The following is a 57,671-nucleotide window of genomic DNA, read 5'->3' as shown; positions in this document are numbered from 1 at the left end:
TTTCGCCGTGAAGCCGACACGCTCGACGGCATCGACCGCGATGTCTACCTCACCAATCGGCGTGACCCGCTGGAGCCGATCATCGGCTTGGGCCCACGCGACGCGCCGGTGGGCATTTTCGGACGTGACCCCGGCCGTCAGGAGGTCGTGCATGGCGCACCCTTCGTGGGCAGCGGGGGCCAGAAGGTGCGCGCCGGGTTGTACAAGCATCTGCACGGGGAGGCACTGCCCGATTTCGAGGCCTCGCTCGCCGTGGGGCAGCGTTATTTCTGGGCCAACACCGTGCCCTACAAGCCGGTCGGCAACAAGGCGTGGTCGATGGCGGTCAAGAAGCGCTTTCAGCCCTTGATGGCGGAGCTTTTGATCGCTCACTGGCAAGGTCGCACTTTGATTACTCTGGGGCGCGAGGCGTTCTTGTGGTTCGCCATCGGCCAGTCGCGCGAGATCAAGCGTGAACTGGAGGCGTTCTGGGCTCGCGAGGACCGCTTCGAGGCGCTGCATACCACCATGCTGTCACTCCCTGACGGGCGTAGTGCCGAGTTCCAGCTGGCGCCGCTGCCGCATCCCTCACCTCTCAATCAAACCTGGTTCAAGCGCTTTCCGGCATTGCTGGAGGCACGCCTCGCTGCTCTGGAGTGCGCCCACTGAGTAGTGGGAGGAGTGGTATAAGGCGCCGGATTAGTCAGGGTGCATCGCCAAGCGCCCGCTGCCCATGAACATGATCGCCAGGGCACCGCACAGGAACATGCCCTGCAACTCTAGCGTCCAGCCGCCTTGCGCATTGAGCGTCAGCAACTCGTCGTGGTGGACGAGGATAAACGCCACCAGCATGTCGCCGGCCATCAACAGGCCGCCGATGCGTGCCTGCCAGCCCAAGATGGCCATCAACGGCGCGATGATCTCCCCGATGAGTACCCCATACGCGAGAAAGACCGGGACGCCCATGGCGTCGAGCATATTGCCGATGTCGGTGATGCTGGCAGGCGACAAGAGCTTGTCGATGCCGTGCAACAGAATCAGCCCACCCACGGCCAGGCGCAGAATCAGTTTTCCCAGGTCATCATGATGCAGCAGTCGTTGCATAGGCTCGGCATCCTTTAGTCGTGTGAAACCGGCAGTCGTATGAAACCGGCATCTAGCCGGGCAAGGCGTGTGAACTTTCGCATGTTCGCGCGCCGCTCACCAGTCACGATACTTAGTAACATTTATTTACGTTTTACTAGCACTTTGGTGCGCATTAACTAAGCTTTCTTAGCAAATGCCGCTGGAAGCGGATCCTTGCAGATATTGGCACCGATACTGGCGGATAAGGCCGTCATCCGGTGGCGTCAAATAACGATCCTTGCCCTGAGGTCCACCGAAAAGGGGGCGGAGGCGAGGACGCTACGTTGCGAATCACGCAACGGTACGCGGGTACAAAGGGATATCCAAGATGACTTCAAGGGCCTTGCAGCGGCTCTGGGGATGGTCGTGTAGTGCGCCGGGGGTATTACCGCTGGAGCACCGACGCAGCTACGAGGTGGTAGCGCAAACCTTCGTGCTCGCAAGCCTGGGGCATTTGCTGTTTGCATGCGTGCTGATCGGCTTGCAGATTCCGCTGCTGATTGTTTTGAACCTCGCCTGCGTGGCGACCAATACCGCGGCGTTGATGCTGCACCGACGCTTGCGACTGACCTGGGCGATGACCGTCAAGCTGACCGCTACGCTGGTGTTGATCACGCTGAGCGTGTGGCTGATCGGCCCCGATGCTGGCTTCGAATATTACTTTTTCTTGCTGCTTTGCGAGATGTTGATCAGCGATATGGCGGCCCGTTACAAGATCGTGATGAGTACCACGATCGGTAGCGTGGCGCTGGCCACGCTGTTGATGGCACCGCATTCCACTCCCTGGATGCTTGAAACCGCAAGTTTTCGCGAAGACATCCGCTTGACCAATCTGGTCATGGTCTTTTTGATTCTGGGGCTGATCCTGTGGCGGCTGCATGCGATCACCGAGCGCTGCGAGCACCATTTTCGACGCGACGCTACCCACGATTATCTCACCACGGTGCTCAACCGGCGCGCCATCTTTCATGAAGCCGACATGCTGTGGCAACGGGGGCAGGATTTCACGCTCCTGCTGCTCGATGCCGACCACTTCAAGCAGGTCAACGATACCCATGGCCACACCGCGGGCGATGAAGTCTTGCGTCACCTGGCGTATATAGTGCGTGGCGCCTTGCGCGAAGACGACCGGCTCGGGCGCGTAGGCGGTGAGGAATTCCTGATCGTATTCCCCGACAGCACGCGAGACGAGGTGCTCACGGTCGCATCGCGCATTCGTCGATGCCTGTCGGACCAGCCGTGTCGGATGGAAGCGTTGACCCTTCCGGTGACGTTCTCCATGGGCATGGCCGCGGCTCAGGAAGTCACGTCATTGCAAGCGCTCATCGACATGGCCGACCGCCGCTTGTATCGCGCCAAGTCTGCCGGGCGCGATCAGCTGGTCATGTGTGACCTGGAAATCATCGGGCCGGCGGCGGCGTTGTGACATGTCCGGACATACTATGTAGACATCGTTTCATCTAATACGGATACCCTAGCGCAACGAAGCGACAACATGGCATTTTGCTTATTTGGCGTTTGACGAATTTCATGCTGCAAAGCGGCTAAATTCATACACGAATCGTCCTTTTGATGCGCCGAATATGGCTAACCTTGCTAGGGAATCGATGCAGGGGAAGGCCCGTCGCATGACGTGGTCTAACGCAATAAAAAGGGATTCGCTCATCATGCCGCTACGTACCTATCGTCTCTGGGGAGGCCGAGGCGCATCGCTGCCTCCGTATTGCCCCCTGCCGCCGGAATACCGGCGTTATTTCGATACCTTTGCCCACCTGTACGCCATGGCGTTGGTAGCCTATGCCGGCTTGATGCTACCGCTGTTCGTCTGGCTAGGAAGCCCTGGTCCGGTATTGATCGTCCTATTCAGCGTCTTGATGACGTTGGGTGCACGCGGGCTGCATCATCGGGGCTACATGGCCTGGGGCGCGGCCTTGCTGTGGGGCATGATGTTGCTGCTGATTGGCGAGTCGATTCGTCTCTACGGCGCCGGCGTCGGCTTTGAATTCTACGTGGGCCTGGCATTGCTGGTGCTGCACATCAGCGCGATCCCGCGCAGCTACAAGATCGTGTTGTCGTTGTTGCTGCTGGGCGTGATCGGCGTGTTGTTGATGAGCATGCACCAGGGTGCGCCCTCGGTTGCGCTATCACCGACGGTGGCGACGTGGCTGTTGTGGGTCAATCTAGTGCTGACGGGGGCGCTATTCGCCGGCGTGCTGATGGGACTGGAAGGCGTCACCGAACGGCTCGAGCGTGCGTATCGCCGTGAAGCGCTGCACGACATGCTGACCGGCGCTCTCAATCGTCGCGCGATCGTCGCCATTGCCGAGCGCTGGCAGCGCGCCAAGCGGCCTTTCGCCGTGGTGCTGCTGGATGTCGATCATTTCAAGCGGTTCAACGATCTGCATGGGCACGCCACGGGCGATGCGGCGCTCTGCCATCTCGTGAATTGCCTGCGCCAGGGTTTGCGCGACGGTGACATGTTGGGGCGTTACGGCGGTGAGGAATTCATGCTGCTGCTACCGGGAACGTCGCGTGCCGACGCCATGGCGGTCGCCGAGCGCGTCGCGACCTTCGTGCGCGACCAGCCCTTGGTGCTGCCGGATAAGTCGCTCGGAATGACCGTCAGTCAAGGCCTCGCCACTCAGGACGAGGCGGCGACGCTAAGCGCCATGATCGCCTTGGCCGATCGGCGGTTGTATGCCGCTAAAGGCGCAGGGCGCGATCGTGTCATGTCCTGGGAGTCATTCGGCACGTTGTCCCCCATGCCGACCCGGTGTGTCGTCGAAGGCGCCGAGGCGTGCCCGTTCGAACCGCCTCGCCGCCATGACGACTCAGTGATCAAGGCGTGAAGCGAAGCGCTCGAGAACGCGCTGCAGCCAGGCGGCCATGCGGTTGGCTAGCGAGGTACATAACACCCAGGGCAGCAACAGCAAGGCGATGGCGAGTGCCCCCATGTAGACGTCGCTGAACCAATGGCCGCCGCCGATGATGCGTGGCGCGCTCAAGGCGACGGCCAATACGGCACTGACGAGGCCGACGCGACGTCCCGCGAAATGCCACATGAACGCAGTAAAAATCATCAGCATCAGGCCGTGATCGCCGGGAAAGCTGTTGCCCGAGCGATCCTTGGTGGCGAAGCTCACTTCTTGCGACAACAGATGAACCCCATTGTGCGTCAGGGTTGGGCTGGGGTGACCGTAGGTCACCAGTTTATTGACCAGTAAGCTCACTAGTCCTGCAGTGACTAGCATGCTCACGCCGATGGCACCCCAGCGTTTCAGGCGTTCGGGGCGTGTGTCCTGGCGCATGGCCCATGCGAAGACAGCGGCCAGGGCCAGGAAGCTGACAATATCGAAATCACGGTTGTTGAGCACGGCGACCAGTGTCGTCCACAGCGGATGGTCGGCGATCGACAGCGTTTGATTGAAGAACCAGAAGATGTCGTCGTCGAGGGTCGACCAGAGGGGAAAATGCGGCAGCCACCAACTGAGGAGCAAGGCCAGCCCCAGCATGTTGTAGCAAGCGATTCGGGTGATTTTCATGAGCCTGAAAACGAGGTGGATGAAACTCGTATTCTAACGCTTCATTATCATTGTGAACAGCGTTTGATAACTCGATGTTCAGCCGTGTATCCCGGTGGCGACCCCCTGGCGGGGAGAGATGTCGTCCTGCATGACGGGTGTTAGACCGTCAAGAAATGCCTGCAACTCGGTACGGCGACGCAGGGCGGTGAAGCGCCTGGCGGCTTCGTCGTCACGCCCACGCATCTGATTGAGCCACTGCTTGAGCAGCGAGACCACGATCTTTTCCGGTAGGTGCATACGCATACGTTGGGCATAGGCCGCCAACACTTCGGCACGTACCGCCCAGGGCGTCTCCGGCAAGTGCTCGCCAGTACGCTGCCAATGCTTGATGCGCCGCGCCAGCCAGGGATCCGCGAGCATGCCGCGTCCCAGCATCACATCCGTGCAGCCCGATAGCGTACGGGCCTTCCAATAGTCTTCCAGTGTCCATATATCGCCGTTGGCGATCACCGGAATCGTCAGCCGGGCGCGAATCCGACCGATCCACTCCCAATGCGCGGGGGGGCGATATCCTTCGCGACGGGTGCGGGCGTGCACCACCAGGTGCGCTGCGCCTCCGGCTTCGGCAGCCTCGGCACAGGCGAGTGCCACTCGTTTGTCGTCAAACCCCAGGCGGATCTTGGCGGTGACATCGATCCCCAGGGGCGTCAGCGCCTCATGTACGGCACGCACGACGCGGTAGACGCGCTCGGGGTCGCGCAGCAGCGAGGCGCCGCCGTCATGGCGATTGACGGTCTTGGCCGGGCAGCCGAAGTTGAGATCGACCTGGCGGGCGCCGAGTGCTTGGGCGTGCACCGCGTTGGCGGCCAGGGCATCGGGGTCGGAACCGAGTAGCTGCAGGTGAACCGGCGTACCGTTCGAGGTCGCGCAAGTGGCGTGTTCGAGCTCGGGGCAGTGACGCAAGAACACGCGCGCCGGCAGACGTGCGTCGACCACGCGCACGAATTCGGTCACCGTCCAGTCGAGCGCCCCGTCGGCGCTCAACAAATCCCGCGTGATCACATCGATCACACCTTCCATCGGGGCTAAGCCGATGCGCCCGCTGGCCACTTGCGTCATGTCTTCGCCATCACCCTTGGTGTCATTGCAAAATCCCCTGAATCGGGCAGGGTATTATGTCATTACCCCCGGACGATAAGGAAAACGCCAATGTCCGCATCGCCACTGCTTCAGGAAGGGTTGAGCCTGATGGCCTTCGGCATGGGCTTCGTCTTCGTGTTCTTGACGCTGCTGGTGGCGGTCACCAGCGGCATGTCGCGGCTGGTGACGCGCTTCTCGCCGCCCGCGCCGGGACCGGCCACACCACCGCCAGCCTCGACGACGCCCGATGATCCCGAGTTGATGGCGGTGATTGGCGCGGCGGTGCGGCGTTATCGCCGCCATCACGACAATTGAACGACGCCCGCGTTGCCGAGGCGCGCCGAGATTCCGGATTAGCCATCATCAGGAAGGGTTCATGAGCGATATTCAACGTCCGCTGGGCATTACCGACGTGGTGCTGCGCGATGCGCACCAATCCCTATTCGCCACGCGCATGCGTCTCGACGACATGCTTCCCATCGCTGACAAGCTCGATCGCGTGGGGTTCCGGTCGGTGGAGTCGTGGGGCGGCGCGACCTTCGATGCTTGTATCCGTTACCTGGGGGAAGACCCCTGGGCGCGTATCCGTGCCCTGAAGGACGCCATGCCCAATACCCCGCAGCAGATGCTGTTGCGCGGCCAGAACCTGCTCGGTTATCGGCATTACGCCGACGACGTGGTCGACACCTTCGTCGAGCGCGCCAAGGTCAACGGCGTGGATGTGTTCCGCGTCTTCGACGCGATGAACGACACGCGCAATCTCGAGCGTGCGCTCAAGGCGGTGGTGGCTTGCGAGGGGCATGCCCAGGGCACCCTGGCGTACACCGTGAGCCCCGTGCACACGCTGGAAAGCTGGCTGGACATGGCCAAGCGCATCGAGGACATGGGCGCGCACTCGCTGGCGATCAAGGACATGGCGGGGCTACTGACGCCCTACAGCGCGTATGAATTGGTTTCGCGGCTCAAGCAAACGGTGGCGCTGCCCATTCAGTTGCATTGCCACGCCACCACGGGGCTTTCCACAGCGACGTTGCTCAAGGCCATCGAAGCCGGTGCCGACGCCGTCGACACGGCGATCTCCTCCATGGCGATGACCTATGGCCACTCGCCTACCGAATCGTTGGTGGCGATGTTGCGCGAGACGCCGCACGACACCGGACTCGACTTAGAGCTGCTCGAGGACATCGCTGCTTACTTCCGCGAGGTGCGCAAGAAATACGCCGCCTTCGAGGGCTCATTGAGGGGTATCGATTCGCGCATCCTGGTGGCGCAAGTGCCCGGCGGCATGCTCACTAACATGGAAGGCCAGCTCAAGGAACAAGGCGCCAGTGACAAGCTCGATGAGGTGCTGACCGAGATCCCGCGTGTCCGCGAGGACCTGGGCTACATCCCGTTGGTCACGCCCACCTCGCAGATCGTGGGCACGCAGGCAGTAATGAACGTGATGATGGGCCGTCGTTATCAGTCGATTTCCAAAGAGGTGCAGGCACTACTCAAGGGCGAATACGGTGCCGCGCCGGCGCCTTTCGACGAGGCCTTGCAAACGCGTGCGCTGGCGGGCGGTGAGCCGATTACGTGTCGACCCGCCGACCGTCTTGCCCCCGAGATGGAGCGCCTTGCGGGCGAACTCAAGGACAAAGCCGAGACCGAGAAAGTGCGCCTGGCCGAGGGCGAGCGCGAGATCGACGACGTGCTGACCTATGCGTTGTTCCCGCAGATCGGCTTCAAGTTCCTCGCTCATCGTGACGACCCTGAGGCTTTCGAGCCTGCCCCTCAGGCGCTGACCGAGGCCGCCGACGAGCCGCGTGAGGCGTCTCCGGTCACGCCCTCGTCGCCAAGCGCTCCTCGCGAACCCGAAACCTATACCGTTACCGTCAACGGCAAGGCCTATGTGGTGGAAGTCGCCGAAGGCGGCGAGGTGGCGTCCGTCGACTCGCGCGACGTCGCCCCCGCCACCGCCCCGCAGGAAGCGCCGACAACGCCGGCGAGCGGTGGCGATCCGGTGACCGCGCCACTGGCGGGCAACATCTTCAAGGTCAACGTCTCGCCCGGCGATAGCGTCGCCGAGGGTGACGTGGTGATCATTCTCGAAGCGATGAAGATGGAGACAGAAGTCCGTGCCGCATCGGCCGGCAGCGTCTCCCACGTCGCGGTCAAGGAGGGCGACAGCGTCGCCGTCGGTGATGAATTGATCCGTTTGTGAGGCGCGTCGCATGGATAAACTGCTAGGCCTTTGGCAAGGCTCGGGCCTCTACAACATGACCCTCGGCCAGGCGGCGATGATCGTCGTCGGTCTGGTGTTGCTGTTCCTGGCCATCCGCAAGGGTTTCGAACCGCTGCTACTGGTGCCCATCGGCTTCGGGGGCATTCTTGCCAACATCCCCGAGGCGGGGCTGGCGCTGTCGGCGGCGGAACAGGCCGTGCACCTGGGTAATGCCGAGGTACTCCATGCCCTGGGCGGGGCGCTCAATGTGAGTGTGGACCCCGGGGCGGGGCCGGCCGTATGGCGCGCGAGCTTGAATCAGGCGTTGCAGGGCGATACCGCACCGGCGATGCTGCGCGCGGCCGGTGACGTGGCGGAAGGCGCCGGCTACGCCAACGGTATGTTGTACAACTTCTACAACGTGGCGATCGCCTCCGGCGTGGCGCCGTTGGTGATCTTCATGGGGGTCGGGGCGATGACCGACTTTGGTCCGCTTTTGGCCAACCCCAAGACGCTGTTCCTGGGCGCCGCCGCGCAGTTCGGTATCTTTGCCACGTTGCTCGGCGCGGTGGGCATGACGACGCTGGGCTGGATGGATTTCTCGCTCAAGCAAGCCGCCGCCATCGGCATCATCGGCGGCGCCGACGGCCCCACCTCGATCTACGTGTCGAGTCTACTGGCGCCGGAGTTGCTGGGTGCGATCGCCGTGGCATCCTATTCGTACATGGCCTTGGTGCCGTTGATCCAGCCGCCGATCATGCGTGCTCTGACCACCGCCAAGGAGCGTCGCATCGCCATGACGCAGCTGCGGCCGGTGTCGAAGACCGAGAAGATTTTCTTTCCCCTGGTACTGCTGATCCTGGTCGCGTTGTGCCTGCCGGATGCCGCGCCGCTGCTGGGCATGTTCTGTTTCGGCAACCTGATGCGCGAGTGCGGTGTGGTCGAGCGACTGTCGGATACCACCCAGAACGCCCTGATCAATATCACCACCATCTTCCTGGGGCTCTCGGTGGGCTCCAAGCTGGTGGCCGACAAGTTCCTCGCCATGGAGACGCTGGGCATCCTGGGCCTGGGCGTGGTGGCCTTCGGCATCGGCACTGCTTGCGGCGTGCTGATGGCCAAGCTGATGAACCGACTGACGCGCGAGCCGATCAATCCGCTGATTGGCTCGGCCGGCGTTTCGGCGGTCCCCATGGCTGCGCGTGTCTCCAACAAGGAGGGACTGCGCTACAACACACAGAACTTCCTGCTGATGCACGCCATGGGGCCCAACGTGGCGGGCGTCATCGGCTCGGCGGTGGCGGCGGGGGTGATGATCAAGTATCTAGGTTAAAGCGTCGAGCGGAGTGAGGCGCCCCTTGAGGCGTGAGGTCAGCTCGCTCAGGTCGCTGTCGCGTTCGCGGGGCCAGGCGATGTCGAGCGTCACGCCGTCGGCGTCGTAATCGGCGCTCTCGATGAGCGCATCCTGCGTGGCGAGCCACTCGCGGGCGATGGCCTCGCCGGCGAAATCGATGCGTATCCGCAGCGTTCGACGCTCGATGAAGGAGCGCCGTGGCAGGCCCTCGAGTGCCTGGACGACCGCCTGCGTATAGGCGCGGACCAGGCCGCCGGTGCCCAGCTTGGTGCCGCCGAAGTACCGAATCACCACACAGCCGACCTGCCCCAGCCCCGAGCCTTCCAGCGCCTGATACATGGGCCGCCCCGCGGTACTGCCGGGCTCGCCATCGTCGGAAAAGCCAATGGCGTTCTGCTCACCGGGCGCACCGGCGATATAGGCCGTGCAGTGATGGCTAGCGTGGGGATGAGCGGCCCGCGCTTGCGCCAGCAACGCGTCGAAACTGGCGATATCGGGGATAAAAGCCGTCCAGGTAATGAAGCGGCTCTTCTCGATTTCGATCTCATGGTAGCGATGCTCACCGGATGCGAGGTCGGGAATCGCGTAGCGCATCAGTGACTCGTGGGCGCGTGACGCATCACGCCCATCACCAGACCCAGTACTTGTACATCGTCGTTCTTGAGATAGATGGGCGGCATGTCATCGTTGGCGGGTTGCAGGCGCACACCGGATTTTTCGATATAAAGCCGCTTGAGTGTGACTTCCTGATTGTTGATCTGTACCACGGCGGTTTCGCCGTTTTCGGCCGACTCGAAGCGCTCGATGATGATGATATCGCCATCGAAGATGTTGCTGTCGATCATCGAATCGCCGCGCACGCGCAAGGCATAGGTATTGCGTCGAACCATGCGCGACGGCACGTGAATGGCCGCGTCGTCGAGGCAGGCCTCCATGGGCAGCCCGGCCGCGACCACGCCCAACAGGGGAATCTCGACGAAATCGGTGGCGTCGATCTCTTCCCAGGCGGCGTCCGATAGTGGCAGGTTCGGCAGGCGTTGCAGGTAGTGCGGCGTAACGTGCGACATGACCCTCTCCCTCGGATGATCCTGCGGCATCATAGCAAGGCGGGGCGAGGCGGCAAATCCCGCTGGCGATATGGAGTTGGTAAAGGGGCTTGGGCCGCGCCCGCGCCTCGGATAGACTGCGGGCTCTCATGCATGGCTCGAGCATCGGGCCGCGACTCATCCTGGGGAATTCCGGCAGCGCATGCGCCTCACGTCCATCAAATTGGTCGGCTTCAAGTCGTTCGTCGATGCGGTCAATGTGCCGTTCGCCGGCAACATGACCGCCATCGTCGGCCCCAATGGCTGCGGCAAGTCGAACATCATCGACGCCGTGCGCTGGGTGATGGGCGAATCCTCCGCCAAGACGCTGCGCGGCGAGTCGATGACCGATGTCATCTTCAACGGCTCCACCGGGCGCTCGCCGGTGGGGCAGGCGTCCATCGAACTGGTCTTCGACAACAGTGACGGGACCATGGGCGGCGCTTACGCCCAGTACGCCGAAATCTCCGTCAAGCGCCAGGTCACCCGCGACAGCCAATCCAACTATTTCTTCAACGGCCAGAAGTGCCGACGTCGCGATATTTCCGATCTCTTCCTGGGCACGGGGCTGGGGCCGCGTTCTTACGCCATCATCGGCCAGGGCATGATTTCGCGGTTGGTCGAGGCGCGCCCCGAGGAGCTGCGCTCGACACTGGAGGAAGCGGCGGGTGTTTCCAAGTACAAGGAACGCCGCCGCGAAACCGAGAATCGCTTGCGCCGCACTCAGGAGAACCTCGACCGCCTCGACGACATTCGCGAAGAGCTCGATAAGCAGCTCGAGCGTTTGAAGCGCCAGGCCGATGCCGCGCGGCGCTACCAGACTCTGAAAGACGAGGAATATCGCCTCAAGGGCGAGCTGGCGCTGCTGCGTACGCGGGCGTTTCGGACCCAGCAGCATACTCAGGAACAGCACGTCCGCGAGCTGGAAAATCAGGTCGAGCACGAGATCCTCGGCCAGCGCCAATGCGAAAGTCGTTTGGAAGAATCGCGTCTGGCGCACGATGAGGTCGCCGCCGAGCTGGAGACCCATCAAGCCCGCTTCTATGAGACTGGCGCCGAGATCGCGCGGATCGAGCAGTCCATCGAGCATGCGCGTTCGCGCGATCAGCAACTCGCCCAGGATATCGAGGACGCGCGCCGCGAGCTGAGCGAACTCGAACAGTTGGGGTCCCAGGACGACGAGCGCCGTGCGGCCTTGGACGAGCGTCTGGAAAGCATCGCCCCCGAGCTTGAAGAGGCCCAGGAAACGCTGGAGATGCTGCAGGAATCGCTGGACGCCGCCGACGAAGAAGCCACCACCGCGCAACAAGAGTGGGAGCGTTTCAACGAAAGCGATCGTGATGTGGCGCACGGGGCCGAGCGTGCCCAGGACGACGTTCGTCGCCTCGAAAACGCCATCGCCGAATTGGACGATCAGATCGGCAAGCGTCGCCAGCAACGCCAGGAACTGCCCGATGTCGAGGCGTTGCGCGGCGAGCGCGGTGAACTGCGTGAGCAACTCGAGGCACTGGATCTCGATCAGGAAGCACTGGAAAGCCAGCGCGAACGCTTGCAGCAACAGCGCGAGGACGCCCAGACACGCCTCGACGAAGCAGCAGCCCAGCGCGACACTCAGCGTTCGCAGCTGAGCCGCCTGCAGGGCGAGCTGGCCTCGGTGGAGGCATTGCTCGATGCCGCCTTGACCGATGACGACGCCGCCCTGGAGTCGCATCTCGCACATCACGACCTGGCCGAGGCCCCGCGCCTGGCCGAACGGCTGGAGGTCGCCGCACCCTGGGAGACGGTCGTGGCCTGGGCCCTGGCGCCATGGCTCAAGGCGCGTCTCGCGTCGTCGTCCGCCATGGCCGAGATCGTCGCCGACGCTCCGCCTGCTGAATTGGCCTTGCTGGGTGGCGATGACGTGGCGCCGGTGGCCGGCACATTGAGGGCACAGGTCGACGGCGCCGGGGCGCTGGGCACTTGGCTCAATGGCATTCACTGCGCCGCCGATGAGGAGGCCGCCTGGGCAATGTGCACGCGCTTGGCGGAGGGCGAGAGCGTGATCACCCCTGGCGGGCTATGGTTGGGCCCGGATTGGGTACGCCGGCGTGGCGAGTCGGCATCCGATGATGGGGTGCTGGTTCAGCGCCGTCGACGTGAGGCACTGCAGGCCGATATCGCGGCGCTCGAAGCCTCGCTCGAGACGCTTGAGGAGACCTTGCAGGTCGCGCGTGAAGCGGTGGAACACGCGGCGGCGGAACTCGAATCGCTGCGTCTTCAGGAGCGCGATCTTGGGCAGCGTCGCCAGCAGGTGGCCTCGCGCGAGGCCGGGCTGGCGAGCCGTCTGGAACAGCTCGACGCACGCTCCCGTGAGCTCGATGACGATGTGGCGCAGCTCGTCGAGCGCCATGCCGAGCGACGCCTGGAACTCGAGGAAACGCGTGAGCGCTGGCAGGCGGCGATGAGCGACGTGGACGCCAACAGTCAGACCCGCGAGAGACTGGAAAATCAGCGTCGCGACTCGCGAGAAAAAGCGCAATCCCTACGCCAGCAGGTAGCGCCTGCGCGCGAGCGCCAGCAACACCTGGCGATGGAGCGTCAGCGTTTGGAGACGGAGCGCTCGGGGCTCGATCAGCAGCATGCGCGCTCGCGCGATCAGCGTGAGCGTCTGGCCGAAAAACTCGCCATGCTCGAAGAGCAGCGCGCCACCTTGCGTGAACCGGAAGAGGAAACGCGGGAACGGCTCGACGAATTGCTCGACCGGCGCAGTCGCGAGGAAGCGACGCTCAACGCCTCGCGCGATCGCGCCCATCAGTTGGCCGAGACATTGCGCGACACCGAGGCCACGCGTCAGCAACACGAACGCAACCTCGACGGTCTACGCGGCAAGCTCGAAGAAGCGCGTATGCAGGTGCAAGCCCTGACGCTGAAAGCCGATACGCAGGATGAACACCTCGAAGAACTCGGGCACGATGTCGACGCGTTGCGTGAAGGGCTCGATCCCAACGCCACCGAATCGGCTTGGCAGACCCGGCTCGACGAGCTCGGCGATAAGATCCGCCGTCTCGGCGCCATCAACCTGGCGGCCATCGAGGAGTACGACCAGCAGGCCGAGCGTCGTGACTATCTCGAGGCCCAGCATGCCGAATTGAGCGAGGCCATCGAGACTCTGGAAAAGGCGATTCGACGTATCGATCAGGAAACGCGGACGCGTTTCAAGCAGACTTTCGATCAGGTCAATGACGGCTTCGGCGAACTTTTTCCCAAGGTCTTCGGCGGTGGGGCCGCATGGTTGACGCTAACCGGCGACGATTTGTTAGAGACGGGGGTGGCCATCATGGCGCGCCCACCGGGCAAGAAAAACACCACCATTCATCTGCTGTCGGGGGGTGAAAAAGCACTTACGGCATTGTCGCTGGTATTTGCTATCTTTCAGCTTAACCCGGCACCATTCTGTATGCTCGACGAAGTCGATGCACCGTTGGATGATGCCAACGTGGGACGTTACGCCAAGCTGGTGAAAGAAATGTCCGAGAGTGTTCAGTTCATTTACATCACACACAATAAGATTGCCATGGAAGCGGCCGAACGATTGATGGGCGTGACCATGCAGGAAGCCGGGGTATCCCGGCTGGTATCGGTAGGAATCGACGAGGCGGCGACCCTGGCAGACGCATGAACGACTTGCAGAAAATCGCCAAAAGGGTTACCAACACTATTGTGTGAGCCTCGACAGGGATATTGAAGGGTGATTGCTCTGAGCTAAGGGACCTACTTGACATTCAAAAAAAGTGGCCCTTTTTTTGTTAATCGCGCTATGCTTCTTCACGAACGAGTTTTAATCATGGCGCCAATAGCGAACAGGCAAGACGACCCATGGAACTAAGAGAGTGGCTAATCATCCTGGGGCTGGTACTGGTGACGACCATCGTGATCGACGGTGTGCGTCGGCTCCAGCGCCAGCGCCGCGTCCCGCGCCTCGACCAGGCAACGAATAGTCGGGGATCCGAGGGCTGGGACGCCGAGGAAGAGGATCCGGAAAAAGCGGCCCGTGAGGCTGAGGTCCGGCGGGAATTGCCCAATGGAGGTGCGCGTGTCGTGCGTAATGCCACCTTCGATCGTAGCGAGGAGCGTGAACCGGTACGACCGGAATCGCCCTTGCGCCAGGAGCGAATTCCTGAAGAAAAGCTCAAGCCCAGCGTGTTCAAGCGTGGCCGAGACCATGCTTATAAGGACAATGCTCATGAGGGCAATGCGCAACGGGACCGGGATGATGCTCCGGAAGGTAAGCGTTCCGGCATGCAGGGCATGAAGGATGCCGTACGCGCGGGGGCTCAGCGTATGAGTGCCTCGGCCCAGCGCTTCACGGCGCCTCGTGACTACGATGACGAGCATCTGACTGATGACGAGCATCCACATCACGAGCCGACGCTTGGGTCCTCATCGGCGCGAGAGCCTGCGCCCGACTCGGCCCGCGCCGATGCGGGGCGTCCGGCAATGGACGAGGCGCCGCGTCGGCGCGAGGAAGCGTCCACGCGACGGGCAATGCCTGACGAGCCACCGGCGGTCAGTGCCTCGGACGAAGAGGCCGAGGTATCCTCGCAGTCAGCGTCTGTCGAGGAGCCAGCGCGTGCTGAGGAGTCTGTGCGTGCCGAGGAACATACGGCGCATCGCGAGGTGGTCACCGATCATCCGGCGATAGAGCGTGCCAAGCGTAATCCGGTACATGCCGATCGCGCACGCGAGGCCTTGTCCGACGCCGAAGAAGTCATCGTCATCAGCGTGCTGTCACGCGATGAGGCAGGTTTCCAAGGCCCGGACCTGCTCAATCTGATGCTGGCCTGCGGGTTGCGGTACTGTCATGAGATGGGGGTTTTCCACCGTTTCGAGACCGAGTCGGACGCCAGCGCCTTGCAGTTCACGATGGTCAATGTGCTCAAACCGGGCGTGTTCGATCTCGATGACATGGACGAGTTCGCGACGCCGGGTGTGACGTTCTTGATGCCGTTGCCTAGCGCGCATGACAGCGCGGCGGCGTTCGAGGCCATGTTCGAAACTGCCATGGTGCTGGTACGCAATCTCAGCGGCGAGCTGAAGGACGAAAACCGTAGCGTGATGACTGCGCAGACGGTGGAATTCGCTCGTCAGCGCGTGCAGGAATTCGAGCGCCGCCATCGCCTGCATCGCTATCAGGCGAATTGAGAGCGTTAGCATCGCGATTCTTGCCTGTTCTCGCTGATGCTTGTTCTTTAGGACGGCCGCTCTTGAAAACTAGCGGGGCCCTTCGGGGCCTCGTTTTTTTATGCATGTCGATGGCCGTTGTCATGGTGTCGTGCGATTAGCCGTGAGGAGCCCTTGCAGGGCGTTGGTATCCAGGCAGCGGTAGGTGAACGAGGGGCGTCCTACCTGCCCGTAGTGGAAAGACTCGCCGAGGTAGCCGTGCTCGGTCAGGTATTTCAAATATTTGCGCACCGAGACGCGGGACATGCCGGTGGCCGGGATCAGGCTTTCGGTAGTGAAGGTTTCCTCGTCGAGGCTCAGGATGGCCTGAGCGATTTGCGCCAATGAGGGTGTCGTCAGCCCCTTGGGCAACCCATCGCTACGCGTCTGGTGTGGCCTGGCGGGCTGGAAGAGCCGGTCGAGGTCGCGTTGATCGGCTTGTTCGGGGAGGCGCTCGAGGGTGGCACGCACGCGACGGCAGGCATCGACAGCGACCTTGAAGCGCTCGAAGTCGAAGGGTTTGACCAGATAATCGCGCACGCCGAGGCGTCTCGCGGCGCGCACGGTCTCGGTCTCGTTGGCGGCGGTGATCAGGATGACATCGATGTCGCGGCCCAGCCGCTGCAGGTAACGGACGATTTCCAGCCCGTTGCGGCCGTGAAGATAGACGTCGAGCAGGATGACGTCGACGGCGTCGCGCTCCAGCACGTCCAGGGCACCGGGGACATCGCCGCATTGCGCGACCAGCGCGACGTCCTCGAGTCGGTTGAGGTATTCGACGTTGAGGCGCATGACCATGGGATCATCCTCGACGATGAGTACTTGCAGTGGCGTATCGCTCATGCCGGCGTTCTCATTGCTCGCTCAATTCTCGGTGGTGGACGAAACGGGATAAGGCAGGGCGACCTCGATCAAGGTGCCTCGCCCGGGCTCGGAATACAGCGCCAGGGTACCGTCATGCGCTTCGACATGCTCGCGCACCATCGCGAGCCCGAGGCCGCGTTGACGTCCCTTGGACGAAGTGCCGCTGGCGAAGACGTGTGCCTGCATGGCCTCGGGGATGCCGGGGCCGGTGTCCTGTACATGCAAAGACAACAAATCGGTGTCGACGCCCATGGTCAGCGTGACCTGGCGCTCGTGTTGCTCGTCGACGGCGTCGAAGGCGTTCTCCAGCAGATTGCCCAGCACGATGACCAGGGTGTGGATCATGTCGGGGGCTCGCGGCGCGGGGATGGTGTCCTCGACATCTACCGTCAAGGTAATGTCGCGCTCGCGGGCCTCGCTCTGCTTGCCGAGCAGAAAGCCTGCCAGCACCGGCTCGCCGATGCCTTCGACCAGCGCCGCGCCTGGCGCTACTTGGTGGTTCGCTACGTCGCGCAGGTAGCGCGCCAGGTCGGGGTAGGCCTCGAGCTGCACTAGGCCGAGCATGACGTGCAGCTTGTTCTTGAACTCGTGCGTCGCCGCACGTAGGGCTTCGGCGTAACGTCGGACACCAGTCAATTCCTCGGCGAGTAGGCGCACTTCGCTCTTGTCACGGAAGGTGGCCACCGCCCCGATTACTTGGCCCTGATGGCGAATCGGCATGCGATTGGCGAGCAGCGCCTGGCCGTTGATGAAGACTTCCTGGTCGAGCGAAGCCTCGCCGCTTTGCAGTACATCCGGCAGCCCGCTCTGTGGCAGGTAATCGGTGATTGGCGTACCCAGCGCCGGCACTTCAAGGCCCGCTTGGTCTAGCAGTGAGCAGGCGGCGGCGTTGGTCAGGGTAATACGCCCGGCGACATCCACCGCGAGAATACCTTCGTGCACCGAGCCGAGAATCGCCTGGCGTTCTTCCACCAAGCGCGTGATCTGGTGCGGCTCTAGGCCCATCAGCACACGCTTGATGTAACGTGCCAGCCAACTGGCACCGAGGGTGCCAAGAATCATCAAGAGCGCGATGCCCAGCACCATGTGCAGGCGGTTATCGGCCAGGCGGGCGCCCAGCGTATCCAGTGTCACCCCCACCGAGACGGCGCCGATCACTTCGCCGGTCGCGTTGCGTACCGGGGCAAAGCCGCGAATGCTGACGCCCAGGGTACCCTCGGCCCGCGAGGCATAATGCTCGCCCTGCAGTGCCGGGCCTTCGTCGCCACCCTGGAAATGCTCGCCGATACGCGTTGGATCGGGGTGCGTGAGACGAATGGCATGGGGATTCATGACCACGATGAAATCCACGTCCAGACGCTGGCGCAAGGCGTCTATCTCCCGTTGTACGTCGCTATCGGTGGCAAAGTCGCGCTTTTCTCCTGACTCCTGCAGCACATTGACGACACGCCGTCGCGACGCCACGACCTGGGCGATATCGGTGACGCGAGCCGCCTGGGCGTCTTCCTGTGTGTCGCGCAGGGTGGCATCGAACATCCACAACGCCACGCCCAGCGTAACGATCACCGTCGAGGCAACGAGTAGCGAGATCAGCACATTGAGACGAACAGTCGGCAAGCGGGGCATGCGCATCGGGCCATATAAGGTGATTTTCGACCTTGGTGTAATACCCAAGCGTGACGTGCTATGCCGGATACAAGGTCGTCGTTTTCAATAATTTCAAAACGCTTTAATAAGTTGGCAAAGCTTGGTTCACGGCACGTGCGGCTTATCCTCGGCGGCGTTCACGTTCTCCGCCCGCGCGGGCGGATTCCAACACATGGGAGCACGCCAATGAATACCAGTGCCGCTACACAAAGCCTGGACGATACCCAGCACGCTTCGAGCGCGCTGGGTACGTTGCGCATCTTCGGCATGCCACTGCCGGTCTTTTTCATCGCTTTCGCCGTCATGGTCGTGGCCATGCTCACCGACACGCTGCCTAGCGGCATGATTGGTGCCTTGCTGGTCATGATGATACTCGGTGAACTCTTAGGCTTCATCGGTGATCGCCTGCCGATCATCAAGTCCTACCTGGGCGGTGGTGCGATCTTGGCCATTTTCGGCGCGGCCGCATTGGTCTATGTGGGCTGGCTGCCTGCCGGTATCACCGATAATGTCACCACCTTCATGAAAAGCGGTGGCTTCCTCAACTTCTACATTGCCGCTTTGATCACCGGCAGTATCCTGGGTATGGATTCCAAGGTGCTGGTCAAGGTCGGATCGCGCTATGCGCTGCCCTTGCTCTGCGCGGTGTTCTTCGCGGGCTTGTTCGCAGTGATCGTCGGCGCCGTGATGGGTTTCTCGATGCAGGATGCCTTGGTGGTGATTACCCTGCCGATTCTCGGTGGTGGCATGGGCGCGGGCGCGGTGCCCATGAGCCAGATCTATGAGCAGCTTCTCGGTCAGCCGGCGAGCTACTACATCTCGATTCTGGTGCCGGCGCTGGCGTTGGGTAACGTCTTCGCGATCATCATCGCGGGTCTGCTCAATGGCCTAGCCAAGCGCTTCCCGAAACTGACGGGCAACGGACAGATGATGCCGGGCGTGGAAATCGAGGAGCGCAAGAGCACCTTCGACCTTTCCAAGCTGGGTATCGGTGTCGTCGCCGCGCTGACGTTCTTCACCGCCGGGCAGATTCTGGGTAGCTTCATCCCGCTGCATCCCTATGCGCTGATGATCATCCTGGTGGCGGTGCTCAAGATCGCCAACGTGGTACCGGAGAGCATCAATGAGTCCGCCTCGCAGTGGTTCCAGTTCGTCGCCAAGAACTGGACCTTCGCACTGCTGTTCGGGATCGGCATCGCCTATACCGATCTCGGCCAGGTGATCGATGCCATTACGCCGACCTATGTGATGATCGTACTCGCCGTAGTGGCCGGGGCTGCCTTCGGCGCCGGGCTGGTCGGCAAGCTGGTGGGCTTCTATCCCGTCGAGTCGGCGATCACCGCGGGGCTGTGCATGGCCAATATGGGCGGTACCGGCGACGTCGCGGTGCTCTCCGCCGCCAAGCGCATGCAACTGATGCCTTTCGCGCAGATCTCCTCGCGTCTGGGGGGCGCCTTGATCCTGCTGATCTCCAGCATCCTCGTGCCGATGTTCTTTACTTGACGCGTTCTTCACCGGATTCGGCATCCGACGAAACGATCAACGGCGCCCCGGGGAGGGCGCCGTTGTCGTTTTACGCTAGGCACACGGGAGGCGACTCAGCCTTCTTCCTCGTCGTCGGCTAGCTGGCGTCCGAACGCATGCCATTGAGCCAGCGTCATGACCTCGGTGGTCTCCGTTTGCAGGTCATGGGCGATCAGTAACTCACCGCGCTCGAGCTGGCCTTTGAGCTCACGTACCCAGGCCGTCATGCCTTCGCCTTCATCGGTGGTGTCGTAGCCTTCGCGGGTGACGAAACCCTCCAGCAACGCATCCAGTGTGTCGGCCGGCAGCATGCGGTAGGGCACTTCGATGAAACGTCCGCTCATTGGTTTTCCTCCGCGTTTTCCCACTCGGCGAGTCGTTGCAGGAACTCACGCTCGTCGATGACCTCCACGCCCAGGTTCTGGGCCTTCTCCAGCTTGCTGCCCGCTGCCTCGCCAGCGACCACGCCGGCGGTCTTCTTGGAGACGCTGCCTGAGACCTTGGCGCCGAGCGCCTGTAGGCGCGCCTTGCCGTCATCGCGGGTCATGCTTTCCAGGGTACCGGTCAGCACCCAGGTCTGGCCGGCGAGCGGCTGGGGACGGCCGGCGATCTCGACCTCCTCCCACGTGACGCCGACCCCCTGAAGGTCTTCGAGCGTTTCCTGGTTGTGGGGCTGACGGAAGAAGGTGTGAATATGCCGGGCGACGACCGGCCCCACGTCCTCGACCGCTTCCAGCGCCTCCAGGGACGCCTCCGACAAGGCCTGCAGCGAGCCGAAGTGGCGTGCCAGGCTCGCGGCGGTGGCCTCGCCCACTTCACGGATGCCGACGGCGTAGATGAAACGCGCCAGCGTGGTGCGCTTGGCGGCTTCCAGCGCGTTGACCAGGTTGTTGGCGGACTTTTCCGCCAGCCGGGGCAGTTCGGCAAGCCGCTCGGCCTCGAGCCGGAACAGGTCCGCCGGTGTCTTGACCCATTCGCGCTCGACCAGCAGGTCGATCAGCTTCTCGCCCAGGCCGTCGATATCCAGCGCACGGCGGCTGGCGAAGTGCTTCAGCGCCTCCTTGCGCTGGGCCGGGCAGAACAGCCCGCCGGAGCAGCGCGCCGCGACCTCGCCTTCGAGGCGCTCGGTCTGCGAGCCGCATACCGGGCAGTGCTCGGGCATCTCGATGGCGCGTGTCGTGGCCGGTCGCTGCGACTCGACGACCCCTACGATCTGGGGGATGACGTCGCCGGCGCGCCGTACGATGACGGTGTCTCCGATGCGCACGCCCAGGCGTTCGATCTCGTCCATGTTGTGCAAGGTGGCATTGGCGACGGTGACACCGGCCACCTGGACCGGCTCGAGCTTGGCCACCGGCGTCAGTGTGCCGACACGGCCCACCTGGAAGACCACGTCGTTGAGCGTGGTGGTCTGCTCCTGAGCGGGGTACTTGTAGGCGATGGCCCAGCGCGGCGCTCGCGAGACGAAGCCCAACTCGCGCTGATCGCGCAGGCTATCGACCTTGAGCACGGCGCCGTCGATGTCGTAGTCGAGGCCTTCGCGCTGCTCGCCCAACCGATGGCAAAAGTCGATCACGCCGCGCTCGCCCTTGACCACGTCGAGCAATGGGCTGGTGCGAAAGCCCAGCGTTCGCAGGCGCTTGAGATAATCGGAATGCGAGTGCGCGTCATCCTCGCCCTCGAGCCGGGCGACCTGATAGGCGCAGAACTCCAGCGGCCGCGCGGCGGCAATCGAGGAATCCAACTGGCGCAGGCTGCCGGCGGCGGCGTTGCGCGGGTTGGCGAATACCTTGTCGCCGTTTTCGCGGGCGCGAGCGTTGAGCGCCTCGAACCCCGAGTGGCGCATATAGACCTCGCCGCGCACCTCGATCAGCGGTGGAATCGAGTCGCCGCGCAACTTGAGCGGGATCGAGCGGATGGTGCGCAGATTGAGCGTGACGTCTTCTCCGGTACGCCCGTCACCGCGCGTGGCGCCCTGGACCAGTCGTCCGTTCTCATAGACCAGCGCCACCGCCAGGCCGTCGAGCTTGGGTTCGCAGCAAAACGTGAGCGTGTCGCCGTCGCACTCGAGCTTGTCCGCGACGCGCTTGACGAAGGCCGCCAGCTCCGCGTCGTCGAAGGCGTTGTCCAGCGATAGCATGGGGACGGCATGAGTCACTTCCTCGAAACGCTCGGCGGGGGCCGCCCCGACGCGCTGCGTGGGGGAATTCGGCGTCTTCAGCTCGGGGTGCTCGGCCTCGAGTGACTGCAGTTCGCGCAGCAGGGCATCGTACTCCGCGTCGGTGATCTGTGGATCGTCCTCGACATAGTACTGATGGTTGGCGTCTTCCAACTGCTGGCGCAGGGCATCGGCCCGTTCACGGGTCGCTGGGGAAATCTGGCTCATGGTGTCTCGGTGGTGTTCGGTGACGTCGGGGGTTCGTCGCGCACGGGTGATGCCGACAGTGTAGCGTTTCCCCGGATGATATCGGCAATCAGACGTCTACCGGGGTGTAGATGATCGGCGAGCTCGCGCTCCAGCGGCAGGGGTTCGTCGCACAATCGCGAGGCGATGACCTCGGCACAAAGCGGCGCGCTGGCCAGTCCTCGCGAGCCATGCGCGGCACTGATCCATAAGCCGGGGTGATGCTGTCCTGGCGTATCGGGTATGCGGCGTGCATCGCTGCCGAGCACGGCGTAGTCGTCGACCCAGGCCTCGCGCACGGGTACCGGACCGGCATAGGGCGACTTGTCCGGACTGGCGGCGCGTAGGCTGACGCGCGCCTCGCAGGCCGCGGGGTCGAGCGTGGCACCAGCGGCGCGTAGCGCCTCGGCGAAGGCGGGCAGGGTGGCCTCGAATTCGGCCAGATTGCGGGCGTGGTCGGCCGCACGCGGCGTGGTATCGGTATCACCGGGGGCAAACGTCGCTCCCAGGCTCAGAACACCGTCCAGGGCCGGGGAGACATAGCCTCCCGCGCAGACCACGCGGGCCAGCGTTGGAGCGTCGGGCGGCACCGGCAGATGGGTGAGCTGGCCACGAATGGGCTGGAGTGGAAGCCCCGCCAGTGGCCCCAGCGTGGGGGCCTCATGGGCGGTGGCGACGACCACTTGATCGGCCTCGAGCGCCGTGCCGTCGGCTAGGGCGATGCGCCACCCGGCGTCGTCTGCGTCGCGCTCGAGCGTGCGTGCTTCGCCTTGATGGAAGGTGATCCCCGAGTGGGCGGCCAGGTGGCGGCAGAGCGCATCGGGACGCACCCAGCCGGCCTGGGGATAAGCCAGTCCCGAGGTGTTAAGAGGCGTCTCGGCGGCGCGACTCGCGGCGGCTTGATCGACGCCCCGGACCACGCTCTCGGGCAGCCTGTGATGCTCGAGAAAGCGCTGCTGGCGTTTGGCTTCCTTGGCGTCGGGGGCGAGTTGCAGCACGCCGCAGTCGCTCCACAGTTGGCGACGCTCGGGGTCGAGCGTCGCCAGCCAGCGCCGAGTATGCAGCAAGCCGGCGAGGTAGACGCGGCTTTGCGAATTGGTTTCGGCGGCCAATTTGACGTAAAGCGCCCCCTGACGATTGCCGGAAGCGCCCGCACCGGTGTGGTCACGTTCGAGTAGCGTGACGCGAACACCGCGCCGCGCCAGGGCGGCGGCCACGCTGGTGCCGGCGAGCCCCGCGCCGATGACCACCACATGCCGCGCGGGGGCGACTTCGGGCGGTGTGTACCAAGGCGTTGTCGCGCGCCGTGTGTCATGCGGCGGCTCGGCGATTTCGCCGCACAGCATCTCGCGCTTGCGTCCGTAGCCCGGTGCCTTGCGCCAGGCGAAACCGGCGGCGCGCAGGCCGCGCTTGACCACGCCGGCGCAGGTGAAGGTGGCGAAGCTCGCCCCCGGGCGACTGACGGTGGCCATGGCCTCGTAAAGCGCCGCTTGCCACATGTCTGGGTTGTTGGCCGGCGAGAAGCCATCCAGAAACCAGGCGTCCACACGGCCATCGAGGCGCGTCAGCCGCTCGGCGGCGTCGCCGAAGTGCAGGTCCAGGGTGACGCGCTCGGAAAGCCATAGTCGGTGTACACCGCTGAGCGGTTCAGGCCATTGATCGATCAGCGGGCGAGCATGCGCGGCCAGCTCGGGCCAGATCGCCAGTGCTCGCGCCAGCGCGTCGCGCGGCAGAGGATACTTCTCGGTGGAGACAAGGTGCAGCCGCGCCTCGGCGGAGGCGTATTGCTCGAAACACATCCAGGCGCAGAGCATATTGAGGCCGGTGCCGAAGCCGGTTTCGCCGATCACGAAGGGACGCGCTTCCCGCCACGCGGCGAAGCGTTCGGGCAGGCGATTGCCCTCGATGAAGACATGCGTCGTCTCGGCGCGGCCGTCGTGACGCGAGAAATACACATCGTCGTAGACGCTGGAATAGGGCGCGTCGCTGACATCGTCGGCGCGCCATTCCAGATCGGGGGCGCTTAGTGCGGTCAGTGGCGGCAAGGGAGACGGAGGCGGCGACATGGCTCTCGGCAAGGACGTGGAAGCTGGTTAAAAATTGATCGAAATTGGCAAGGCGGCGTGACGACCGCTATCGAAGAAGGCGTCCGCCGCCTTTTAACAGTGTTATCCACACCTGGTGTGCATAAAGACTCGGGCGTCCGGGTGTGGATAAACGCGTTACGGTAATACCTTCTTGAACGGCTTGACCGTGACCTTGGAGTAAACGCCGGCGATCACGAAGGGATCGGCGTCGGCCCAGGCCTGGGCCTCTTGCTGGCTGTCGAACTCGGCGATCACCACGCTGCCGGTGAAGCCGGCCTCGCCCGGGTCGTTGGCATCCACGGCGGGGCTGGGCCCGGCGAGCACCAGGCGCCCTTCGTCACGGAGTTTCTCGAGACGCGCCAGATGATCGGGACGTGCCGCCTTGCGGCGTTCGAGGCTGTCTTGCACATCGTCACTAACGATCGAGTAAAGCATTAGACGTCATCCTTCTGATGGTCGTTTTGCGAAAGCGTATCGCGGGGCATGTGACGGGCCAGATAAATGCCCTGGCCGATCACGAACAACAGGGTCAGCCCCAGCATGCCGAACAGCTTGAAGTTGACCCAAGTGGCCTCGTCGTAGGTCTTGAAGACATACACATTGATCGCGCCCAGTGCAATGAAGAAGAGCGCCCAGGCGAGGTTGAGGCGTCGCCAGGTGGCGGCGGGGAGCGTGATGGCCTTGCCCATCATGCGCTCCACGAGGGTCTTGCCACCGAACAGCGGTGCGACCAGAAACGCGAAGGCGAACAGCCAGTTGACCACGGTCGGCTTCCATTGGATGAACGCCGCGTTGTGAAACAGCACGGTCGCCCCGCCCATGACGACGACCAGTACCAGGGTCACCAACTGCATCTTTTCCACACGGCGGTAGCGCCACCACATGAAGGCGACCTGCAGCAGCGTGGCGGGAATCAGCACCAGCGTGGCGAGCAGAATATCGCCGCTGAAGTGATACACCGCGAAAAACAATACGATGGGCAGGAAATCCAAGAACATTTTCATCGGCGAGCATCCTGTGAGGTGCCGGCGCGGCACGGGAATTGACCCACTGCAGCGCAAGCGAGCACTATAGCGAGCCTATTCTGACAAAGACGCCGCACCGCGTCATGCCCATGAGCCAACCCTTAGCACCCCTGCCCGATACCTTCGATGCCGATCTTGGCCTCGATCTGCACATGCATTCGACCGCCTCCGATGGCGCGCTATCGCCACAAGCGTTGACCGACGCCTGCCACGCCAAGGGCGTCACGCGTTTTTCCCTGACCGATCATGACACCGTGGCCGGTGTTGCCGAGGCTCAGCGCCATGCTGAAAGTTTGGGTATGCGTTGCCTGGCGGGAAGCGAGTTATCCACATTGTGGCGCGGTATCGGCATTCACGTGGTGGCGTTGTTGCCCGAGGGTGCCAGTGGCGCCTTGGTGCCCGGGCTCGAGGCGCAAGCGCAGGCCCGTGTGGCACGCGCCGAGGAAATCGCCCGACGCCTTGAGAAAATCGGCCTCGATGACGCCTTGGCACGCGCCCGCGAACAGGCCGGCAGCGAGCGGCCCCTGGGGCGGCCGGATTTCGCCAAGGCCTTGGTGGCGGCGGACGTGGTGCCGGACATGCCGACGGCCTTCAAGAAGTATCTGGGCGCCGGCAAGCCCGGTGACGTTAAAACCCATTGGCCGTATCTCAGTGAGGTGGTCGACTGGATTCGCGACAGTCAGGGCATCGCGGTGCTGGCGCATCCGCTGCGCTATCGCCTCACGCATCGCAAGCGCAGCCAACTACTGGACAGCTTCCGCGAAGCCGGTGGGGAAGCCGCTGAATTGATCAGCGGCCATCAGAACGCCGACGTGGGGCGCGACCTGGCCCGCCAGCTCGAAGCGCGCGATCTCATGGGATCGCAGGGCAGCGATTTTCACTATCCGGGCGGGCCGCTGGCACCGGGCGTGATGAGTGCGCCGCCACGTTGTTCGGTGACGCCGGTGTGGCGTCATCCCAGGCTTGCGAGATTCGCCGCGTAAGGTTAGGGCCTGTTGTCGTTTCAGGCACGGCCGCGCCGGAGCCAGTTTTTGTGCGGGGCAAGGCATGAGGAGAGATATTTGGTAGTTCCAAATGAACGACGAATAACGCAGCACCGTGCAAAAACTGGACCGGCCCTTCGGGTTGCGCGGCAAATGGCGCCATGCGGCGTTGCGGGATTGGAAAAGGGAACCACCCTTTCCTGCATCCCGCGCCTTGCCTGGCGCCATTTGGCGCAGCAACGCGGTTCGCGCCGAAACGGCAACAGGCCCTATGCTGGGCACGAGGCACGCCGGGCGGCCCAGCGCATTCGCTACTCAGCACGTTCGGCCCTCGGTTCATCCGGTTCGTTCTTCCGGTCCAAGGAGGCAGGTATGACCCAGTTCTTTCAGATTCATCCCGACAACCCGCAGAAACGTCTCATCGATCAGACGATCTCGTTGTTGCGCGGTGGCGGTGTGATCGCTTATCCGACCGATTCCGGCTATGCGCTCGGTTGCTGCCTGGGCGAGAAAAAAGCCATCGAGAAGATCAAGTGGCTGCGCTCGCTGGATGACAAGCACAACTTCACGCTGGTGTGTTCCGACCTGTCCGAGATTGGCACTTACGCCAAGGTCGATAACGACGTGTTCCGCCTGCTCAAGGCGCATACGCCGGGGCCGTATACCTTCATTCTCAATGCCACCAACGAGGTGCCGCGTCTGCTGTTGCATCCCAAGCGGCGCTCCATCGGTGTTCGCGTGCCGGATCATCGCATCAGCCATGCGTTGCTCGCGGCGCTGGGCGAGCCGTTGATGAGCGTGACGCTGATTCCCGTCGACGACGATCTACCCATGACTGATCCCGAGGCGATCCGCGAACGTTTCGGCGCGCATCTCGATGCGGTCATCGATGGCGGCGCCTGCCACCTGGACCCGACCACGGTGGTCGATATGCGCGAGATGCCGCCTACTGTCGTCCGTGAAGGGCGCGGCGACACGGCGCCGTTCCAGTAAGCACGGGGACAAGGTGGAAAGCTGCGGTGACAAGCCTTCGCGAGGGCGCTATGAACCCTTCCTTGGGCGCTACATTCGTCATCCATGACGAATGACCCTCGCGCCGGCTTGTCACCGGCATGGCTCTCACGAAACGACACCGGTTTCAGCGCCCCGCCTGTGAGGCGCCATCTGCGTCGTCTTTCAGGCGGGGATCCTGGGTGTCTTCGTCGAGCCAAGTGCCGCATTTGCGACAATATTTGGCGTCGCGCTCATGTCCTTCGTGCCCGCAGCCGGGGCAGGCTTCTTCGGAGTAGCGTTCTGCATGGATCGAGCGGATCACTTCCGCCGAGAAGACGCCGGTGGGCACGGCGATGATCGAGTACCCCAGGATCATCATGCACGCCGAGATGAACTGGCCGAGCGGGGTGATCGGTGCGATGTCGCCGTAGCCCACCGTGGTCAGCGTGACGACGCCCCAGTACATGGCCCGTGGCATGCTGGTGAACCCGGCTTCGGGGGGCTCGATCATGTAGATCAGGGTGCCGAAGACGGTGACGACCAGCAGCACCGTGAATAGAAACAGCATGATCTTGCGGTAACTGCGCGAAAGCGCCTGCGTCAGCATGCGGCCTTCACCGACGAATTCCATCAGCCGCAACACGCGAAAGACGCGTAACGCACGTAGCACGCGCACCACGAGAAGCGACTGGGCGCCGGGTATCAGCAGGCTGAGCCAGGTGGGCAGGATGGAGAGTAGATCGACGATGCCATAGAAGCTCTTCAAGTAGCGCAGTGGGCGTTCCAGGCAATAAAGCCGTACCGCCAGCTCCAATGTGAAAAGCAGCGTGAAGCCCCATTCGAGAAGATAGAGCGCCCTGCCGAAGCGAGCGTGAAGGCTCGGCACGCTGTCCACGAATACCACCGCCACGCTGAGTAGAATCAGCGTGATGAGAACGATGTCGAAGATCTTCGCGGCCCTTGTATCGGACTCGAAGATGATGTGGAACAGCGTCTTGCGTAGGCCGCTGTTGGCGGGTTCGAAAGGCAGCGTCAAAGGTCGATCTCCTGCGTTGCGTCAGGCGGTGGCGTGGTGCCAGGCGGCGAGCCAGTCGCGGCTCATTTCGGGAGTGAGCCACGTGTCGGGATGCGCGTCGTCGGCGTCGCGCAAGGCGCTCGCCAGGCGTTGGGCGGCGTTGCCGCCAAGTGCGTCAAAATGGCGGCCGGCTCGATGACGGTAGTCCGCGTGCCCCGTGTCCTGCCAGGCATCCAGCGCCTCGAGCGCTGCGTTCCAGTGACTCTGGGCGTCTGCGGCGTTGTCGGGGAGCGTCCAGCCGTCATGCAGGGCGGCGCCGCGCTGGGCCTTGCTGGCATTGGCGGGGCGGAGTGCTACGCCATCCGCGAGGGAGGCAGCCAGTTGCCACAGGGCCTCGGCGCTACCTGCCTTGAGCTCGAGCTCCAACTCGCGGATCGGGACCTGCCGGCCGCCGGCATGAATGGTGCCGATATCCAGCGCCACCTCGATGGTGGCGTCTGCCTCGATGACGTCCCAGCGCTCGCGGGTGAAGTCGGTGGTGAAGCGCGGAACGAGTTGGGCGAGATCCGCTTCGTCGATGGTGTCCGGTGCGTGCTGGCGGATGCCCTCGATGTCCAGTTCGTCGCCATCGATCGGCCATTCCCATTCACCGCGTGCGTGCAGGCCGCCCTGGCCGCTGCCTGCCGTCTTGAGCGTCTGCAGGTAACCGTCGGGTGTGCGGCGAATGCGCAAAGCGATACGCGCGCGCTCCAGGGCGCGCCCCGGCGTGTCGTAATACGTGTTGGCGAGCCACGCACGCACCATGCTGTGGTTCGCGAGTCGCGGATGCTGGCGCAGCGCATGGGGGCCGCTGGCGCCGAGGGCGAGCTTGAGTTCGATTTCCTGAGCCATGCCTGTCCTTGTGCGTTGATGACAAGAGGGTGAATTTTCCATGACGAGAAGGGGTGCAGTCACTATACTGACGCCGCCATTCCCAACGCATCGAATCTGACATTATGGTGACTTCCAATCCGTTCTCGGCATTGTTCGGGCGCTCGCCTTTCGAGCCCTTGCTCGCGCATATCGTCAAGACAAGCGAATGCGCCGAGCGACTCCTGCCATTTTTCGATGCCACGCAGGCGGGCAACTGGGACGACGCCGCCACGCATCGAGAAGTGATCACCGAGCTCGAGCACGAGGCCGATACGCTCAAGACCGAATTGCGTCTCAACCTTCCTAACAGCATGTTCCTGCCGGTCTCGCGTTCCGACCTGCTGGAGCTGATCAGCGTACAGGATAAGATCGCCAACAAGGCGCGCGATATCACTGGCATCATGCTGGGCCGCCAGATGCAGGTGCCAGAATCGCTGGCGCCTTCGATGCGCGCTTATCTCGAAACCGCGATCGCGACCGTTGGCCAGGCGCGCAAGGCGCTCGAAGAGCTCCAGGAGCTGCTCGATTCCGGCTTTGGGCGTAACGTCGGCGATCTCATGCAGGATTTTATCCGCGAGCTTCATGACCTCGAGCATCAGGCCGACGACCAGCAAGTGCTTATTCGTCGCCAGCTCTTCCAGCTGGAGGCCGAGTTGCCGCCGGTCGATGTGATCTTTCTTTATAAGATCATCGAATGGATCGGTGAGCTGTCCGATCGCGCCGAGCGCGTCGGCAGCCGTCTCCAAATTCTCACGGCCCGCTGAACGCGGGCCGTGTGATTTTCCGTCTCACGCCAGCCAGATAGAACTTGCCTATGTCCATCATTGCGCAGTACGGCGATGTCTTCATTATTCTCGCCTGCATTTTCGGTTTCTTCATGGCCTGGGGGGTAGGGGCCAACGATGTGGCCAATGCCATGGGAACCTCCGTGGGGTCCAAGGCCATTACCATCCGTCAGGCGATTCTCATCGCCGTGGTGTTCGAATTTCTCGGGGCATGGCTGGCGGGGGGCCAGGTCACCGACACTATACGCAAAGGGATCATCGACCCCAGTTTGCTCTCCGATGACCCGCAGTTGCTGGTCTACGGCATGCTGGCCTCGTTGCTGGCCGCGGGCGTGTGGCTATTCATCGCCTCCATGCGCGGCTGGCCGGTGTCTACCACGCACTCCATCGTCGGGGCCATTGTCGGTTTCGCCGTCGCCGGGCTGGGCGTCGACTCCGTCGGTTGGCCCAAGGTCGGTCAGATCGCGGCAAGCTGGGTGGTGTCGCCGCTGTTGGCGGGGTCCATCGCCTTCGCGTTGTTCAAGTCGGTACAGTTTCTCATCTTCGAGAACAGTGATCCCTTCGCGGCGGCCAAACGCTATGTGCCCGGTTATATCTTCATGGTCGGCTTCATCGTGGCGATGGTCACCCTGGTCAAGGGGCTCTCCCATATCGGGCTGGATATGAGCTTTGGTGACAGCCTGTTGGTGGCGATCGGGATCGGCTTGGTAGTGATGGTCGTCGGCATCCTGATGGAAAATCGCGTCGACCGCGCCAAACGCAAGCGCGGCAGCTCGGCGTTCGATTTCAACAGCGTCGAGCGCGTGTTCGGCGTGCTGATGATGTTTACCGCCTGTGCCATGGCGTTCGCGCATGGCTCCAACGATGTCGCCAATGCCGTGGGGCCGCTGGCGGCGGTCATCAGCGTCGTCGAGTCGAACGGCGACGTCGGTGGGGCCGCCGCATTGCCGTGGTGGGTGCTGGTGCTGGGCGGCGGCGGTATCGTCGTCGGCTTGATCACCTATGGCCACAAAGTCATCGCCACGGTGGGCACGGGAATCACCGAGCTGACGCCGAGTCGCGGGTTCGCGGCGACCCTGGCGGCGGCGACGACCGTGGTACTGGCCTCGGGAACCGGTTTGCCGGTTTCCACGACGCAGACGCTGGTCGGTGCGGTGCTCGGGGTCGGCCTGGCTCGCGGCATCACGGCGCTCAACATGCGCGTGCTGGGCACTATCGTATTGTCCTGGGTGATTACCCTGCCGGCCGGGGCGTTGCTGTCGATCATGTTCTTCTTCATGTTCAAGGGCTTTTTCGGCTGACGAGCCACGAGCGCGGGCCACGAGCTGCGAGCTAAAATACGCCTGAAGCCTGAAGCGGCGGTGCCACGAGAGTGGTGCCGCCGTTTTCGTCGCTCTGTTATAGTCAGGATTTCCCGTTCACCTGCTGCCGGAGTGCGGCCTTGGATACTCGTTTCCCCTTCGCCGATTGGTTTCGTAATTCGTCTCCGTATATCAATGCGCATCGGGGGCGTACGTTCGTGGTGCTCATCGAAGGCGAGGCATTGGCCTCCGAGCGATGGGAGCCTCTGCTTCAGGACCTGGCATTGCTGCATACCCTGGGCGTGCGCCTGGTGATGGTCTTCGGCATTCGTCCGCAGGTGGGCGAGGCGCTGGGCGAGGCGGGGATCGAGCCGCGCCGGATCGAAGGGCGTTGGGTGGCCGATGAGTCGATCATGCGCCATGTCGAACGCATCGCCGCCGAGCTGCGCCTCAAGATCGAGGCACGCCTCTCGTTGGGGTTACCCAACACGCCGCTGCATGGCGTCGAGCTGACGGTGGTCTCCGGCAATCTAGTGACCGCCAAGCCGTTGGGCGTACGCGATGGTGTCGACTTCCACCACAGCGGCGAGGTACGCCGCGTGCGCAGCCAAGCCATCGCTGAACTGCTGGCGAAGGAAACCTTGGTACTGGTGCCGCCGCTGGGATATTCGAGTACCGGCGAGGTGTTCGACCTCGACGCGGCCGATGTCGCCCAACACGTCGCCATGGGGCTGGGCGCCGACAAGCTGATTCTGCTTGGCGACGCGGCGGGGCTGCACGATGCCAGCGGCATGTTGCAGCGCCAACTTACTCCGTTGGAGGCGGACCCGTTACGGCGTCAGGCCGCGCCCGGTAGCGAGCTGGCGCGTCACCTGGGCGCGGCGTGCGAAGCGGCGCGCCATGGCGTGGCCCGCACTCACCTGCTGACGTGGCACGATCGCGACGCCTTGCTCGGCGAGCTGTTCACCCGCGACGGGGTGGGGACCATGATCACCCAGCATCGCTACGAGCAGTTGCGCCGCGCGACACTGGAAGACGTGGGCGGCTTGCTTGAATTGCTGCGCCCGCTGGAGGAGCGCGGCATGCTCGTGGCGCGCTCGCGGGAGCGGCTCGAGCATCAGATCGATGACTACTGGGTGATCGAACGCGACGGCATGATCATCGGTTGCAGTGCCATGCATGCCTACCCCGAAGCGGGTATGGGGGAACTGGCCTGTGTCGCCGTGCATGGCGATTATCGCGGTGGTGCGCGCGGCGATCTGCTCTTGGCCGAGGTCGAGCGTGAATCCCGTCGGCGTGGCTACAGCGCCTTGTTTGCCCTCACCACCCACACCACGCATTGGTTCCTCGAGCACGGTTTTCGACTCGACGGCCTGGAGGTGTTGCCGCACCTGCGGCGCGATTCCTATAACCATGCGCGCCAATCCAAGGTGTTGCTCAAACCCCTCGGTTGAACGCCAGCCCTGTGCCGCCGCTCAACGGCAAGGCTGCACCGATACTCGCCCGTCCGGCGGCTTGCAGTGTCGCTTCCATCTAATGGGTGTCTCCAAAGAGAGACGTAATAAGTATCTGTTTTTATTGATATTTCTATATATAGACGAAAGAGCGTTGGCAAGTGGCGACATTATGAGTGCCGAAATGCCCCCGATTCTCGATGTAATAGCCCGTCGTGCGGTTTTGGCCTTTAGGCTATGTTTTTAAGTTATTGTTTTTTAATGACTTTTAAAAAATTGGCACGACTATCGCAATATATGGGATGAGCAACGGGAAACGGTTCAATACGGCTCGAACCGTTTCTCGATCGATCAAGCCAGGGCGTTTCGACCACAACCCTGTGCGCAATGTCCCGGCTAGATTGATCAGCGTCTGCTCCACGCGATGTGTGACTTAGGTTGCGATGAGACGGGTACCGCCTACGGGCATGGAAAGGTACCAAAAGGGCAAGGATGCCCAGGCATGGATGCCACCCCTTCGGGGGCTAACTTCGCCGCGCCGCTTCTGGCGACGCGGCACACGAAACGAAGTGGCGGCTGCGCCGTCAACATGAGGGCCTTTTCCTGGCAATGTATGGACCTCATGGCTTCGTGGGCTTTCGAGCCCCTCGATCATTCTCGAGAATTCAGCCAGGTGGATGTTCGAGAGTGTTCACTTGACCCTTCAGTTCCCTGCGTACCTTGGGCCGGTCTTCCGGCCCATTTTTTTGCGCGTCTTGTGGGCCGCCGCGGTGTGTCGAGCGGATGCGTCGGGTATTCATGGCTGAACGGGACTTATTCCTCGCTTTCGATCGGTGCGGCGATGCGAAAACCGGTATACGAACGCGACTCTGTTATCCTATGCGGATAAGATGACATGGCATCCACACTCTTTCTGCATAGAATCGCGCTCATGACCACTCAGGTCTCTCGCCGCTGGCGTCCTCGTTCGTTATTGCAGTTGGTAATGCTCGCCTTTGTGATGGTGATGCTGCCAATCGCTGTGCTCATGTTTCAGGCCGGCCAGGCACTCTCCGAGCTCTCGTCGCTGGCCGATGTCAGCGCGCGCCAAGCGGTGGAGCAGACCCGCCGCGCCCGCACCTTGAGTAACCTGGCATTGGAAATGGAGCGCAGTGCGCGTCAGTACGCGGTGCTGGAGCAGGAAGGATTGCTCAGCATCTATACCGAGAAAGCCCAACGCTACGCGGAACTGCTCGACGAGCATGCTCCCTTGCTGCCCGACGATCCCGATATCCCGCGCCTGCGTGAGCAACTAAGCCAGCTCGAGGCGTTGCCGGACAAGCCAATCGACGAGTTCCGCGAGCAGTTGGCGGCGTTCGGCGACTTCTCCCAGCGCACCGACAACGTTCGCCAGGCTACCAACCAACTGATCGATGAGCGTATCGAAAACATTCGCGAGCGTGCCAGCACCGTGCGTGGGCAGTTGTGGATGCAGACTGCCGCGCTGGTCTCGGTCAGCCTGGGGCTGATGCTGATCTTCACCTGGCTGATCATCCGCCCCATCCGCCAGCTCGAGCGGCGGATCTTCAGCCTGGGCAGCGGCATGGAGCCGGCCTCGTCGCAGCATATCCAGGGGCCGGCGGAGCTGGTTAGTCTTGGCGAGCGGCTGACTTGGTTGTCCGGACGCCTCACCGAACTCGAGGCGCAGAAACAGCAGTTTCTGCGCCACATGTCCCACGAGCTGAAAACCCCGTTGGCCAGCGTGCGCGAGGGCACGGCGCTGCTATCCGATGGTGTGGTCGGCGAACTCAGCGAGCGTCAGCGGGAAATCGTGGGCTTGATCGATGTCAGTGGTCAGGAACTTCAGGCCCTGATCGAGCAATTGCTCGACTATAATCTGTTACAGCACAGCCGAGGACTCAAGGTGACGCGTTTCGACTTGGTCACGGTGATCCAGGAAGTGCTCGCCAAGCATCGTTTGGCGCTCGACAAGAAGGGCATGCATGTCGACTGGCCTCGGCACACGCCCTTGCCCTGGCAGGCCGACCGCGAGCGTACCGCCAGCGTTCTCGACAATCTGATTTCCAATGCCATCGCCTACGGTGAGAATGGCGGCCAACTGGCGCTGCGTGTTCGGCAACATGCGTCATGGCTGGTGGTCGAAGTCGCCAACACCGGTGAGCCTATCGACGACAGCGACCGCGCGCGTCTCTTCGAAGCCTTCTATCAGGGTCGCATGCGCCGCCAGGGTGCCCTCAAGGGATCGGGCATCGGCTTGTCGGTGGCCGCCGATTGCGCCAAGGTTCAAAATGGACGCTTGGAGTTGGTCGAGGATGACACCTTCCCGGTCTGCTTCCGACTGACATTGCCCGAGGTGACGTCGCCGGAGGAAGGAGCCGATGGCGACGACGCTTCCATAACGACGCCGGCCACGACGACGCCGGCGCTAAACGCAAGGAATTCGAACGCATGAACATCCGGATGCTGCTAGTGACGCTGTGCGCTGGCTCACTGCTGACCGGGTGCCAGTGGATGACGCAAGAGACGTCCGCTCCGGCAGCCCCGGTCACTTCCTGTAATGACGACATCCCCAAGCTGGCCGACAATGTCTGCCTGGTGGATGATTGGATCGCCTTCGGTCTCGCCTCGCAACGCGGTGATAGCGAGTGGCGCGACACTATGCTCACGCGCCTCCGGGGCGACATGCCCCATCTCAAGCTGGCGCGCGCCGCGGTACTGTCATGGGGCGAACGCGATGGCTGGGAACAGGCATCCGAGCTTTACAAGGCCGATATCTCGGCGGCGCCGAGCCGTTTGCAGCCTCTGCTGCGGCAATGGCTCAACGAGCTCGAAGCGCGCCGCGATTTGGCCAGCGATCTCGCCCAGAGCGAATCGCGCCGCCAAGCGTTGGGACGCGAGCGCGATGACCTCGCCGAGAAACTCGACGCCCTGACGGCCATCGAACAGAGTATCAACTCGCGCCATGAGCAATCGCCATGATGTCGCGACGGTTACCAAGGAGAGATTCGTGAAGCACGCCGCCGCCCATATTCTGCTGGTCGATGACGACCCCAGCCTCCTCAAGCTTTTGGGCATGCGCCTGGAAAGCCGAGGTTACCGTGTGACCACTGCCGAAAGTGGGCGGCAGGCGTTGGAGTGTCTCAACGAGGATCGCCCCGATCTGGTGCTTTCCGACTTGCGCATGGATGAAATGGACGGCATGGCGCTGTTTCGCGAATTGCAGCGCCGCGCACCCGGCATGCCGGTGATCATTCTGACCGCGCATGGCTCGATTCCCGATGCGGTGAGCGCCACGCGGCAGGGCGTGTTCAGCTTCCTTACCAAGCCGGTGGACCGCGATGAGCTGTTCGCCGCCATCGAAGAAGCCCTATCGCAGACGCCGGGAACGCATGGCGCCGGCGACGATGCTTGGCGCGCCGAGATCATCACCCGCAGCCCCCAGATGGAACGCATCCTCGAGCAGGCGCGGATGGTGGCGGCGTCCGATGTCAGCGTGCTGATCACCGGGGCTTCCGGCTCGGGCAAGGAATTGCTCGCCAACGCCATCCATCAGGCCAGTGGGCGTGCCGACAAGCCGTTCGTGGCGATCAACTGCGGCGCACTGCCCGAACAACTGCTGGAAAGCGAATTGTTCGGCCACGCCAAGGGGGCCTTCACCGGCGCGGTCAGCCAGCACGAGGGGCTTTTTCTCGCCGCCAATGGGGGCAGCCTGTTCCTCGACGAAATCGGCGACATGCCGCTGACCTTGCAGGTTAAGCTACTGCGCGCGCTGCAGGAGCGCCAGATCCGCCCGCTGGGCTCGACCACCTCGGTGCCCATCGATGTGCGCATCATTTCCGCTACGCACCGCGATCTCGACCGCGCCATGCACGAGGGCGACTTCCGCGAGGATCTCTACTACCGCCTCAACGTTGTCAACCTCAAGCTGCCGGCACTCAAGGAACGCGCCGAGGACGTGCCGTTGCTCGCCAAGTACCTGGTGGGACAGGCTGCAGAGCGCCATAAGCCCTTCGTCAAAGGCTTCTCGTCGGAAGCGCTCAACCTGCTGGCCTCCAGCGCCTGGCCGGGTAATGTGCGTCAACTGGTTAACGTCGTCGAGCAGTGCGTCGCGTTGACCAGCTCGCCGATCATTCCCGAAGCGCTGGTGGCGCAGGCGCTAGCGGCCGAGGAGAACGCCCTGCCGTCGTTCAACGAGGCGCGCGCGGGGTTTGAGCGCAGCTATCTCGTCAAGGTGCTCAAGATCACCGAGGGCAACGTCACCCAGGCCGCGCGCATCGCCGGGCGCAATCGCACCGACTTCTACAAGCTGCTGGCCCGGCACGACCTGGAACCGAGCAGCTTCAAGCCCAGCACCCAACCGCAGTCGGCGCAGAACGACGACACCCAGCCGCGTCGGGTGCAGCGCTAAGGCGCGTGTTCAACGTTTGAAACGGCGCTTCACTTCCACTTTGAGCCGCCCCTCACCGAGCCGCGCCGTGAGGGCCTGGCCGGGCTGAGTGTCGTGTGCGTTGCGCACGACGCGGTGCTCGTCGTCTTCGAGAATCGCATAACCGCGTCCCAATACCGCCAGCGGGCTGACCGCATTGAGCTCGCGCGCCAGCGCTTCGAGCCGTTCCCGGGATTGATCGAGCCGGCGCGGCAGGGCGGTATGTAGCTGACGTTCTAGCGTCGTCAGGCGTTGCCGATACGCCTCGATGGCAAGGCGTGGGTCCTGACGTTCCACGCGGCGTGTCAGTGTCTCGTGATGCTGATGCTCACGGTCGAGTCGCCGCCGCATGGCCAGGCGCAGACGCGTTTCCCAGTTCTCCAGGCGCCGACGTTGCTCGGCCAGACGCTCACCGGGATGGCGCAGCCGCACCCGGGCATGATCGAGACGTTGGCCGTCGCGCTCCAGCCGCGCCTGCATGGCGCGTGTCAGGCCACGTTCGGCGGCTTGTAGCTGGGCCTGGCGCTCACGCCAGTCGGGGGCCAGGCGCTCGGCGGCGGCGGAAGGCGTAGGCGCGCGCTCGTCGGCGGCGAAATCCGCCAGCGTGACATCGACTTCGTGCCCGACTGCCGACATCACCGGCAGCCGGGAGTGATGAATCGCCCGCGCCAGATGCTCGTCATTGAACGCCCATAGATCCTCCAGACTACCGCCACCGCGCGTGATCAGCAGGGCGTCGACGGTGTCTTCCGGCCTCTGAGTGCGCTGATTGGCCTGGGCGATGGCGCGAATGATCGCCGGCGGCGCCTCGCGGCCCTGGACTGGCACCGGCAGGATCGTCACCTCCAGTGCCGGCCAACGGCGGCGCAACACCGCCAGAACGTCACGAATCGCCGCCCCGGTGGGCGAGGTGATGATGGCCAGATGGCGCGGCGGATTCGGCAGCGGCCGCGCGTTGACGAAGACACCCTCGGCGGAAAGCTTCGCCTTGAGCCGCTCGAACGCCGCCAGCAGCTCGCCTTCCCCCGACGCCTGCACCGCCTCGACGATCAGTTGATAATCGCCACGCGGCTCGAACACCGACACGCGCCCGCGTACTCGGAGCCGGTCGCCGTCCTTGAGCGGCGCGCGCATCAAGCGCGCCCGGTTGCGGAAGAACGCGCAGCGTAACTGTGCGCGATCGTCTTTGAGCGTGAAGTAGATATGCCCCGACGCCGGCCGCGCCACGCCCGAAATCTCGCCCTCCACCCAACACTCGCCGAAGCCGCGTTCCAGCATCAGACGGGCCTGGCGATTGAGTTCACTAACGCTGAGGGCGGTGGGGTTGCCAGTGTCGTCCATCGCAGGCCTCGCAAGATCGGGTAAGTTTGGAAGAGGGAGTCTAGCATTGTGACCACGCACCATCGCTAGCGAGAAATCCACGTCCACGCTTATGCGACCAGCGTGTGGTTAGATGTATTTGAGAGCCGTGCTCCTTAGAGGGTGAATTCCGGACTGGGCGACCCCGGCGTCGGGCCCTCGAGCGTGATGACTACCTGCTCCAGCATGGCGGTGATCTCGCGGGTGAGAAAGTCGGCAAAGCGGGGATTCCTTATCGTCCGGTCGACTGTCTCTGTGGGCAGAAAGCGGGCCATTTCACCCTGAAAAGCCGTACCTGACACAATGCCGGCTAGACGTGATTGCATATCCCTGGCTCGGTCAGGGTAGTGTTCTATGGTGTAGTCCTGAATCTTGCGCTTGACGAGCTCGACGTCGGGAGATGCGCCTTGCTGCTTGAGCCAGGCCAGGTCCCAGATGTCACGATGCCGCACGTATTTCTTTGTGTTGACCAGTGAGATCAGCTTATCCGCCATGACCTCCTCTAGGCTTTCCGTCACGATCAGCAAATCATCGTAGCCATCCGGTAGAAAAGGGTAGTGGATCTGGAGCGCATGCGCTTCCCGCGTGCACGCCGGAAGGCTGGCCACTTCCAGTTTGATGCGCTGCTTGGGGATGTCCTTTCGAGCTGGTGCCGTCAAGACGGAAACCTGCCATTTGTCGATACGAATGTCCCGGTAGCCAGGCTCTTCGCGCAGCTCTTTCGGTTCCTTGACACTAACCTTGAGCTGGTAGCGATTGCTGACATAGTCCTCGATGCACTCGCGGATGCGGGACAGATGTTGGCTGCTGAAATCCCAACCGCCGGCAAAATCCAAGTCTTCGCTGAAGCGCGGCGAGCCCTGACACAAGCGCAGCGACGTTCCTCCCTGAAAGGTAAGCCGATCCAGGAGCCGTTCCCGTTCGAGTGCGAACAGGATGTCGAGATGCAGCAGCTCTTTCTCGATGACCGGGCGCATAGCGGTTCGGCCGGGTTGTGCCATCGCGCGAGCGACCAGTTCATCGAAGTTGGCGCGTTCAGTGTGCATGCGGCAGGCTCGCTTCATCGACAAGATGGGTATTGCGCCCGACACGCTTGAGGTCGGCCCAGGCGGCTTGGGGCGTTGCCAGCCGCAAGGGACGTCCAACGTCGCGCATCCGATCAAGCAATTGGGGTACAGATCGCTTGGTATGGGTGAATTCAATGGTGCCATAGGGGGTTCGATATTCCCCTTTGCGGCCTGTGGTCATGATCGTCAGTCGATCGACAGGAATCTGTGAGATTGCGCCGTATTCCGAGAGTGCGGATTCGAGGCTGACATAGCTGTACTCGCCACGGCGCATGGTCTTGGCGATTCGTTCGAGAAGGTCGGGGTCATGGTTCCGTGACAGCTTGTAGACATACACGCCGCGACTGACTGCCTCGAGCATGCCATGTCGACGTAGTCGATTGATTCCCTCCTGAAGCGTCTTTGGGCTGTCTTCGGGAAAGATCTTGGCCAGGTCCGAGAGAGTAAATACAGACCGGTGTTGGCGGTCCCAGTAGTCGAGACGCTCACGGGCGGTGATCTGATTCATCAAGTATACACAAATGCTATTTATAAATAGTTTATGTGTAGACTTGGTGCGTGGCAAGTAGAGCCTGGTGCACAGAATATCGTGCCCCGTGCGCCCGAGGGGCGGCACGGGGCCGGTCGGTTCAGGTCTTGTTGTTTCAGACCTGGCGGTGTCAGGCCTTGCTGGTTTTGGCTTGCCACAGCTTGGGAAGTAGCCAGGGTAGTACCAGCAAAGCAAGTGCCGCGATCCAGAGGCCGAGCGAAATGCCGGATTGCCACAGAATACCGAGATCGCCGCCGCTGATGGATAGCGCGCGCCGCAGGTTTTGCTCCATCAATCCCCCAAGGACATAGCCCAGAATGACGGGAGCCAGCGAGAAGCCCAGCTTGCGCAGTAAGTAGCCGAATATACCAATAATGAGCATTAGGTAGATGGCGGCGAGATTGGAATGGAGCTGGAAAACGCCGACGAAGGCCAGAATCGCGATGCCTGGCACCAGCACCCAGCGTGGAATCGTCAGCACGCGGGCGAAGACGCCGGCCAATGGCAGGTTGAGCGCCAGCAGTACGATATTGCCGATATACAGCGAGGCGATCAGGCCGCCGGCGACTTCAGGACGTTCACTGAACATCATGGGGCCGGGGGTGATGTTGTAGAGCATCAACGCGCCGAGTAGCACCGCCGTCGTGCCGGAGCCGGGGATTCCCAGTGTCAGCATGGGAACGAACGAGCCCACCGCCGAGGCGTTATTGGCCGCCTCCGGCGCCGCCAGGCCGCGCATGTTGCCCGTACCGAACGAATTGTCCTTGTCGCTCAGGCGCTTCTCCGTGGTATAGGCGACCGCGCCGCCCACCGAGGCACCGGTGCCGGGCAGGATGCCGATGATGAAGCCGATCAAGCCCGAGCGTCCCATCGTCCACTTGCAGGTCACCACTTCCTTGAGGCTGATGAAGACGCGTCCCAGCGGTGGGAGGCCGTCGTTGCCGTCCTTGCGGTTGGCGTGTTCCAGCATCAGGAGGATCTCGCTGATCGCGAACAAGCCGATGATCATGACCACGAAGTCGATGCCGTCGTACAACTCGGGCAGGCCGAAGGTATAACGAAGCACGCCGGTGCTCGAATCGACGCCCACGGTGCCGATCAAGACCCCCAGCACGGCGCCAATGGCGGTCTTGACGGGATCCTTGCCCATCATCACGGACATGGAGGCGAAGGCGAACACCATCAGTGCGAAGAATTCGGCGGGACCGAACATCACCGCCACTTCCGCCAGCAGCGGCGCGAACAGCGTCAGGCCGATGATGGCGATGGTCGCGCCGACGAATGAGCTGACCGCCGACAGGCCGAGCGCCGGTCCGGCCAGCCCCTTCTTGGCCAGCGGGTGGCCGTCGAGCGTGGTCATCACGGCCCCGGCATCGCCGGGCACGTTGAGCAGAATGCTCGACATGCGCCCGCCATACTCAGCGCCCGTGTAGATGGCGGCGAGCAGGATCAATGCCGACTCGGCGGGCAGGCCGAGCGTATAGGCCAATGGCATCAGGATCGCAATACCATTGATGGGACCAATGCCAGGCAATGCCCCAAAAAGAGTGCCGAGAAGCGCACCGAGCAAAGCCAAGCCGAGGTTCAGCGGGCTAAGAGCAACGTCGAAGCCATGGATCAGGAAATCGAACATGAGAAGGCTCCGTTATAGCAAGGGCTCGACCCAGTAACCACTAGGCAGCGAGATCCCCAAGGCATGCGCAAAAAGGAAATAGCTGATGACGGCCATGAGCACACCGGTCAGCAGTGCCTTACCCCATGACGCACCAAAGATGCGAGATAGGCTTGTGACTGCCAGCAGTGAGGTGATGATGAAGCCGAGCTTGGTGAAGAGCAGGGCATAGACCAGGAGCGTGACGAGCACCAGCAGCAACTTCACGCCGAGCTGGCGACCGGGCCACGCCTCGTTGGTGCCGGGTTTCACGATCAACACGCTGGCGAGCGCAGCCAGCAGGATAGCGAGACCGAGCGGAAAGGCACGGGGGCCTACGGGGTCGTAACTGAAGGGCACTTCCAGTTTGATGGCCTGAACGGCGACGAACGCCGCCAGACCGATCAGGACGATGCCCAACAACCGGTCGGCGGCGAGTTTCATTGCTTCAGACCTACTTCTTTGGCCAAGGATTCGAACTGATCGACCTGCTCCAGCACGTAGTCATTGAACTCGTAGCCGAAGCGCGACATTGGGAAGAGGCCCCGCTCCTTGCGCAGTTGGGCGAACTTTTGGGACTGGGCGAGCTGGGACATGCGTTCCACCCACTTCTGGTAGGCCTCGTCGCTGACGTTGGGCCCCATGTAATAACCGCGCCAGATGGGCCATTGCACGTCATAGCCCTGCTCCGCTGCAGTGGGGATGTCGGCGTAAGGGCCACCCATGCGCTCTTCGGACAGCGCGGCGAGCACGCGGATCTTGCCGCTTTCTAGTTGTGATTTGAGCTCGGAGAGGTCACCCGTAAAAACCTGGATGTGGTTGCCCAGCAGTGCTGCCAAGGCTTCGCCACCGCCCTCGAAGGACACGTACTTGAGCTTGCGCGGCGAGAGATCGGCGGCCTTGGCGGTGAGCGCGGCCTTCATCCAGTCTTGGCTGCCCACGGTTCCACCCGCCCCGAAGGCGATATCGCCCGGTGATTCACTCAGGTCCTGCATGAGATCATCGAGGTCTTGCCAGGGCGCATCGGCGTTGACGACGATGGCGCCATAGTCGACCCCCAGGGCACCCAACCAGCGGACGTCATCAGCGTCGTATTTGCCGAACTTGCCCAGCGCCAGGTTTACGGCCGCGCCAGTGCTGGCGGCGACGATGAGGTTGGGATCGTCGTCGCGCACGCCATTGACGTGATTGTAGGCCACCGCCCCGATGCCGCCCGGCATGTAACTGACGGCCATGGGCTTGTCGATCATGCCGGTCTTTTCCAGGCCATTGGCGGCCAGGCGACAGGTGAGGTCGTAGCCACCGCCCGGTTTTGCGGGCGCGATGCATTCTGTTGCGTCGGATTGCGCTTGCGCGCTGCTAGCGGCCAAGATACCGCCCATCAGCGCTATTATGCTTGTGTACGTGGCAAGCCCTTTGTTGATCTTCATGGCGAACTCCTGTTCTCTTGTTTTGCGCTGCATTAGGAATAACGAGAATGGTGCTGATGTCATCGCCACGGATGACGAATACCGATGCTAGGCAGCCAACCTTTCATCAACCTGTCACCTAACGTTTATCTACATGAGACATTGGTCGTATGCGCCTGCTCGTCATCGAAGATGATCCCCTGATCGCGCGCTCGCTGGAGCAAGCGCTCACCCCGCTGGGCAACACCGTCGATGTGTTCACGCACCATGCGCAGGCACGCGAGGCCCTGCAGAGCGGGCAGTTCGATCTGGTACTGCTCGACCTGGGGCTGCCCGACGGCAACGGCCTGACGCTGCTGGCGGAACTGCGCCAGCGCGGCGATACCACGCCTGTATTGATCCTGACGGCCCGCGACGGCATCGATGATCGAGTGGAGGGGTTGGATCTCGGCGCCGACGATTACCTCGCTAAGCCGTTCTCGCTCGCCGAGCTGGAAGCCCGCGTGCGTGCCTTGCTGCGCCGCAGCCAGCAGCGCGTCGACAATCGTCTGACGTTCGGCCCGCTGGCCTTCGACGCCGCCTCGGGCGTCGCCACGCTAGATGAGCAGGTGCTCGATTTGCCACGTCGTGAACTGCGCTTGCTGGAAGGACTATTGCTGCATGCCGGCAGCATTACGCCGCGCGAGACCCTGGAGAACCGCCTTTTTGGATTTGGTGATGTCGGGTCCAACGCGCTGGAAGTGTACATAAGCCGCTTGCGCAAAAGGCTCGATGGCAGCGGGCTGCGCATTCGCACGTTTCGAGGCCTGGGCTACCGGCTCGAGGAAGCCTCCCCGTGATCGAGGTGGATGGCACACTGAAATCCCGCTTGGCCTTCTGGTTGTTGGCGACCGTCAGCGTGCTTGGCGTGTTGTTGCTAGTCGAAGCCTATTTCAGCTCGCAACGCGCGGCCGAGCGCGCCTATGACAGCCAGCTCGAGGCCGCTGCCTTGACGATCGCTGAAGCCATACGGTGGGAAGGTGGTCAGCCAGTAGTTGAAATCCCCTCGGCGGCGTTGCAGATCCTGGCGACGCGCCACCAGGAGCGCGTGTTCTATGCCGTACTGGATGCCAAGGGCCAAACGGTGTCGGGTAACCTGGATATCGGCATTCCTCCCGAGTGGCGCCGACGAGTGTCCTCACAGCCGACATGGTTGAATGACACGTATCATGGCACCCAGTGGCGTCTTTATGGACGGGAGCTCGATTCCGCTGGCTGGGAGACGCAAGATCCGGTGCAGATCTGGGTCGGCCACACGATGTCGGGGCGCGACGCCCTGACCGAGATGCTCTTCGAGCAGGCGGTCACGCGCTTCGTGATCATGGTGCTGCTGGCGGGCATCCTGATGCTCCTGGCGATGCGCGTGGCGCTCGCGCCGATTCGACGACTACGTCAGCAACTGCGGCGTCGCGATGCCGATGACATGCGCCCGTTGGATGCTCGAGTGCCAGAAGAAATGCGTGAAATGGCGGAAACCTTGGACTCCCTTTTTATGCGCCAGCGCGACGGCCGAGAAGCGCTATTACGTTTCACTGCAGATGCCAGCCATCAACTCAAAACGCCCCTCGCGGGATTACAGACCACGAGCGAGTTGGCCTTGCAAAGCGATAGCCCCGATGCCTGGCGTCAGGCGCTCACCGAGGTCCATGGCAGTGCCGGACGTACGAGTCGTCTAGCCAGTCAGCTATTGAGCCTGGCACGCCTACGCCATGCCGTGGAAGCAAGCGCAACAGCGCGTATCGATGCGATGGCGTTGCTGCATGAAACGACTTTCGACTGGGCGCAACGTGATGTGTCGCAAGCCCATGACATCGGCTTGGCGTCTCTTCCCGCATCACCGCAATACATCCAAGGCGAGGCGTGGGCTTTGCGCGAGTTGTTAGGCAATTTGATCGACAATGCCCTGCGTTATACGCCTCCCGGCAGCGTTATTACCCTAGGCGCTGTGTGTCATGCGCAGACGTTAGAGTTATATATCGAGGATGACGGGCCGGGTGTGCCGCCCGAGACGCTGGCGCACTTGCATCGCCCCTTCGAACGCGGCGGTCGTCAGGACACCGAAGGCTCCGGCCTGGGATTGGCTATTGTGGACTCGATCGTGCGTCGTCATGAGGCGCGGATGCAGGTCGAGTCGGCGCAGAAGAACGGGCTGAAAATCCGCCTGTTTTTTCCTTATCTCACTCAACATGAGGAGAAATGATGCCGATTCGCCGTGTGGCGCTCGTATGGCTTTTGGGGCTTCTGGCACCGAGCTTCGCCTGGGCCGACAACCCGCTCGTTGTCGAGGCGGCGCTCGACAGGGAGGTCGCGGCGCCCTTGCTGGACGCCTTCGAGGCGGCCCATCCGCACATCCAGTTGACCTTCCGCGATCGCTCAACGCTTGAAGTCGACGCCCGCGTTGCCAATGAAGACAATCCGCCCGATGTCGTCATCAGTTCCGCCATGCCCTGGCAGATGGCGCGGGTGAATGAAGGCTACGCTCAGCGTCTCGACTCACCGGCGGCACAGGCGTGGCCGGAGTGGGCCAAGTGGCGCGACGAAGTGTTCGGTTTCACCTTCGAGCCCATCGTCATGGCCTATCGGCTGGACCTATCGCGCCATATGCTGCCGCCGAAGACCCATGCCGACCTGCATACGCTGCTCACACAGCACCGCGAGACCTTACGTGGCAAAGTCACCACTTATTCGCCTTTACGCAGTGGCGTTGGTTACTCGCTCTTTCAGCAGGATGCGCGCTACACCACCCGGTTCTGGGATCTCGTGACTGCCATGGGCGCGACCGATACGCATCTCGAGGCCAACACGCGGGCCATGCTCGAGGGGCTCAGCGAGGGGCGCTACTGGCTGGGCTACAACCTGCTCGGTTCTTACGCCATGGTGTGGGCGCAATCGCATCCCGAGGTCTTTGTGCAGGTCCCCCAAGACTACTCGCTGGTCATGATGCGCATGGCGTTCATTCACCGCGACGCCCCGCACCCCGCGGCGGCCCGGGCGTTTCTCGACTTCCTGCTGGGCCGCGAAGGGCAGCGTGTCATCGCCGGCGAGACGCCGCTGTTCAGCGTGCGCCCGGATGTCGTGGGCCCCTACACCGCCCAGCGGCTGCGCGACCAGGTCGGGGAGCGCTTGTACCCGATTCCGCTGAATGCCTCGCTGCTCGCCTTCGTCGATCCTTCCCGGCGCACGGCGTTCATGGATCGCTGGCAGCGGGAGTTCCACCGCTTGGCGCACCCCGAGCCGGCTCAGGGCGCGGCTGCCATCGAATCGCGCATTGACAAACGCTCTCAACGTTGAGAGGACGGGGATAGGGGTTTATAATGGCGGATTAATCTTCCCCGCACCCGCTTTCCCCACAGGTGTCGCAACATGCTACGTATAGCGCAAGAAGCTCTTACGTTCGATGATGTCTTACTCGTCCCCGGCTATTCCGACGTCCTGCCCAAGGATGTCAGCCTCAGATCCCGCCTGACTCGCGACCTTTACCTCAATATCCCGCTGCTTTCTTCCGCGATGGATACCGTGACCGAAGCCCGCCTGGCGATTGCCATGGCGCAGGAAGGTGGCATCGGTATCATTCACAAGAGCATGACCATCGCCGCGCAGGCGACGGAAGTGCGCAAGGTGAAGAAGCACGAGAGCGTGATCGTCAAGGACCCGGTGACCGTCAGCCCCAAGGCGAAGCTGGCCGATCTGCTCGAGATGGCCGACGAGTACGGCTACTCCGGGTTTCCGGTGGTCGAGGGCGACACCCTGATGGGCATCGTCACCGGGCGTGACATGCGTTTCCGCCCCGACAAGGGCGATAGCGTGGCGGAAATCATGACCCCGCGCGAGAAGCTGGTCACCGTGCCCGAAGGCACCTCGCTGGACATCATCAAGTCCAAGCTACAGGAACACCGCATCGAGAAGATCCTCGTGGTCGACGATCAGTTCCGCCTGCGTGGCTTGGTCACCGTTCGCGATATCGAGAAGGCGCGCACCTACCCGCACGCCGCCAAGGACAGCGACGGTCGCCTGCTTGCCGGCGCTGCCGTGGGCACCGGGCCGGAAACGCCGGATCGCATCGCCGCGCTTGCCGAGGCGGGCGTCGATGTGGTGGTGGTGGATACCGCACATGGCCATTCCCAGGGCGTCATCGAGCGCGTGCGTTGGGTCAAGGAGCATTATCCGCAGGTGCAGGTGATCGGCGGTAACATCGCCACCGCCGCCGCCGCCAAGGCACTCGCCGAAGCCGGTGCGGACGGCGTCAAGGTCGGCATCGGCCCCGGCTCCATCTGCACCACGCGTATCGTCGCCGGTGTCGGCGTGCCGCAGATCTCCGCTGTTTCTGATGTGGCCGACGCGCTCAAGCCATTCGACATCCCGCTCGTTGCCGATGGCGGCATCCGCTTCTCCGGCGACCTTTCCAAGGCCATCGCCGCAGGCGCCAGCACGGTGATGATCGGTGGTCTGCTGGCCGGCACCGAGGAAGCCCCGGGCGAAATCGAGCTCTATCAGGGCCGTACCTATAAGGCCTATCGCGGCATGGGCTCCATGAGCGCCATGTCCCAGACCCAGGGCTCGTCCGATCGTTACTTCCAGGACAAGAACGCTGGGGTCGAGAAGCTGGTGCCGGAAGGCGTCGAAGGCCGAGTGCCCTACAAGGGCGCGATGAGTGCCATCGTCCATCAGCTGATGGGCGGCTTGCGTGCCTCCATGGGCTACACCGGCTGCCACGATATCGACGAGATGCGTACCAAGCCGGAGTTCGTGAAGATCACCGGCGCGGGCTTTGCCGAATCGCACGTGCACGATGTGCAGATTACGAAAGAGGCCCCCAACTACCGGGCGGGCTAACTCAAGCTTGATGCCGGAAGCTTGAAGCTGGAAGTGGCCGCGCGCCGCTTCCAGCTTTCGCATTTTCGGCCCTTGTTGCTTCTCAAAGGAAAGGCCAGATGACCGACATTCACGCCCATAAGATCCTGATTCTCGACTTCGGCTCCCAGTACACCCAGCTCATCGCGCGCCGCGTGCGCGAGATCGGCGTCTACTCCGAAGTGCGCGCCTTCGACATCAGCGAAGAAGAGATCCGCGAGTACAATCCCAACGGCATCATCCTCGCCGGGGGGCCGGAATCCGTTACCGAACTCGCCTCGCCGCGCGCGCCGCAATGCGTGTTCGAGATGGGCTTGCCGGTACTGGGGATCTGCTACGGCATGCAGACCATGGCCGAGCAATTGGGCGGCAAGGTCGAGGGCTCGCATAAGCATGAGTTCGGCTATGCGCAGGTGCGTATCGACGCCGATAACGCGCTGCTCTCGGGCATCAAGGATCATGTCGATCACGAAAGCGGGCGTGCGCTGCTCGACGTGTGGATGAGCCACGGCGACAAGGTCGGCCAGGTGCCGGATGCCTTCACCGTGACTGCCTCCACGCCGAGTTGCCCCATCGCCGCCATGGCGTGGGAAGAAAAGCACTTCTACGGCGTGCAGTTCCACCCTGAGGTGACCCACACCCTGCAAGGCCAGCGCATTCTCGAGCACTTCGTGCTGAATATCTGCCAGGCCGAGCGGTTGTGGACTCCGGCGCAGATCATCGAAGATCTCTGCGAGCGCGTACGCGAGCAAGTCGCCGACCGCCACGTGCTGCTCGGCCTCTCCGGCGGCGTGGACTCCTCCGTAGTCGCCGCGCTGCTGCACAAGGCCATCGGTGATCAGCTGACCTGCGTGTTCGTCGACAACGGCCTGCTGCGCAAGAAAGAAGGTGACCAGGTGATGGAGACCTTCGGCCAGCACATGGGCGTGCGGGTGATCCGCGTCGACGCCGAGGATGAATTCCTCACCAAGCTGGAAGGTGAGGCCGACCCCGAGGCCAAGCGCAAGGTCATCGGCAACACCTTCATCGACGTGTTCGACCGTGAAGCCGCCAAGATCGACGGCGTCGACTTCCTCGCCCAGGGCACCATCTACCCGGACGTGATCGAATCCGCCGCCAGCAAGACCGGCAAGGCACATGTCATCAAGTCGCACCACAACGTCGGCGGCCTGCCCGAGACCATGAAGCTCAAGCTGGTCGAACCGCTGCGAGAACTGTTCAAGGACGAAGTGCGCAAACTCGGCCTCGAACTCGGCCTGCCGTACGACATGGTCTACCGTCACCCCTTCCCGGGACCGGGCCTCGGCGTGCGCATCCTCGGCGAAGTCAAGAAAGAGTACGCCGACATCCTGCGTGAAGCCGACGCCATCTTCATCGAAGAACTGCACAACTTCGACTGGTACCACAAGACCAGCCAAGCCTTCGCCGTCTTCCTCCCGGTGAAATCCGTCGGCGTCGTCGGCGACGGCCGCCGCTACGAATGGGTCATCGCCCTGCGCGCCGTCGAAACCATCGACTTCATGACCGCCCGCTGGGCCCACCTGCCGTATGAGCTGCTGGAGAAGGTCTCCAACCGCATCATCAACGAGATCAGTGGCGTCTCCCGCGTGACGTACGACGTCAGCAGCAAGCCGCCCGCGACGATTGAGTGGGAGTGATCAGCCTGGTAGGGCAGGCCCGCGCCGCCTAGCCCTGCTGCATCATACGACTCATACGAAAGCCTGCCTTTACCGGCAGGCTTTTTTTGCTCATCAGGCGCTATACGATTGAAATCGATCACGCCGCCAACAATCAACAGAATTTCTTGGCGAATATCGAAGGCCGTCTCGGTGACTTCGGCGACCAATTCGAGGAGATCCGTCGGCCGTTTCGAGTTCCTCGGTCACCGGAGACTTGTTGAAAAAATAAGAGTCGGCTTCGTTACACACCATCGCGAAGCCGTTTCGCGAGAAAGTCAACAAAGGCTCGCACTCGGGCCGGCATGTTTGCTCCACCGACAAAGACAGCATGCACCTCTTCGGCGTCGCCGGGATTAAAGTCCTGCAAAATCGGAACGAGTCTACCGGCTTGAATGTGAGGGTCGACCAGGAATTCACCAAGCCGCGCTATGCCCATTCCAAGCATGGCAAGTTGGCCAAGCGTTTCTCCGCTGTTTGCTTCGATACCGCCCTTTATTGGGAGCCATTCGACTGCCCCATCTACAAGAAATGGCCATGCAGTTTCAGTTCGCAGAAAATTGAAATTCAGGCAGTTGTGAGAAAGCAGGTCCTCTGGCCGTGTCGGCGTACCAAATCGTGCGAGGTAATCGGGTGAAGCAGTGACTATGCGTTTCACTGTACCCAGTTTGAGAGCCGTCAGGCTGCTATCAGGCAGTTTACCGAACCGCACAGCGACGTCCGCCTGGCCACCCGCAATGTCGGTAATGGTGTCGGTCAGAGAGAGATCGACCAGAATATGGGGATAGAGCGCCGCGAATTCCGGAAGCAGTGGGACGACATGCAATCGGCCATGCGAAAGCGAGGCGCTGACTCTCAACCGTCCTCGTGGGGAGCCTTGATCCGCGATCTGTTGTTCAGAATCATCCAGATCTTTCAGAATCCTTCTTGCGGCTTGCAGATAGGCTTGCCCTTCCGCGGTGAGCGACAGGGATCGAGTGGTTCTCAAGAGCAGACGTACTCCCAGTCTGGCCTCGGTCCGATCGACCGTTCTACTGACAGCAGACGGACTTAGGTTCAGCACGCGGCCCGCGTTGGAAAAACTGCCGTGATCCACAACCGCCGCGAAGATGGTCAACTCGCGAGCGCGGTCTGTACCAACATTGTCTCCTGCGTTCAACGCAATGATCCTTCAGTACTGTGTCCGTAAATGGCCATGAATCGGCACTTTGGTCTCTCTTTTAATTTATCAACGCAAAAAACCTTTGTCGACGACAACTCGTTCGTGCCGCTGCGTGGCGCAACGATGAGCGCTACCTTCTGCCGGTCATACAGACTGGGAAGTTGGCCATCCGTAGTGCGGCGACCGCTGCATCCGAAGCAGGCGTTTGAAGCGTCAAGTTTATTCTCAACGATAGAACAACATGGCAGATCAGGGCGTGCGATTGGCGCCCAAAACTTTCTTTGTTCTAAGTAGCTGACTTTGGATCTCATGGCCCAATAGACGCATCTTGGCAAGCCAGCGCGGTCTTGCGTCAGGCGATCGACCAACAGAGTTACCTGCGTTCAGGATCGATGGGGAGCTACGGGGACTTGCTACGCCCCGAATAGCTCAGCTTACAGGCAGCCTCGATATGCCCTCCAAACCGGTGAGAGACGGTCGTCCGACAGTCGCGTTAGATGGGTCGGCCAGGGGACGATCCTCGAAGAGCTTAGGCCACATAGTCTGCCTGAACTGAGCTAGTGAGCGGACATCTGGGATCGTGTGCTTCCGATCAGGAAATTTCAAGACTCTTTTGCTAGCTACGCAAAGGTCCTTGGATCTTACACAGGGTTATCAGGCTTATATCCGTACTCTATTATGCTTTCCAGATATCAACGCAAATATAGAGTCAGCTGAGCACTGCTCGGCCAGGCAGCATTTCTCTTTATAGTCGGAGTGGTTAGATGAAACCTATTTTTGGGCTTTTGGCGCTTGCAATAGGCGCTTTTGCGGCCGGCGTTACAGAATTTGGGCCTATAGGATTGCTGCCCACTATCGCTGGAGATCTGGATGTATCAATCCCCGCTGCAGGTGTTGTTGTCAGCGCCTATGCGTTTGGCGTCATGGTTGCGGTGCCGCTCGTAACGCTAAGTACAGGTCGAGTACCACGCAGGACGTTGCTGATGGCGTTGTCTGCGATCTTTATCCTCGGCAACGTCTTGACCGCAGTGTCAATCAACTACGAGATGCTTATTCTGTCGCGCGTCGTCGCGTCCATTAATCATGGCGCGTTTCTTGGAGTCGGCTCCATTGTCGCGGCTGGCCTGGTTGCTCCAGAGCGTCGAGCGGCCGCCGTCGGGACGATGTTCATGGGGCTGACGTTTGCAAACATCATTGGCGTGCCAGCCGCTACCTGGGCAGGCGACTATCTGGGGTGGCGCGCTGTCTTCTGGGGAATCGCTGCAATTGGCTTCGTGCAGCTGATAGGAGTTCGCGTAACTCTGCCCGATCTTCCTGGTAACAAGACGTCCAACGTCCGGTCTGAACTCCAGGTATTTATGCAAAAAAACGTCCTGACGGTGCTATTAATGACCGTCATGAGCGCCACTGCCTTGTTCACGGTCTACACCTACATCGCACCGATCCTTCAGACCGAAGCAAATGCATCGGTCAACTTCGTCACGGCCATCTTGGTGGCGGGCGGGGTTGGTATGACACTTGGAAGCTGGCTTGGAGGAAAGTTCGCAGATTTCTCGGTTGATCTAACAATCATCGGCTCGGTGATTATTGTGGCGATCATGCTGAGCGCCTTTGCCCTGTTCATGTCGAACATTTACGTGAGTGCCGTAATTATCTTTGTTTGGGGCGCCGTGAGCTTTGCGCTTGTACCGCCCATTCAGGTGCGGATCATGTCGGCCGCAAGTGGAGCACCAACCCTGGCTTCAGCTGCCAATATCGGCGCGTTTAATCTCGGCAATGCGATCGGTGCAGTGCTTGGCGGATGGGTGATCGACGCCGACTTGGGTTACCCGGCTGTAGCCCTTGTCGGCGCTGCGATGGCGGTGATCACCTTGATCATAGCAGTGTTTTCGCGCGGTCTCACACCGTCGGCTGACGCGCGCCCAATTACAGGTCACTAAGAGACGCTTCGACCAGTTCTGCGAAAAAGGGCTAACACTAAGGAAACGCTCATGTACAAGCACATTCTTATCCCGACCGACGGTTCAGACGTTGCAAAGAAGGGCGTCGACGAGGGCCTTTCACTGGCACAAGGGCTCGGCGCCATGGTGACGATCATGACCGTCACCGAGCAGCTTCATACCTATGCAGGTCCGGCCGGAGGTGCCGGCTGGACTCCCGCACCCAATGAGATGGTGGAATATGAGGCCGGCCGGAAGGAGACTGCCGACAAGATTCTTGCCGAAGCAAAAGCCGCAGCCGGCCGGCTGGGTGTCGAGGCTGAGACAGTTCATGTACCGGATGCGCTACCAGCGGAAGCTATCCTTGCGGTTGCAAAGGACAGCGGCTGCAGCCTGATCGCCATGTCCTCACACGGTTACCGTGGCCTTGATCGTTTGCTTCTGGGAAGCCAGACGTCAGAAGTCCTCGCCCACAGCCCCATACCAGTCCTGGTTATTCGCTAGGTCCACTATGCACATCCAGAAAGCAGGCACTCATTAGGGGAGGGCCCCTAACAATACTTCCTTTCTCTGCAAGGACACGATAAGGAACCGACCATTGAACAGCACGATTGTGGAGTATTCGGCTTTCTTTGATGAAACTTCTTCATCCCAGCGTTTTGTCGCCGATCTTCTGGAAAAAGCTGATATTCGCATCAACGGAGACCGCCCTTGGGATATTCGCTTCAATGCCCATGGTGTCATCGACGAGGCACTCGCGCGTGGCAACCTGGGCCTTGGCGAGAGCTACATGAGCGGTGCTTGGGACGCCGAGCGACTCGATGAGTTCTTTCATCATTTGCTTCGAGCACGCTTGCCCGATCAGATCAATCCCCGCAAGCTGATCTTCCACCACCTACGCACGCGGATGCGCAATCTGCAGACTGCCAAGCGTGCTTTCGAGGTTGGCGAAGCCCACTATGACCTGGGCAACGACTTCTTTTCCGCCATGCTCGACAAGCGCATGACCTATACCTGTGGTTACTGGAAGAATGCCGACAACCTGGACGAAGCCCAGGAGGCCAAGCTGGACCTTGTCTGCCGCAAACTCGAGTTGAAACCCGGCATGCGGGTGCTCGACATCGGCTGCGGCTGGGGCAGCTTCATGGCTTATGCAGCCGAACACTATGGCGTGGAATGCGTCGGCCTGACCATCTCCCGAGAACAGACCGAGTACGGCAAGCGACTGATGAAGCAAGGCCTGCCGGTAGAGTTTCGTCTCAAGGACTACCGTGACGAGACCGAGCAGTTCGATCGCATCGTCAGCATCGGTATGTTCGAGCACGTGGGGCGAAAAAACTACCGCGAGTATATGGAAGTCGTGGAGCGTTGTCTCAAGGACGACGGCCTCTTCTTGTTGCACACCATTGGCAAGAACGTACGCGAAACCTCGCCGGACCCCTGGATCGACAAGTACATCTTTCCCAACGGCGAACTGCCGGCCCTGGGGCACATCACTGATGCTGCCGAGGAGCTTTTCGTGGTCGAAGACCTGCACAACTTCGGCGCCGACTACGACAAAACCCTCATGGCCTGGCATGCCAACTTCGAGGCCAACTGGCACCGTTTCGCCGACACCTACGGCGAGCGCTTCTATCGCATGTGGCGTTATTACCTGCAAAGCTGCGCCGGTGCCTTTCGTGCCCGGAATATCCAATTGTGGCAGTTCGTGCTCAGCAAGAAAGGGGTCCTGGGTGGTTACCATCGGGTCAGTTGACGGCGGCCTTCGTGCCCCGAAGGCCACTAAACCAAGATAGGTGTAATGGTCTCGGCAACCCGCTTCTTTTTACGCAGCCGCGTAACGCGATTGCGTCAACGCAACTTTCTCTGTCGCATTATGAGGTTACTTATGATCAAGCTTTCTTTTCACGATCTTGTTCACGTCTCGAAAGGCGGCACCGTCGCCGACACCCTCGAGAAAACCGCGGACTTGGTAGCGCACGCCGAGGCGCTGGGGTTCAAGCGTTACTGGATAGCCGAACATCACGGCCTGGCCGGTGTCGCTTCATCCGCCACTTCGGTCTTGATCGGCCATGTCGCTGCGGCGACCAGGACCATCCGTGTTGGTGCAGGCGGCATTATGCTTCCAAATCACGCACCGCTCGTTGTAGCTGAACAATTCGGAACGCTGGACGCACTTTATCCGGGTCGAATCGATCTCGGCCTCGGGCGTGCGCCGGGAGGTGACGGACGCGTTATCCGCGCGCTACGTCGGACACTTGAGGGCGGCCTGAATACCTTCCCGTCGGACGTGGAGGAGTTGCGTAGCTACTTCGCGGACGACAGCAAAACCGGTATCGTGGCGACGCCCGGGGCGGGTGCGACCCCTCAGATTTGGATACTGGGTGCCGGCCTTAACGGAGCACGGCTCGCGGCTGCTCTCGGACTACCCTTTGCCTTCGCCTCCCATTTCGCACCGGACGCACTGGATCAGGCACTGGAGACTTATCGCGGCGAGTTTCGTCCCTCTGCGCAGCTTACCGAGCCCTATGTCGCAGCTGGTTTGAACGTCTATGCCGCCGACAGCGACGAAGAGGCTGAGCTAATCGCGTCATCGCAGCAGCAGTTTTCGGTCGAGCTGTTCGCTGGTAAGCCGGGCAAATTACAGACGCCGATCGCTGGTTACCGCGATCGTGCCGGATCGCGGGGTGCCACGACCATCGACCGTGTGCTGCGGTGCTCTGTCGCCGGTGGTCCCGCGCAGATCGTCGCTGGCCTCACCGCCTTCGCCGAACGCACCATGGTCGACGAAATCATGGTGAGTAGCGCGATATACGACCATGGCGCACGCAGGCACTCGCTGGAGTTGACTGCAAAGGCTGCCTCCCAAATCAACGGCAAGCGCACTGATGGCTTTAATGATTGAGGTCACTTGGAGCATTTCCAAGTCACGTGGCCTTAAACACCAAGGCGGCATGTATACGTTGTCGCTGAATGAGGTCAATGCTGATCTCTGCGACAGGGTGGTTATGAGGATAGCCAGGAGTCGCTCAACTTGGTCATGAACGAAGATGTTTCGGCCAGCAGGAAGGAGACGTGCTGGCCTGGAACGACGCGGCGGCGCGGGTATTCGGCTTCGACCGTCAACCAGCCGAGTATCGCAATCTGCTGTGGATGCTGTTTACCGATCCCGAGCTGCGTCGGGTCATTGCCGACTGGCAGACCCAGGCACCGCGCATTCTCTCCAGCTTCCGACGCGACTACGCGCGTGCGGATGGCGACCCTGCCATTGGTAACCTAGTGAAGGAACTCTCCGCGCACTCTCCCGAGTTTCGCCAATGGTGGCACCGTCACGAAGTGGACGCTCCTTGCCAAGGGGTACGCGCGCTCGAGCTCAATGGACTGGGCAATGTCGGTTTCGAGCACGCTAGCCTGATCGTCGACGAAGGCCGGCATCTGCGCCTGGTGGTCTACGCCGTGCAGGAGACGGACCCCCAGGCCGAGGCTTTTGCGCGCTGGGTGGCTGGCGAAAGCGAAGGATAGCCAAGTAGCCGCCGCTTCGGTTCGGCCTCCGCCCTGCGCGACGAGCTACTAGGAGTGAGCGACGGAGCAAGGCTGGTGAGGATGCTAATTGCCACCTCCTAAGCCTGCCGGGCTTTAAGTTAATCATGTTAATCCCAGCTAAAGTTTGAGCCGGTGTTAGCTCTGCAATGGTTACGCTTAATTAATTGTCACTTTTTGGCTGCTGAAGAAAAAATTATTTGGATTGAGACAGCTTGCACATAGTAAGCTTGGGTTAATATAAACGCAAAGGTTTGGTGTATGTATATTAAGCGATGGCTGGTTGTGATGCTAATGCTTTCGTGTGTTTCGGCCTGTGTAGAGAATCCACGAGTGCCACTATCACCGCTAGACCGAACGCAGCTAAATAATATATTTAGCATTAAGATTCCATGGACACCAAGGCTGACCCAGACAGTTGAAGGACGTCCTATGATGTTGGGGGTTGTGTTGTTCGACGGCACTCTCAATAATCGTCTAAATGTACCTGAGGGTGGGCGCCAAACAATAGTTGCTCATCTTTACGAGCGACTGCAGGGTAATCCTTCAATCGAGTTCATAAAATACTACCCTGGAGTAGGTACACAGTCACTGCCTATCAGGGCTGCGATTGATGCTGCTACAGGATATACGCTAAAAGAAACTGCCGAAAGAGCGGCCGACAAGGTCATCGTATCCATTGAAAAGATGCGGAAGGCTACACCGGAAATAGACGTTCGGCTTTTGGTCTCTGGATTTTCGCGTGGTGGAGCGGCAGCTCGGCACTTTATGAACGTGCTGGAGCAACGCTGGGAAGATGAGGTGATAAGAGGTACACCACCACATTTTTACGCGGTAATTTTTGATACGGTCGCTACTGGACAGAGAGAAGCATTGTCACTTCAGGTTCCAGCTTTAGCAGATATGTTCTATCATTTCACATCAATTAACGAACGTCGTGTGTTCTTTAAGCCAATTTTCGATATACCTCAGAGCACAGAGTACAGCCGCATTACCACTTTCCGTATGCCAGGAGCCCACTCAGATGTTGGTGCTTCTTACAGCGCAGGTGTAGGCTTGGAGTACCTAGCTAATGTCGATGCGTTGCTATCGGGTATGGGACTGCTACCGCAACAGTGCTTCACTGTGGAGGGAGATGCTCGCTCACAAGGTAAAAACGATTCACGTTGGCTGCTTGAACAAGGGCTAGGTATCGGGGCGCCTGATACGAAGGATGAACCTAGTTATCGAACTTCTTTTCACCTTCATGCTGAACCTCTACCGATTAACTTCTGGCCCGAATGGAATCGGCGAATGCTATCGCTTGAGTCCTGGGTTCATAGAATAACCGCAGCACTTTGGACCGCCAGGTAGAGGAAGGAGGGCCAGCGCCAGTACCCTCTCGACTTTACCGACCAAAGTGAAGCAGAGCATGGGATA

The 57,671-nt window shown here is 61.8% G+C and carries 49 protein-coding genes (1 of these 49 running past the window's edge); 28 read left to right on the top strand and 21 right to left on the bottom strand.

Annotated elements, in window-relative coordinates:
• Nucleotides 1-648: the 3' portion of a uracil-DNA glycosylase family protein gene (locus tag OP494_RS11160; protein WP_280540820.1), read on the top strand. It extends 42 nt beyond the left edge of the window; 648 of the gene's 690 nt are visible here — the last part of the coding sequence; its start codon lies beyond the left edge, outside the window; it ends in the stop codon at nucleotides 646-648.
• A 30-nt stretch (nucleotides 649-678) separates the two neighbouring features.
• On the opposite strand, the gene OP494_RS11155 is transcribed toward OP494_RS11160, so the two are convergent.
• Nucleotides 679-1,083 (bottom strand): DoxX family protein, encoded by a 405-nt coding sequence (locus OP494_RS11155; protein WP_280540818.1) that lies wholly within the window; start codon nucleotides 1,081-1,083, stop codon nucleotides 679-681.
• Between the two features lie 349 nt (nucleotides 1,084-1,432).
• On the opposite strand from OP494_RS11155, the gene OP494_RS11150 reads away from it, so the two are divergent.
• Nucleotides 1,433-2,530, top strand: a complete 1,098-nt coding sequence (locus OP494_RS11150; RefSeq protein ID WP_280540817.1) for a GGDEF domain-containing protein — start codon at nucleotides 1,433-1,435, stop codon at nucleotides 2,528-2,530.
• 241 nt (nucleotides 2,531-2,771) lie between these two features.
• Nucleotides 2,772-3,953, top strand: a complete 1,182-nt coding sequence (locus OP494_RS11145; protein WP_280540816.1) for a GGDEF domain-containing protein — start codon at nucleotides 2,772-2,774, stop codon at nucleotides 3,951-3,953.
• On the opposite strand, the gene OP494_RS11140 is transcribed toward OP494_RS11145, so the two are convergent.
• Nucleotides 3,936-4,646, bottom strand: coding sequence for a phosphatase PAP2 family protein (locus OP494_RS11140; protein ID WP_280540815.1), 711 nt, complete (start codon nucleotides 4,644-4,646; stop codon nucleotides 3,936-3,938). The genes OP494_RS11145 and OP494_RS11140 overlap by 18 nt on opposite strands.
• Nucleotides 4,647-4,724: 78 nt before the next feature.
• Complete coding sequence (locus tag OP494_RS11135) at nucleotides 4,725-5,747, bottom strand: tRNA-dihydrouridine synthase family protein (RefSeq protein ID WP_280540814.1); 1,023 nt, start codon at nucleotides 5,745-5,747, stop codon at nucleotides 4,725-4,727.
• A gap of 90 nt (nucleotides 5,748-5,837) precedes the next feature.
• On the opposite strand from OP494_RS11135, the gene OP494_RS11130 reads away from it, so the two are divergent.
• From OP494_RS11130 to OP494_RS11120, 3 genes are all read left to right on the top strand, one after another.
• On the top strand, nucleotides 5,838-6,083 hold the full coding sequence (locus OP494_RS11130) for an OadG family protein (protein WP_280540813.1): 246 nt from the start codon (nucleotides 5,838-5,840) through the stop codon (nucleotides 6,081-6,083).
• A gap of 61 nt (nucleotides 6,084-6,144) precedes the next feature.
• The gene (gene oadA / locus OP494_RS11125; RefSeq protein ID WP_280540812.1) at nucleotides 6,145-7,971 is read left to right on the top strand and encodes a sodium-extruding oxaloacetate decarboxylase subunit alpha; all 1,827 of its coding nucleotides are present in this window, start codon (nucleotides 6,145-6,147) and stop codon (nucleotides 7,969-7,971) included.
• A gap of 10 nt (nucleotides 7,972-7,981) precedes the next feature.
• Entirely contained in the window at nucleotides 7,982-9,304 is a 1,323-nt protein-coding gene (locus OP494_RS11120) for a sodium ion-translocating decarboxylase subunit beta (protein WP_280540810.1), read from the top strand.
• On the opposite strand, the gene OP494_RS11115 is transcribed toward OP494_RS11120, so the two are convergent.
• Both OP494_RS11115 and OP494_RS11110 read right to left on the bottom strand, forming a co-directional pair.
• Nucleotides 9,296-9,919: a YigZ family protein gene (locus OP494_RS11115; RefSeq protein WP_280540809.1), complete on the bottom strand. Its 624-nt coding sequence runs from the start codon at nucleotides 9,917-9,919 to the stop codon at nucleotides 9,296-9,298. The genes OP494_RS11120 and OP494_RS11115 overlap by 9 nt on opposite strands.
• Entirely contained in the window at nucleotides 9,919-10,392 is a 474-nt protein-coding gene (locus OP494_RS11110; protein WP_280540808.1) for a LexA family transcriptional regulator, read from the bottom strand. Before OP494_RS11110 ends, OP494_RS11115 begins: the two co-directional genes overlap by 1 nt.
• A gap of 181 nt (nucleotides 10,393-10,573) precedes the next feature.
• On the opposite strand from OP494_RS11110, the gene smc reads away from it, so the two are divergent.
• Both smc and zipA read left to right on the top strand, forming a co-directional pair.
• Nucleotides 10,574-14,068, top strand: coding sequence for a chromosome segregation protein SMC (gene smc, locus OP494_RS11105; RefSeq protein WP_280540807.1), 3,495 nt, complete (start codon nucleotides 10,574-10,576; stop codon nucleotides 14,066-14,068).
• A gap of 197 nt (nucleotides 14,069-14,265) precedes the next feature.
• Nucleotides 14,266-15,591, top strand: coding sequence for a cell division protein ZipA (gene zipA, locus OP494_RS11100; protein ID WP_280540806.1), 1,326 nt, complete (start codon nucleotides 14,266-14,268; stop codon nucleotides 15,589-15,591).
• Between the two features lie 120 nt (nucleotides 15,592-15,711).
• Here zipA and OP494_RS11095 read toward each other — a convergent pair whose 3' ends face one another.
• A complete protein-coding gene (locus OP494_RS11095; protein WP_040239717.1) occupies nucleotides 15,712-16,452 on the bottom strand; it encodes a response regulator in 741 nt (246 codons plus the stop codon).
• Between the two features lie 21 nt (nucleotides 16,453-16,473).
• On the bottom strand, nucleotides 16,474-18,099 hold the full coding sequence (gene dcuS / locus OP494_RS11090) for a DcuS/MalK family sensor histidine kinase (protein ID WP_280540804.1): 1,626 nt from the start codon (nucleotides 18,097-18,099) through the stop codon (nucleotides 16,474-16,476).
• 207 nt (nucleotides 18,100-18,306) lie between these two features.
• Between dcuS and OP494_RS11085 the strand changes: the two genes are divergently transcribed.
• Nucleotides 18,307-19,623 (top strand): 2-hydroxycarboxylate transporter family protein, encoded by a 1,317-nt coding sequence (locus OP494_RS11085; RefSeq protein ID WP_075369495.1) that lies wholly within the window; start codon nucleotides 18,307-18,309, stop codon nucleotides 19,621-19,623.
• 95 nt (nucleotides 19,624-19,718) lie between these two features.
• Here the strand turns inward: OP494_RS11085 and OP494_RS11080 are convergent, their stop codons facing one another.
• The 5 genes from OP494_RS11080 to OP494_RS11060 form a co-directional block, all read right to left on the bottom strand.
• Complete coding sequence (locus tag OP494_RS11080; protein ID WP_040239721.1) at nucleotides 19,719-19,988, bottom strand: YheU family protein; 270 nt, start codon at nucleotides 19,986-19,988, stop codon at nucleotides 19,719-19,721.
• On the bottom strand, nucleotides 19,985-22,030 hold the full coding sequence (gene ligA / locus OP494_RS11075; RefSeq protein WP_280540803.1) for an NAD-dependent DNA ligase LigA: 2,046 nt from the start codon (nucleotides 22,028-22,030) through the stop codon (nucleotides 19,985-19,987). Before ligA ends, OP494_RS11080 begins: the two co-directional genes overlap by 4 nt.
• Nucleotides 22,027-24,114 carry a bifunctional tRNA (5-methylaminomethyl-2-thiouridine)(34)-methyltransferase MnmD/FAD-dependent 5-carboxymethylaminomethyl-2-thiouridine(34) oxidoreductase MnmC gene (gene mnmC, locus OP494_RS11070; RefSeq protein ID WP_280540802.1) on the bottom strand — a complete coding sequence of 696 codons (2,088 nt, stop codon included), beginning with the start codon at nucleotides 24,112-24,114 and terminating at the stop codon, nucleotides 22,027-22,029. The genes ligA and mnmC overlap by 4 nt, the downstream gene beginning before the upstream one ends.
• 156 nt (nucleotides 24,115-24,270) lie before the next feature.
• Nucleotides 24,271-24,570 (bottom strand): YciI family protein, encoded by a 300-nt coding sequence (locus OP494_RS11065; protein ID WP_280540801.1) that lies wholly within the window; start codon nucleotides 24,568-24,570, stop codon nucleotides 24,271-24,273.
• Nucleotides 24,570-25,139 carry a septation protein A gene (locus OP494_RS11060; protein ID WP_280540799.1) on the bottom strand — a complete coding sequence of 190 codons (570 nt, stop codon included), beginning with the start codon at nucleotides 25,137-25,139 and terminating at the stop codon, nucleotides 24,570-24,572. The genes OP494_RS11065 and OP494_RS11060 overlap by 1 nt, the downstream gene beginning before the upstream one ends.
• A gap of 110 nt (nucleotides 25,140-25,249) precedes the next feature.
• Between OP494_RS11060 and OP494_RS11055 the strand changes: the two genes are divergently transcribed.
• Complete coding sequence (locus OP494_RS11055; RefSeq protein ID WP_280540798.1) at nucleotides 25,250-26,143, top strand: PHP domain-containing protein; 894 nt, start codon at nucleotides 25,250-25,252, stop codon at nucleotides 26,141-26,143.
• Between the two features lie 372 nt (nucleotides 26,144-26,515).
• Nucleotides 26,516-27,136 carry an L-threonylcarbamoyladenylate synthase gene (locus tag OP494_RS11050; protein WP_246893919.1) on the top strand — a complete coding sequence of 207 codons (621 nt, stop codon included), beginning with the start codon at nucleotides 26,516-26,518 and terminating at the stop codon, nucleotides 27,134-27,136.
• A gap of 145 nt (nucleotides 27,137-27,281) precedes the next feature.
• Here OP494_RS11050 and OP494_RS11045 read toward each other — a convergent pair whose 3' ends face one another.
• Both OP494_RS11045 and OP494_RS11040 read right to left on the bottom strand, forming a co-directional pair.
• Complete coding sequence (locus tag OP494_RS11045; RefSeq protein ID WP_280540797.1) at nucleotides 27,282-28,172, bottom strand: ion transporter; 891 nt, start codon at nucleotides 28,170-28,172, stop codon at nucleotides 27,282-27,284.
• 21 nt (nucleotides 28,173-28,193) lie between these two features.
• The gene (locus tag OP494_RS11040) at nucleotides 28,194-29,042 is read right to left on the bottom strand and encodes a CYTH domain-containing protein (RefSeq protein WP_280540796.1); all 849 of its coding nucleotides are present in this window, start codon (nucleotides 29,040-29,042) and stop codon (nucleotides 28,194-28,196) included.
• A gap of 104 nt (nucleotides 29,043-29,146) precedes the next feature.
• On the opposite strand from OP494_RS11040, the gene OP494_RS11035 reads away from it, so the two are divergent.
• From OP494_RS11035 to glrR, 6 genes are all read left to right on the top strand, one after another.
• Nucleotides 29,147-29,827 (top strand): TIGR00153 family protein, encoded by a 681-nt coding sequence (locus tag OP494_RS11035; RefSeq protein WP_280540795.1) that lies wholly within the window; start codon nucleotides 29,147-29,149, stop codon nucleotides 29,825-29,827.
• Nucleotides 29,828-29,877: 50 nt separating this feature from the next.
• On the top strand, nucleotides 29,878-31,149 hold the full coding sequence (locus OP494_RS11030) for an inorganic phosphate transporter (protein WP_280540794.1): 1,272 nt from the start codon (nucleotides 29,878-29,880) through the stop codon (nucleotides 31,147-31,149).
• A 140-nt stretch (nucleotides 31,150-31,289) separates the two neighbouring features.
• Nucleotides 31,290-32,603, top strand: coding sequence for an amino-acid N-acetyltransferase (gene argA / locus OP494_RS11025; RefSeq protein ID WP_280540792.1), 1,314 nt, complete (start codon nucleotides 31,290-31,292; stop codon nucleotides 32,601-32,603).
• A gap of 895 nt (nucleotides 32,604-33,498) precedes the next feature.
• A complete protein-coding gene (locus OP494_RS11020) occupies nucleotides 33,499-35,055 on the top strand; it encodes an ATP-binding protein (protein WP_280540791.1) in 1,557 nt (518 codons plus the stop codon).
• Nucleotides 35,052-35,582, top strand: a complete 531-nt coding sequence (locus tag OP494_RS11015; protein WP_280540790.1) for a hypothetical protein — start codon at nucleotides 35,052-35,054, stop codon at nucleotides 35,580-35,582. Before OP494_RS11020 ends, OP494_RS11015 begins: the two co-directional genes overlap by 4 nt.
• Nucleotides 35,583-35,610: 28 nt before the next feature.
• Nucleotides 35,611-37,011: a two-component system response regulator GlrR gene (gene glrR / locus OP494_RS11010; RefSeq protein ID WP_280540789.1), complete on the top strand. Its 1,401-nt coding sequence runs from the start codon at nucleotides 35,611-35,613 to the stop codon at nucleotides 37,009-37,011.
• Between the two features lie 9 nt (nucleotides 37,012-37,020).
• On the opposite strand, the gene xseA is transcribed toward glrR, so the two are convergent.
• From xseA to OP494_RS10980, 6 genes are all read right to left on the bottom strand, one after another.
• Complete coding sequence (gene xseA, locus OP494_RS11005; RefSeq protein WP_280540788.1) at nucleotides 37,021-38,370, bottom strand: exodeoxyribonuclease VII large subunit; 1,350 nt, start codon at nucleotides 38,368-38,370, stop codon at nucleotides 37,021-37,023.
• Between the two features lie 134 nt (nucleotides 38,371-38,504).
• Nucleotides 38,505-39,434 (bottom strand): nucleotidyl transferase AbiEii/AbiGii toxin family protein, encoded by a 930-nt coding sequence (locus OP494_RS11000; RefSeq protein ID WP_280540787.1) that lies wholly within the window; start codon nucleotides 39,432-39,434, stop codon nucleotides 38,505-38,507.
• Nucleotides 39,424-39,963: a type IV toxin-antitoxin system AbiEi family antitoxin domain-containing protein gene (locus OP494_RS10995; RefSeq protein ID WP_280540785.1), complete on the bottom strand. Its 540-nt coding sequence runs from the start codon at nucleotides 39,961-39,963 to the stop codon at nucleotides 39,424-39,426. The genes OP494_RS11000 and OP494_RS10995 overlap by 11 nt, the downstream gene beginning before the upstream one ends.
• 151 nt (nucleotides 39,964-40,114) lie before the next feature.
• Nucleotides 40,115-41,617, bottom strand: a complete 1,503-nt coding sequence (locus tag OP494_RS10990; protein ID WP_280540784.1) for a tripartite tricarboxylate transporter permease — start codon at nucleotides 41,615-41,617, stop codon at nucleotides 40,115-40,117.
• 12 nt (nucleotides 41,618-41,629) lie between these two features.
• A complete protein-coding gene (locus OP494_RS10985; protein WP_280540783.1) occupies nucleotides 41,630-42,079 on the bottom strand; it encodes a tripartite tricarboxylate transporter TctB family protein in 450 nt (149 codons plus the stop codon).
• Entirely contained in the window at nucleotides 42,076-43,065 is a 990-nt protein-coding gene (locus OP494_RS10980; RefSeq protein WP_280540782.1) for a tripartite tricarboxylate transporter substrate binding protein, read from the bottom strand. Before OP494_RS10980 ends, OP494_RS10985 begins: the two co-directional genes overlap by 4 nt.
• Before the next feature lie 149 nt (nucleotides 43,066-43,214).
• On the opposite strand from OP494_RS10980, the gene OP494_RS10975 reads away from it, so the two are divergent.
• The 5 genes from OP494_RS10975 to guaA all read left to right on the top strand — a co-directional run bounded on the left by OP494_RS10975 (nucleotide 43,215) and on the right by guaA (nucleotide 49,592).
• A complete protein-coding gene (locus OP494_RS10975) occupies nucleotides 43,215-43,883 on the top strand; it encodes a response regulator (RefSeq protein WP_280540781.1) in 669 nt (222 codons plus the stop codon).
• Nucleotides 43,880-45,283: a sensor histidine kinase gene (locus tag OP494_RS10970; protein ID WP_280540780.1), complete on the top strand. Its 1,404-nt coding sequence runs from the start codon at nucleotides 43,880-43,882 to the stop codon at nucleotides 45,281-45,283. Before OP494_RS10975 ends, OP494_RS10970 begins: the two co-directional genes overlap by 4 nt.
• On the top strand, nucleotides 45,283-46,374 hold the full coding sequence (locus OP494_RS10965) for an ABC transporter substrate-binding protein (RefSeq protein WP_280540778.1): 1,092 nt from the start codon (nucleotides 45,283-45,285) through the stop codon (nucleotides 46,372-46,374). The genes OP494_RS10970 and OP494_RS10965 overlap by 1 nt, the downstream gene beginning before the upstream one ends.
• A gap of 72 nt (nucleotides 46,375-46,446) precedes the next feature.
• Nucleotides 46,447-47,916 (top strand): IMP dehydrogenase, encoded by a 1,470-nt coding sequence (gene guaB / locus OP494_RS10960; protein ID WP_280540777.1) that lies wholly within the window; start codon nucleotides 46,447-46,449, stop codon nucleotides 47,914-47,916.
• A gap of 98 nt (nucleotides 47,917-48,014) precedes the next feature.
• Nucleotides 48,015-49,592, top strand: coding sequence for a glutamine-hydrolyzing GMP synthase (gene guaA, locus OP494_RS10955; RefSeq protein ID WP_280540776.1), 1,578 nt, complete (start codon nucleotides 48,015-48,017; stop codon nucleotides 49,590-49,592).
• 262 nt (nucleotides 49,593-49,854) lie between these two features.
• Here guaA and OP494_RS10950 read toward each other — a convergent pair whose 3' ends face one another.
• On the bottom strand, nucleotides 49,855-50,769 hold the full coding sequence (locus tag OP494_RS10950) for a LysR family transcriptional regulator (RefSeq protein WP_280540775.1): 915 nt from the start codon (nucleotides 50,767-50,769) through the stop codon (nucleotides 49,855-49,857).
• Nucleotides 50,770-51,536: 767 nt separating this feature from the next.
• On the opposite strand from OP494_RS10950, the gene OP494_RS10945 reads away from it, so the two are divergent.
• The 6 genes from OP494_RS10945 to OP494_RS10920 all read left to right on the top strand — a co-directional run bounded on the left by OP494_RS10945 (nucleotide 51,537) and on the right by OP494_RS10920 (nucleotide 57,605).
• On the top strand, nucleotides 51,537-52,712 hold the full coding sequence (locus OP494_RS10945) for an MFS transporter (RefSeq protein WP_280540774.1): 1,176 nt from the start codon (nucleotides 51,537-51,539) through the stop codon (nucleotides 52,710-52,712).
• A 51-nt stretch (nucleotides 52,713-52,763) separates the two neighbouring features.
• Nucleotides 52,764-53,216 (top strand): universal stress protein, encoded by a 453-nt coding sequence (locus OP494_RS10940; RefSeq protein WP_280540772.1) that lies wholly within the window; start codon nucleotides 52,764-52,766, stop codon nucleotides 53,214-53,216.
• 94 nt (nucleotides 53,217-53,310) lie between these two features.
• Nucleotides 53,311-54,468 (top strand): cyclopropane fatty acyl phospholipid synthase, encoded by a 1,158-nt coding sequence (gene cfa / locus OP494_RS10935; RefSeq protein ID WP_280540771.1) that lies wholly within the window; start codon nucleotides 53,311-53,313, stop codon nucleotides 54,466-54,468.
• 132 nt (nucleotides 54,469-54,600) lie between these two features.
• Nucleotides 54,601-55,617 (top strand): LLM class flavin-dependent oxidoreductase, encoded by a 1,017-nt coding sequence (locus tag OP494_RS10930; RefSeq protein ID WP_280540770.1) that lies wholly within the window; start codon nucleotides 54,601-54,603, stop codon nucleotides 55,615-55,617.
• 170 nt (nucleotides 55,618-55,787) lie between these two features.
• Nucleotides 55,788-56,234, top strand: coding sequence for a transcriptional regulator (locus OP494_RS10925; protein ID WP_280540769.1), 447 nt, complete (start codon nucleotides 55,788-55,790; stop codon nucleotides 56,232-56,234).
• Nucleotides 56,235-56,684: 450 nt separating this feature from the next.
• On the top strand, nucleotides 56,685-57,605 hold the full coding sequence (locus OP494_RS10920) for a DUF2235 domain-containing protein (protein WP_280540768.1): 921 nt from the start codon (nucleotides 56,685-56,687) through the stop codon (nucleotides 57,603-57,605).
• Nucleotides 57,606-57,671: the final 66 nt, after the last annotated feature.

It is taken from the genome of Chromohalobacter sp. 11-W (assembly GCF_029889905.1).
Taxonomy (GTDB): domain Bacteria; phylum Pseudomonadota; class Gammaproteobacteria; order Pseudomonadales; family Halomonadaceae; genus Chromohalobacter.
This window is presented reverse-complemented; position numbering and strand designations above follow the sequence as displayed.

Excerpts from the sequence above, each read along its gene's own strand:
- OP494_RS11020 (WP_280540791.1), top strand. The coding sequence starts at position 33,499 with ATGGCATCCACACTCTTTCTGCATAGAATCGCGCTCATGACCACTCAG.
- OP494_RS11015 (WP_280540790.1), top strand. The coding sequence starts at position 35,052 with ATGAACATCCGGATGCTGCTAGTGACGCTGTGCGCTGGCTCACTGCTG.
- OP494_RS11130 (WP_280540813.1), top strand. The coding sequence starts at position 5,838 with ATGTCCGCATCGCCACTGCTTCAGGAAGGGTTGAGCCTGATGGCCTTC.
- oadA (WP_280540812.1), top strand. The coding sequence starts at position 6,145 with ATGAGCGATATTCAACGTCCGCTGGGCATTACCGACGTGGTGCTGCGC.
- OP494_RS11085 (WP_075369495.1), top strand. The coding sequence starts at position 18,307 with ATGAATACCAGTGCCGCTACACAAAGCCTGGACGATACCCAGCACGCT.
- OP494_RS11110 (WP_280540808.1), bottom strand. The coding sequence starts at position 10,392 with ATGTCGCACGTTACGCCGCACTACCTGCAACGCCTGCCGAACCTGCCA.
- OP494_RS11120 (WP_280540810.1), top strand. The coding sequence starts at position 7,982 with ATGGATAAACTGCTAGGCCTTTGGCAAGGCTCGGGCCTCTACAACATG.
- OP494_RS10975 (WP_280540781.1), top strand. The coding sequence starts at position 43,215 with ATGCGCCTGCTCGTCATCGAAGATGATCCCCTGATCGCGCGCTCGCTG.
- OP494_RS10995 (WP_280540785.1), bottom strand. The coding sequence starts at position 39,963 with ATGAATCAGATCACCGCCCGTGAGCGTCTCGACTACTGGGACCGCCAA.
- OP494_RS11115 (WP_280540809.1), bottom strand. The coding sequence starts at position 9,919 with ATGCGCTACGCGATTCCCGACCTCGCATCCGGTGAGCATCGCTACCAT.
- OP494_RS10965 (WP_280540778.1), top strand. The coding sequence starts at position 45,283 with ATGCCGATTCGCCGTGTGGCGCTCGTATGGCTTTTGGGGCTTCTGGCA.
- OP494_RS11155 (WP_280540818.1), bottom strand. The coding sequence starts at position 1,083 with ATGCAACGACTGCTGCATCATGATGACCTGGGAAAACTGATTCTGCGC.
- OP494_RS11050 (WP_246893919.1), top strand. The coding sequence starts at position 26,516 with ATGACCCAGTTCTTTCAGATTCATCCCGACAACCCGCAGAAACGTCTC.
- OP494_RS10985 (WP_280540783.1), bottom strand. The coding sequence starts at position 42,079 with ATGAAACTCGCCGCCGACCGGTTGTTGGGCATCGTCCTGATCGGTCTG.
- mnmC (WP_280540802.1), bottom strand. The coding sequence starts at position 24,114 with ATGTCGCCGCCTCCGTCTCCCTTGCCGCCACTGACCGCACTAAGCGCC.
- OP494_RS10980 (WP_280540782.1), bottom strand. The coding sequence starts at position 43,065 with ATGAAGATCAACAAAGGGCTTGCCACGTACACAAGCATAATAGCGCTG.
- OP494_RS11055 (WP_280540798.1), top strand. The coding sequence starts at position 25,250 with ATGAGCCAACCCTTAGCACCCCTGCCCGATACCTTCGATGCCGATCTT.
- xseA (WP_280540788.1), bottom strand. The coding sequence starts at position 38,370 with ATGGACGACACTGGCAACCCCACCGCCCTCAGCGTTAGTGAACTCAAT.
- zipA (WP_280540806.1), top strand. The coding sequence starts at position 14,266 with ATGGAACTAAGAGAGTGGCTAATCATCCTGGGGCTGGTACTGGTGACG.
- OP494_RS11065 (WP_280540801.1), bottom strand. The coding sequence starts at position 24,570 with ATGCTTTACTCGATCGTTAGTGACGATGTGCAAGACAGCCTCGAACGC.
- OP494_RS11040 (WP_280540796.1), bottom strand. The coding sequence starts at position 29,042 with ATGGCTCAGGAAATCGAACTCAAGCTCGCCCTCGGCGCCAGCGGCCCC.
- guaB (WP_280540777.1), top strand. The coding sequence starts at position 46,447 with ATGCTACGTATAGCGCAAGAAGCTCTTACGTTCGATGATGTCTTACTC.
- OP494_RS11000 (WP_280540787.1), bottom strand. The coding sequence starts at position 39,434 with ATGCACACTGAACGCGCCAACTTCGATGAACTGGTCGCTCGCGCGATG.
- OP494_RS11135 (WP_280540814.1), bottom strand. The coding sequence starts at position 5,747 with ATGACGCAAGTGGCCAGCGGGCGCATCGGCTTAGCCCCGATGGAAGGT.
- OP494_RS11035 (WP_280540795.1), top strand. The coding sequence starts at position 29,147 with ATGGTGACTTCCAATCCGTTCTCGGCATTGTTCGGGCGCTCGCCTTTC.
- guaA (WP_280540776.1), top strand. The coding sequence starts at position 48,015 with ATGACCGACATTCACGCCCATAAGATCCTGATTCTCGACTTCGGCTCC.
- ligA (WP_280540803.1), bottom strand. The coding sequence starts at position 22,030 with ATGAGCCAGATTTCCCCAGCGACCCGTGAACGGGCCGATGCCCTGCGC.
- OP494_RS11150 (WP_280540817.1), top strand. The coding sequence starts at position 1,433 with ATGACTTCAAGGGCCTTGCAGCGGCTCTGGGGATGGTCGTGTAGTGCG.
- OP494_RS10920 (WP_280540768.1), top strand. The coding sequence starts at position 56,685 with ATGATGTTGGGGGTTGTGTTGTTCGACGGCACTCTCAATAATCGTCTA.
- OP494_RS10990 (WP_280540784.1), bottom strand. The coding sequence starts at position 41,617 with ATGTTCGATTTCCTGATCCATGGCTTCGACGTTGCTCTTAGCCCGCTG.
- OP494_RS11030 (WP_280540794.1), top strand. The coding sequence starts at position 29,878 with ATGTCCATCATTGCGCAGTACGGCGATGTCTTCATTATTCTCGCCTGC.
- OP494_RS11095 (WP_040239717.1), bottom strand. The coding sequence starts at position 16,452 with ATGAGCGATACGCCACTGCAAGTACTCATCGTCGAGGATGATCCCATG.
- OP494_RS10945 (WP_280540774.1), top strand. The coding sequence starts at position 51,537 with ATGAAACCTATTTTTGGGCTTTTGGCGCTTGCAATAGGCGCTTTTGCG.
- dcuS (WP_280540804.1), bottom strand. The coding sequence starts at position 18,099 with ATGCCCCGCTTGCCGACTGTTCGTCTCAATGTGCTGATCTCGCTACTC.
- OP494_RS11060 (WP_280540799.1), bottom strand. The coding sequence starts at position 25,139 with ATGAAAATGTTCTTGGATTTCCTGCCCATCGTATTGTTTTTCGCGGTG.
- OP494_RS10930 (WP_280540770.1), top strand. The coding sequence starts at position 54,601 with ATGATCAAGCTTTCTTTTCACGATCTTGTTCACGTCTCGAAAGGCGGC.
- smc (WP_280540807.1), top strand. The coding sequence starts at position 10,574 with ATGCGCCTCACGTCCATCAAATTGGTCGGCTTCAAGTCGTTCGTCGAT.
- OP494_RS11080 (WP_040239721.1), bottom strand. The coding sequence starts at position 19,988 with ATGAGCGGACGTTTCATCGAAGTGCCCTACCGCATGCTGCCGGCCGAC.
- OP494_RS10940 (WP_280540772.1), top strand. The coding sequence starts at position 52,764 with ATGTACAAGCACATTCTTATCCCGACCGACGGTTCAGACGTTGCAAAG.
- OP494_RS11145 (WP_280540816.1), top strand. The coding sequence starts at position 2,772 with ATGCCGCTACGTACCTATCGTCTCTGGGGAGGCCGAGGCGCATCGCTG.
- OP494_RS11140 (WP_280540815.1), bottom strand. The coding sequence starts at position 4,646 with ATGAAAATCACCCGAATCGCTTGCTACAACATGCTGGGGCTGGCCTTG.